At 57.7% G+C, this 56665-nt stretch carries 61 protein-coding genes (1 of these 61 cut by a window edge); 16 read left to right on the forward strand and 45 right to left on the reverse strand.

Translation table 11 applies throughout. The features are described from left to right. A partial coding sequence (locus tag IE166_RS19375; protein WP_189507267.1) for a DUF1173 family protein occupies positions 1-453 on the reverse strand: 453 nt, incomplete at its 3' end. A gap of 151 nt (positions 454-604) precedes the next feature. On the opposite strand from IE166_RS19375, the gene IE166_RS19380 reads away from it, so the two are divergent. Beyond that, positions 605-1009 (forward strand): hypothetical protein, encoded by a 405-nt coding sequence (locus IE166_RS19380; protein WP_189507269.1) that lies wholly within the window; start codon positions 605-607, stop codon positions 1007-1009. On the opposite strand, the gene traG is transcribed toward IE166_RS19380, so the two are convergent. From traG to IE166_RS19395, 3 genes are read right to left on the reverse strand one after another with little or no spacing between them, the layout of a single operon-like run. Further along, positions 993-2912 carry a Ti-type conjugative transfer system protein TraG gene (traG, locus tag IE166_RS19385; protein ID WP_189507475.1) on the reverse strand — a complete coding sequence of 640 codons (1920 nt, stop codon included), beginning with the start codon at positions 2910-2912 and terminating at the stop codon, positions 993-995. The two genes, IE166_RS19380 and traG, sit on opposite strands and share 17 nt — an antisense overlap. A 23-nt stretch (positions 2913-2935) precedes the next feature. Then, entirely contained in the window at positions 2936-3199 is a 264-nt protein-coding gene (locus IE166_RS19390) for a conjugal transfer protein TraD (protein WP_189507271.1), read from the reverse strand. Between the two features lie 49 nt (positions 3200-3248). Next, positions 3249-3482 carry a TraC family protein gene (locus IE166_RS19395; protein ID WP_385965411.1) on the reverse strand — a complete coding sequence of 78 codons (234 nt, stop codon included), beginning with the start codon at positions 3480-3482 and terminating at the stop codon, positions 3249-3251. A 212-nt stretch (positions 3483-3694) separates the two neighbouring features. Between IE166_RS19395 and traA the strand changes: the two genes are divergently transcribed. Genes traA through IE166_RS19410 form a run of 3 tightly spaced genes read left to right on the forward strand, consistent with a single transcriptional unit; the run spans position 3695 to position 10394 of the window. Beyond that, on the forward strand, positions 3695-8338 hold the full coding sequence (gene traA, locus IE166_RS19400; RefSeq protein ID WP_189507273.1) for a Ti-type conjugative transfer relaxase TraA: 4644 nt from the start codon (positions 3695-3697) through the stop codon (positions 8336-8338). Between the two features lie 16 nt (positions 8339-8354). Continuing rightward, positions 8355-8624, forward strand: a complete 270-nt coding sequence (locus IE166_RS19405; protein WP_189507275.1) for a hypothetical protein — start codon at positions 8355-8357, stop codon at positions 8622-8624. 3 nt (positions 8625-8627) lie between these two features. Beyond that, complete coding sequence (locus IE166_RS19410; RefSeq protein ID WP_189507277.1) at positions 8628-10394, forward strand: zeta toxin family protein; 1767 nt, start codon at positions 8628-8630, stop codon at positions 10392-10394. Between the two features lie 85 nt (positions 10395-10479). On the opposite strand, the gene IE166_RS19415 is transcribed toward IE166_RS19410, so the two are convergent. The 3 genes from IE166_RS19415 to IE166_RS19425 all read right to left on the reverse strand — a co-directional run bounded on the left by IE166_RS19415 (position 10480) and on the right by IE166_RS19425 (position 12832). Further along, positions 10480-10848 (reverse strand): hypothetical protein, encoded by a 369-nt coding sequence (locus IE166_RS19415; protein WP_113491283.1) that lies wholly within the window; start codon positions 10846-10848, stop codon positions 10480-10482. Positions 10849-11027: 179 nt separating this feature from the next. Continuing rightward, positions 11028-11915 (reverse strand): ATP-binding protein, encoded by an 888-nt coding sequence (locus IE166_RS19420; protein WP_189507279.1) that lies wholly within the window; start codon positions 11913-11915, stop codon positions 11028-11030. After that, a complete protein-coding gene (locus IE166_RS19425) occupies positions 11915-12832 on the reverse strand; it encodes a DMT family transporter (RefSeq protein WP_113491287.1) in 918 nt (305 codons plus the stop codon). The genes IE166_RS19420 and IE166_RS19425 overlap by 1 nt, the downstream gene beginning before the upstream one ends. A gap of 112 nt (positions 12833-12944) precedes the next feature. Here IE166_RS19425 and IE166_RS19430 point away from each other — a divergent pair, with 112 nt between their 5' ends. Then, positions 12945-13739: an AraC family transcriptional regulator gene (locus tag IE166_RS19430; RefSeq protein ID WP_189507281.1), complete on the forward strand. Its 795-nt coding sequence runs from the start codon at positions 12945-12947 to the stop codon at positions 13737-13739. On the opposite strand, the gene pdhA is transcribed toward IE166_RS19430, so the two are convergent. Further along, positions 13730-14722, reverse strand: coding sequence for a pyruvate dehydrogenase (acetyl-transferring) E1 component subunit alpha (pdhA, locus tag IE166_RS19435; protein WP_189507283.1), 993 nt, complete (start codon positions 14720-14722; stop codon positions 13730-13732). The two genes, IE166_RS19430 and pdhA, sit on opposite strands and share 10 nt — an antisense overlap. Positions 14723-14744: 22 nt before the next feature. Continuing rightward, positions 14745-15161, reverse strand: coding sequence for a DMT family transporter (locus IE166_RS19440; RefSeq protein WP_244641610.1), 417 nt, complete (start codon positions 15159-15161; stop codon positions 14745-14747). Between the two features lie 144 nt (positions 15162-15305). Here IE166_RS19440 and IE166_RS19445 point away from each other — a divergent pair, with 144 nt between their 5' ends. After that, complete coding sequence (locus tag IE166_RS19445; protein ID WP_189507285.1) at positions 15306-16208, forward strand: LysR family transcriptional regulator; 903 nt, start codon at positions 15306-15308, stop codon at positions 16206-16208. A gap of 93 nt (positions 16209-16301) precedes the next feature. On the opposite strand, the gene IE166_RS19450 is transcribed toward IE166_RS19445, so the two are convergent. The 3 genes from IE166_RS19450 to IE166_RS19460 form a co-directional block, all read right to left on the reverse strand. Beyond that, positions 16302-17291 carry a GlxA family transcriptional regulator gene (locus IE166_RS19450; protein WP_189507287.1) on the reverse strand — a complete coding sequence of 330 codons (990 nt, stop codon included), beginning with the start codon at positions 17289-17291 and terminating at the stop codon, positions 16302-16304. Beyond that, on the reverse strand, positions 17288-17851 hold the full coding sequence (locus IE166_RS19455; RefSeq protein ID WP_189507290.1) for a cysteine hydrolase family protein: 564 nt from the start codon (positions 17849-17851) through the stop codon (positions 17288-17290). Before IE166_RS19455 ends, IE166_RS19450 begins: the two co-directional genes overlap by 4 nt. A 155-nt stretch (positions 17852-18006) precedes the next feature. After that, positions 18007-18615, reverse strand: a complete 609-nt coding sequence (locus tag IE166_RS19460) for a glutathione binding-like protein (RefSeq protein ID WP_189507292.1) — start codon at positions 18613-18615, stop codon at positions 18007-18009. A gap of 202 nt (positions 18616-18817) precedes the next feature. Here IE166_RS19460 and IE166_RS19465 point away from each other — a divergent pair, with 202 nt between their 5' ends. Further along, positions 18818-19321: a DUF6985 domain-containing protein gene (locus IE166_RS19465; protein ID WP_189507294.1), complete on the forward strand. Its 504-nt coding sequence runs from the start codon at positions 18818-18820 to the stop codon at positions 19319-19321. A gap of 12 nt (positions 19322-19333) precedes the next feature. Here the strand turns inward: IE166_RS19465 and IE166_RS19470 are convergent, their stop codons facing one another. The 3 genes from IE166_RS19470 to IE166_RS19480 are packed head-to-tail and all read right to left on the reverse strand — an operon-like array spanning position 19334 to position 21908. Next, positions 19334-20290 carry an Ldh family oxidoreductase gene (locus IE166_RS19470; protein WP_210313001.1) on the reverse strand — a complete coding sequence of 319 codons (957 nt, stop codon included), beginning with the start codon at positions 20288-20290 and terminating at the stop codon, positions 19334-19336. Positions 20291-20299: 9 nt separating this feature from the next. Continuing rightward, positions 20300-21304 (reverse strand): DUF2332 domain-containing protein, encoded by a 1005-nt coding sequence (locus tag IE166_RS19475; RefSeq protein WP_210313002.1) that lies wholly within the window; start codon positions 21302-21304, stop codon positions 20300-20302. Positions 21305-21320: 16 nt separating this feature from the next. After that, positions 21321-21908 (reverse strand): TetR/AcrR family transcriptional regulator, encoded by a 588-nt coding sequence (locus IE166_RS19480; protein ID WP_189507298.1) that lies wholly within the window; start codon positions 21906-21908, stop codon positions 21321-21323. A gap of 87 nt (positions 21909-21995) precedes the next feature. On the opposite strand from IE166_RS19480, the gene IE166_RS19485 reads away from it, so the two are divergent. The 6 genes from IE166_RS19485 to IE166_RS19510 all read left to right on the forward strand — a co-directional run bounded on the left by IE166_RS19485 (position 21996) and on the right by IE166_RS19510 (position 26242). Beyond that, a complete protein-coding gene (locus IE166_RS19485; RefSeq protein ID WP_189507300.1) occupies positions 21996-22952 on the forward strand; it encodes an alpha/beta hydrolase family protein in 957 nt (318 codons plus the stop codon). A gap of 11 nt (positions 22953-22963) precedes the next feature. Beyond that, positions 22964-23431: a YbaK/EbsC family protein gene (locus IE166_RS19490; RefSeq protein WP_189507302.1), complete on the forward strand. Its 468-nt coding sequence runs from the start codon at positions 22964-22966 to the stop codon at positions 23429-23431. A gap of 36 nt (positions 23432-23467) precedes the next feature. Then, positions 23468-23953, forward strand: coding sequence for a cupin domain-containing protein (locus tag IE166_RS19495; protein ID WP_280514894.1), 486 nt, complete (start codon positions 23468-23470; stop codon positions 23951-23953). After that, positions 23950-24708: an SDR family oxidoreductase gene (locus IE166_RS19500; protein ID WP_189507305.1), complete on the forward strand. Its 759-nt coding sequence runs from the start codon at positions 23950-23952 to the stop codon at positions 24706-24708. The genes IE166_RS19495 and IE166_RS19500 overlap by 4 nt, the downstream gene beginning before the upstream one ends. 62 nt (positions 24709-24770) lie before the next feature. Then, positions 24771-25388, forward strand: a complete 618-nt coding sequence (locus IE166_RS19505; RefSeq protein WP_280514895.1) for a glutathione S-transferase family protein — start codon at positions 24771-24773, stop codon at positions 25386-25388. Between the two features lie 38 nt (positions 25389-25426). After that, positions 25427-26242, forward strand: a complete 816-nt coding sequence (locus tag IE166_RS19510) for a 2-keto-4-pentenoate hydratase (RefSeq protein WP_189507315.1) — start codon at positions 25427-25429, stop codon at positions 26240-26242. Between the two features lie 34 nt (positions 26243-26276). Here IE166_RS19510 and IE166_RS19515 read toward each other — a convergent pair whose 3' ends face one another. Together IE166_RS19515 and IE166_RS19520 are read right to left on the reverse strand one after the other, a co-directional pair. Then, the gene (locus tag IE166_RS19515; RefSeq protein WP_189507317.1) at positions 26277-27077 is read right to left on the reverse strand and encodes a sulfite exporter TauE/SafE family protein; all 801 of its coding nucleotides are present in this window, start codon (positions 27075-27077) and stop codon (positions 26277-26279) included. Further along, positions 27070-27285, reverse strand: a complete 216-nt coding sequence (locus IE166_RS19520) for a hypothetical protein (protein WP_189507319.1) — start codon at positions 27283-27285, stop codon at positions 27070-27072. The genes IE166_RS19515 and IE166_RS19520 overlap by 8 nt, the downstream gene beginning before the upstream one ends. Before the next feature lie 98 nt (positions 27286-27383). Here IE166_RS19520 and IE166_RS19525 point away from each other — a divergent pair, with 98 nt between their 5' ends. After that, positions 27384-28319 carry a LysR substrate-binding domain-containing protein gene (locus IE166_RS19525; RefSeq protein ID WP_189507321.1) on the forward strand — a complete coding sequence of 312 codons (936 nt, stop codon included), beginning with the start codon at positions 27384-27386 and terminating at the stop codon, positions 28317-28319. A gap of 53 nt (positions 28320-28372) precedes the next feature. Further along, complete coding sequence (locus IE166_RS19530) at positions 28373-29455, forward strand: enolase C-terminal domain-like protein (RefSeq protein WP_189507323.1); 1083 nt, start codon at positions 28373-28375, stop codon at positions 29453-29455. Between the two features lie 183 nt (positions 29456-29638). On the opposite strand, the gene IE166_RS19535 is transcribed toward IE166_RS19530, so the two are convergent. The 5 genes from IE166_RS19535 to IE166_RS19555 form a co-directional block, all read right to left on the reverse strand. Next, positions 29639-30670: a hypothetical protein gene (locus IE166_RS19535; protein ID WP_189507325.1), complete on the reverse strand. Its 1032-nt coding sequence runs from the start codon at positions 30668-30670 to the stop codon at positions 29639-29641. A 1008-nt stretch (positions 30671-31678) separates the two neighbouring features. Continuing rightward, positions 31679-32212, reverse strand: coding sequence for a hypothetical protein (locus IE166_RS19540; RefSeq protein ID WP_189507327.1), 534 nt, complete (start codon positions 32210-32212; stop codon positions 31679-31681). A 572-nt stretch (positions 32213-32784) separates the two neighbouring features. Next, on the reverse strand, positions 32785-32991 hold the full coding sequence (locus IE166_RS19545; protein ID WP_113491330.1) for a DUF1127 domain-containing protein: 207 nt from the start codon (positions 32989-32991) through the stop codon (positions 32785-32787). Then, entirely contained in the window at positions 32988-33623 is a 636-nt protein-coding gene (locus IE166_RS19550; protein ID WP_210313003.1) for a LysE family translocator, read from the reverse strand. The genes IE166_RS19545 and IE166_RS19550 overlap by 4 nt, the downstream gene beginning before the upstream one ends. Then, positions 33620-34192 carry a redoxin domain-containing protein gene (locus tag IE166_RS19555; protein ID WP_189507329.1) on the reverse strand — a complete coding sequence of 191 codons (573 nt, stop codon included), beginning with the start codon at positions 34190-34192 and terminating at the stop codon, positions 33620-33622. The genes IE166_RS19550 and IE166_RS19555 overlap by 4 nt, the downstream gene beginning before the upstream one ends. A gap of 94 nt (positions 34193-34286) precedes the next feature. On the opposite strand from IE166_RS19555, the gene IE166_RS19560 reads away from it, so the two are divergent. Further along, positions 34287-35660, forward strand: coding sequence for an aminotransferase-like domain-containing protein (locus IE166_RS19560; protein ID WP_189507331.1), 1374 nt, complete (start codon positions 34287-34289; stop codon positions 35658-35660). Positions 35661-35687: 27 nt separating this feature from the next. On the opposite strand, the gene IE166_RS19565 is transcribed toward IE166_RS19560, so the two are convergent. The 23 genes from IE166_RS19565 to IE166_RS19675 form a co-directional block, all read right to left on the reverse strand. Beyond that, positions 35688-36116, reverse strand: a complete 429-nt coding sequence (locus IE166_RS19565) for a PaaI family thioesterase (protein ID WP_189507334.1) — start codon at positions 36114-36116, stop codon at positions 35688-35690. A gap of 33 nt (positions 36117-36149) precedes the next feature. Next, on the reverse strand, positions 36150-37730 hold the full coding sequence (locus IE166_RS19570; RefSeq protein ID WP_189507336.1) for a hypothetical protein: 1581 nt from the start codon (positions 37728-37730) through the stop codon (positions 36150-36152). An 11-nt stretch (positions 37731-37741) separates the two neighbouring features. Next, positions 37742-38182 carry a hypothetical protein gene (locus IE166_RS19575; RefSeq protein ID WP_189507338.1) on the reverse strand — a complete coding sequence of 147 codons (441 nt, stop codon included), beginning with the start codon at positions 38180-38182 and terminating at the stop codon, positions 37742-37744. Then, positions 38179-39129, reverse strand: a complete 951-nt coding sequence (locus IE166_RS19580) for a DMT family transporter (RefSeq protein ID WP_189507340.1) — start codon at positions 39127-39129, stop codon at positions 38179-38181. The genes IE166_RS19575 and IE166_RS19580 overlap by 4 nt, the downstream gene beginning before the upstream one ends. 84 nt (positions 39130-39213) lie before the next feature. Further along, positions 39214-39687, reverse strand: coding sequence for a GNAT family N-acetyltransferase (locus IE166_RS19585; protein ID WP_189507342.1), 474 nt, complete (start codon positions 39685-39687; stop codon positions 39214-39216). 2 nt (positions 39688-39689) lie between these two features. After that, on the reverse strand, positions 39690-40148 hold the full coding sequence (locus tag IE166_RS19590) for a carboxymuconolactone decarboxylase family protein (protein WP_189507344.1): 459 nt from the start codon (positions 40146-40148) through the stop codon (positions 39690-39692). Positions 40149-40193: 45 nt separating this feature from the next. Then, positions 40194-40994, reverse strand: a complete 801-nt coding sequence (locus tag IE166_RS19595) for an ABC transporter ATP-binding protein (protein ID WP_244641612.1) — start codon at positions 40992-40994, stop codon at positions 40194-40196. After that, positions 40991-41752, reverse strand: coding sequence for a siderophore-interacting protein (locus tag IE166_RS19600; protein ID WP_189507346.1), 762 nt, complete (start codon positions 41750-41752; stop codon positions 40991-40993). The genes IE166_RS19595 and IE166_RS19600 overlap by 4 nt, the downstream gene beginning before the upstream one ends. Continuing rightward, positions 41749-43752, reverse strand: a complete 2004-nt coding sequence (gene fhuB, locus IE166_RS19605; RefSeq protein WP_189507348.1) for a Fe(3+)-hydroxamate ABC transporter permease FhuB — start codon at positions 43750-43752, stop codon at positions 41749-41751. Before fhuB ends, IE166_RS19600 begins: the two co-directional genes overlap by 4 nt. Then, entirely contained in the window at positions 43745-44665 is a 921-nt protein-coding gene (locus IE166_RS19610; protein ID WP_189507350.1) for an ABC transporter substrate-binding protein, read from the reverse strand. Before IE166_RS19610 ends, fhuB begins: the two co-directional genes overlap by 8 nt. A gap of 5 nt (positions 44666-44670) precedes the next feature. Next, positions 44671-47181, reverse strand: a complete 2511-nt coding sequence (locus IE166_RS19615) for a TonB-dependent siderophore receptor (RefSeq protein ID WP_244641615.1) — start codon at positions 47179-47181, stop codon at positions 44671-44673. Positions 47182-47298: 117 nt separating this feature from the next. Then, positions 47299-48306, reverse strand: coding sequence for a FecR family protein (locus IE166_RS19620; RefSeq protein ID WP_244641616.1), 1008 nt, complete (start codon positions 48304-48306; stop codon positions 47299-47301). A gap of 51 nt (positions 48307-48357) precedes the next feature. Further along, positions 48358-48924, reverse strand: a complete 567-nt coding sequence (locus tag IE166_RS19625; RefSeq protein WP_308430537.1) for a sigma-70 family RNA polymerase sigma factor — start codon at positions 48922-48924, stop codon at positions 48358-48360. Between the two features lie 295 nt (positions 48925-49219). Then, positions 49220-49483 carry a T6SS immunity protein Tdi1 domain-containing protein gene (locus IE166_RS20990; RefSeq protein ID WP_385965437.1) on the reverse strand — a complete coding sequence of 88 codons (264 nt, stop codon included), beginning with the start codon at positions 49481-49483 and terminating at the stop codon, positions 49220-49222. After that, positions 49413-49868, reverse strand: coding sequence for a GAD-like domain-containing protein (locus IE166_RS19635; protein WP_189507354.1), 456 nt, complete (start codon positions 49866-49868; stop codon positions 49413-49415). The genes IE166_RS20990 and IE166_RS19635 overlap by 71 nt, the downstream gene beginning before the upstream one ends. A gap of 42 nt (positions 49869-49910) precedes the next feature. Continuing rightward, positions 49911-50912 (reverse strand): P-type DNA transfer ATPase VirB11, encoded by a 1002-nt coding sequence (gene virB11, locus IE166_RS19640; RefSeq protein ID WP_189507356.1) that lies wholly within the window; start codon positions 50910-50912, stop codon positions 49911-49913. A 7-nt stretch (positions 50913-50919) separates the two neighbouring features. Then, positions 50920-52092 (reverse strand): type IV secretion system protein VirB10, encoded by a 1173-nt coding sequence (gene virB10 / locus IE166_RS19645; protein ID WP_189507358.1) that lies wholly within the window; start codon positions 52090-52092, stop codon positions 50920-50922. Positions 52093-52103: 11 nt separating this feature from the next. Further along, the gene (gene virB9, locus IE166_RS19650; protein WP_189507496.1) at positions 52104-52958 is read right to left on the reverse strand and encodes a P-type conjugative transfer protein VirB9; all 855 of its coding nucleotides are present in this window, start codon (positions 52956-52958) and stop codon (positions 52104-52106) included. Beyond that, the gene (locus IE166_RS19655) at positions 52958-53629 is read right to left on the reverse strand and encodes a virB8 family protein (protein WP_189507360.1); all 672 of its coding nucleotides are present in this window, start codon (positions 53627-53629) and stop codon (positions 52958-52960) included. Before IE166_RS19655 ends, virB9 begins: the two co-directional genes overlap by 1 nt. A 323-nt stretch (positions 53630-53952) precedes the next feature. After that, positions 53953-54849 carry a type IV secretion system protein gene (locus IE166_RS19660; RefSeq protein ID WP_189507362.1) on the reverse strand — a complete coding sequence of 299 codons (897 nt, stop codon included), beginning with the start codon at positions 54847-54849 and terminating at the stop codon, positions 53953-53955. 4 nt (positions 54850-54853) lie between these two features. Further along, a complete protein-coding gene (locus IE166_RS19665) occupies positions 54854-55090 on the reverse strand; it encodes an EexN family lipoprotein (RefSeq protein ID WP_189507364.1) in 237 nt (78 codons plus the stop codon). Further along, on the reverse strand, positions 55087-55785 hold the full coding sequence (gene virB5, locus IE166_RS19670; protein ID WP_189507366.1) for a P-type DNA transfer protein VirB5: 699 nt from the start codon (positions 55783-55785) through the stop codon (positions 55087-55089). The genes IE166_RS19665 and virB5 overlap by 4 nt, the downstream gene beginning before the upstream one ends. Further along, positions 55785-56665, reverse strand: the final stretch of a protein-coding gene (locus IE166_RS19675; RefSeq protein ID WP_456121237.1) for a VirB4 family type IV secretion/conjugal transfer ATPase. 1507 nt of this gene lie beyond the right edge of the window; only the last 881 of its 2388 coding nucleotides appear in the window; its start codon lies off the right edge, out of view — the gene reads right to left on this strand; it ends in the stop codon at positions 55785-55787. The genes virB5 and IE166_RS19675 overlap by 1 nt, the downstream gene beginning before the upstream one ends.

A 56665-nucleotide genomic window follows, 5' to 3' on the forward strand; every position in this document is an offset into this window, starting at 1 on the left:
CCAGCGATTAAACTGTGCCCGGTCCCACAGGAAATGCAGCATCGCCTTCAACGACAATCGGGCACCGTCGGTCCTGACGTCGCCGGGATCAGCGTTGTCACCAATCGCGGGTGCAGTCCGTCCGCCGAGCTTCGAGAGGCTGAACCCGAGCTTCAGGGCCGTCGTGCCGTCTTCGACATTCTCGATAATTGCCTCGCCCTCGACTGCGCTCAGGCCCGACAGGTCGGATGGCGGCTCGTAGGACTCGCAGTCGGACGCGTGCTGCGCCCCGGTGCCCGGCATCCGCTTCAGGATATGGCGGTCTTCAAACCGCGCGATATACATCGGCACGCCTTCTGCCTCGCAGAGGCAAAGAGGATGTTCACGATGCGAATAGGCATCCGCCAATCGATCGTCGAACGCGGTATCTTCGACATCAACATCAATCCCGCCCATGCGGATATGCCGGCTCATGGTCTTTCGCTTCCAGCGATGATCATCCGAATATTCTCCCCTTCAGGCTCACATCTATTTTTGTTCGTGCTTCGGTTGCGTCAGTTGGACTCTGCCGATTCTCATTCTTCCAACTTCGGGTACAATGAAGCGCTCCGCGAAAGGACAAGGCATGCGAGACCCCACAAACGCCGACCAAGCCTTCGACGCTGCCCCTGGCGATCGTTCGACCAGTTTGCGCCCAATGGCCTTTCTCATCGCATTGCCCTTCAATACGCTTGAGGCGGTTGGGCGCGCCGGCTTCTACGCTGCATGGCATCTGCTTTATTTCGTCGCCTGTGCGTTCCGTGCCTTCACAGGCTTTCTCGTACTCGCCGCGATCGTCATGCTCCCCGTGTCGCTTGGCGTGTTCCTCAAGCCAGATACCGCGCCTATGCCGTGGTGGTTCTTCCTGTCGTCGGCGCTTGGAATGTTCGTATTCGCTGTCGGCTACAATCTGTTCCTCGACTGGTTCGCGCCCACAGGCGCAGTGGATCCTTTCGACAGATATCGGCCACGATTTAGCCGGAAGCCTTGACAAACCTGTTTGGACTAGCTTCGGCATCCATGTCCTTTCTCCGGAAGTAGATTGCTCGCCCGCAGCGGATCGGATTGTGTCCCTGCACGATGATGATCTGCTCGTCCTTGCGCATCTGCTGCGTGATCTCATGCGGCATGATCAGCGGCCTGCGTTGCAGATTGAGACTTTCCGATTTGCGATTTCCGCTGTTGGAATTGCTCCAACCGACATTGCGGGATTTGCCCTCGACCTCGACGGTCATTTCTCCACATTGCGCCGAAACATTGCGCGCCGTTTCCAGCGCCTTGATCGCGGCGTAGGAGGCAAAAGCGCACCCATCGATCCACGACGTCGCGCCGTCCTTGCCGAAATGCCGTTCGAGCTGGCCGACCGACTGGTACATAAGCATCAGCGTGATTCCGTACTTGCGCCCACGATCGCGCGCCTCTTCGAGCACGCGCATGTAGCCGAGCAGGTCAACCTCATCGAGCATGAACAAGGCCCGGCGCTGAAACGCGCCGTCGGCCTGTGTCATGGCATTGATCAGGGATCCGATGATCACCCGGCCAATACCCGGATAGGACCGCAGGATGGCGGCCGGGATATTGAGAAACACGTCCTTCTTGCCGGCAACGATATCGCTCGACTTGAAGGATCGGCCGCAGACAAGCGCGGCGTAATCGTCGAGCGACAGCCATTGCGTATCCTTCGATGCCGTGGAGTACACGCCGGAGAATGTCTGCTCGGTCATGTTGGTGAAGACACCGAGCGTTTCGCGAATGAAGGCGGATGCCGATGTTTCCTGAATATCGCGCAGCATGGCGAGAACAGACGGTTCCGGCTCGGAGACGATCTGGCGCAAACTGCGCAATGAGCGCCGTCCAGCGTACTCGGGAGAGAGAACCACATGGGCGAGCAAACCCGTGAGGAGATTGTGCGCCTGGTTCTGGAAATAGCTGCCGGTCGAGGATTCGAAACGCGCACTCTCCGACAGCAGCATATGCGCGACGGCGACGATATCCTCTTCCTTGTGTTTCGACGTTTCGATCCAGTCGAGGACGTTAAATCCTGTGACGGGGTTTGAAGGATCGAGCACCATGCATTCACGGCCGAGCTTGCGCGTGCGGTGCTCGACAACCATCGGTGCCACCTCCGTCGAGGGATCGAGGCAAATCAGAGGACCGGTGTAGCGCAGCGCCGTCGGCACGACATTGCTCGTCGTCTTGAACCCGCCTGATCCAGCAAAGAACAACATATGCGTGGAATCGAAATCCTGCTTGTAGGTGAGTAAAGGCACTCTCCCGCCGCTGCCCCACGTCTCGCGGTCGGCCGGATCGAATGGCACGTCGCGGACCGTCTCCTTATCGACGCGGTAGCGTTCACCAATGACGATCTCGCCGTTTGGCGGAAACAGCTTTCCGGCCGCCGACATGGTGAGCCAATCTGCGTCACCGAAGGTTCCGCGCTTCGCTCGTTTCACCGGATCGGACACCACGACGGAGATGCGCGCCGAAATCGCGACGATCACGAAACCGACCGCTGCGGCAATGACGGCGAAGAAGTCGAGATAGGACAGCACCGCGTCCCAGGTCACTGCGCCGCTCTCGACGGATGGGGCCAGCCGCGCATATTCACGCAGAGCGTAGAAGCCGGCGACCCCGAGAAAGCAGATCATGCTGACCATCGCCACCGGCCGGCGGCGATGCATGGGCAGGGCGAAGACCGTGATCAGTCCGGCGATCGGACCAAAGACCAGGTTCGGAACCGGCGCGGAGCGCAGGAACCAATAGGCATTGCCCGGCGGAAAGACGGACGCCATTTCCTGCCATCTGTATGATGTGATCGCCAGCGTCATCGCTGTCACGACGGCGGGCACCATCGCCCATAAGAGCGCCGTCTTAATTTTCATTTTCCCCGCCATGTCCGGCAACCCTTCGCTGGCGCTCATTCGCCGTTGGACTTTTCGGAACCGGCGGAGACAGGCGATCCCGCCTCCGTCAGTTCAGCGCTCTTCATGCGCTCGCGCTGGAATGCCATGCCGCCTTTCGCTTTCAGCCGATGATGCTCGGCCGATCCGACGCGGATGGTCGCGGCTTCCAGCAGCACGCCGAGCAGAAACGCGCGGTCGGCCTGGCGCAGCCCGGCCTTCACGACCAACCCGCCCAATGTGATCTTCTCCCGCGCGTCCTTCTTGCGATCCTCTGTCATCGTCTGCCGCCGCCTTCGCTCCAGAGCCAGAATGCGCCGATCGAGGCGCTTAAGCAGATGCGCCTGAAGGCCCTTTGCCGCTTTTGCGAAATCGGGCGGCGATTTCCTCGAAAATCGCGTCGAGTTCGTTGTCCGCAATTTCGAGTTCCGCCAGCCCTGCCTTTGCAGCGGCGCGAGCAAAGCGCTCATTGGCCTTGGCGAGAATTGCACGGCGTTTTTCGCGTAGTTTCTCAATCTGTGCGTCAATTTCAGATACCGATGATTTAGCGCGCATTTTCTGCATTTTCCTTTCCGGTCGCCTTCTTTTACGCGGCGATTATACCGTGTAGAAACGCAGAGTAAAAGATGCTAGTTTCCATCGAGCCGTGAGGCTCACTTTTGGTCTGCGCCCGAAAGGGCGCATCCCGAGAAGCGGCATCGGTCCTGCGGCCCGATCTGTTCGAGGGCGCAATATACGTCGCTGAACGCGACATGCTTGGGAGAGGTCTGGATCGCATGGCGATCATGTTCGTACGGGCACAGGTGATCAGCCGGGGAGCGGGGCGCAGCGTCGTCTCGGCAGCCGCCTATCGCCATCGTACGAGGATGGAGGAAGAGCAGACGGGGACGAGCTTCCGCTATGAGGGCGGCAAGGCCGAGCTTGTGCATGAGGAACTGGCGCTGCCGGATGAGACGCCGGCGTGGCTCCGCACCATGATCGACGGGCGGACAATCGCCGGCGCCAGCGAGGTGCTGTGGAATGCCGTCGACACATTCGAGAAGAGGGCGGATGCGCAGCTTGCGCGCGAGATGATCTTTGCGCTCCCCGAGGAACTGACGAAAGCGGAGAACATCGCCCTGGTGCGCGAATTCGTGCGCGACAACCTCACGTCAGCTGGCATGGTTGCCGATTGGGTCTATCACGACAAGGGCGGCAATCCGCATATCCATCTGATGACCACCTTGCGGCCTTTGACTGATGACGGGTTCGGCAACAAGAAGGTCGCGGTTCTCGGCGATAACGGCGAGCCGCTGCGTGTCGTCACCCCCGATCGACTCAAGGGCAAGATCGTCTATCGGCTGTGGGCCGGCGACAAGGACACGATGAAGGCGTGGAAGATCGCTTGGGCGGAAACGGCCAACAGGCATCTGGCACTCGCCGGTCATGACATTCGTCTCGACGGGCGCTCCTATGCCGAACAGGGGCTCGACGGCATTGCGCAAAGTCATCTGGGCCCGGCAAAGGCGGCGCTGGCGCGGAAGGGCAGGGAGATGTATTTTGCTCCCGCGGCTCTTGCGCGGCGGCAGGAAATGGCCGACCGCCTTGCTGACGAACCCGGCCTTTTACTAAAGCAGCTCAGCCGCGAACGTTCGACATTCGATGAGCGGGAAATCGCCAGGGCGCTGCATCGCTATGTCGACGATCCCACCGTCTTCGCCAACATTCGCGCGCAATTGATGGCGTCATCGGATCTGGTCACGCTGAAGCCGCAGCAGATCGATCCGGACACCGGAAAGGTAAGTGACGTCGCCGTGTTCACCACGCGGTCCATGCTGCGCACCGAGTACGATATGGCGCAGTCGGCGCGGGAACTCTCGCGCCGATCCGGCTTCCGGGTGGACCCCGAGAAGGTCGCAAACGCCATTCGCGTGGTCGAGAGCCGCGATCCGGAGAAGCCGTTCAGGCTCGACGCCGAACAGGTCGATGCGGTCCGGCATGTCACAGGTGACAGCGCCATATCCGCCGTGGTCGGATTGGCCGGTGCTGGCAAATCCACCCTGCTCGATGCGGCGCGCATTGCCTGGGAGGCGGATGGCCGCCGGGTGGTCGGTACGGCACTTGCCGGCAAAGCGGCCGAAGGTCTGGAGCAAAGTTCCGGTATCAAATCGCGCACGATCGCGTCATGGGAACTGGCGTGGGCGGACGGGCGCGACAAGCTGCGAAAGGGCGACGTGCTGGTGGTCGACGAGGCCGGCATGGTGTCGTCGGAGCAATTGGCCCGTGTTCTCAAAATCGTGGAAGATGCCGGCGCGAAAGCGGTGCTGGTCGGAGATCCGATGCAGCTCCAGCCCATCCAGGCGGGCGCGGCGTTCCGGGCGATTGTCGAGCGTATCGGTTTCGCCGAATTGACCGGCGTGCGCCGCCAGCGCAAACAGTGGGCGCGCGATGCGTCTCGCCTGTTCGCGCGTGGAAAAGTCGAAGAGGCGCTCGATGCCTATGCGCAGCATGACCGCATCCATCAGCTTGAAACCCGCGATGCCGTGATCGAGCGGATCGTCGAGGACTGGGGGCAGGCGAGAGAGGAATACCGAAGGAAGGCCGCAAGCGAAGACCGCACGCTCACCGGCTCCGAGCTGCTGGTCCTGGCGCAAACCAATGACGATGTCGGGAAGCTCAACCAGGCGATCCGCGCAGTGATGGGAGGGCAGGGCGCGCTTGCGGAGCATCGGGCATACCAGACCGAACGGGGCGAGCGGCAGTTCGCCATCGGCGACAGACTGATCTTCCTCGAGAATGCCCGTTTCTTTGAAAAGCGCGCGGAGCATCTTGCCGTGCAGCACGTCAAGAACGGCATGCTCGGCACCGTCGTGCGTACGACGACCGAGCGCGGCGAAACGCTGCTCACCGTGAAGCTGGATGCGGGCCGTGAGGTAACTTTCGGCCAGGACACCTATCGCAATATCGACCATGGCTATGCGGCGACGGTGCACAAATCGCAGGGTGCAACGGTCGACCGGACCTTTGTTCTCGCCACCGGCATAATGGACCAGCACCTCACCTATGTGGCGATGTCCCGGCATCGCGATCAGGCCGATCTTTACATGGCGCATGACGATTTTGCGCCACGTGAGAAATGGGGCAGGGCGCAGCGGGTCGATCACGCCGCCGGCGTCACCGGCGAGCTGGTCGAGACCGGTGAGGCGAAATTCCGGCCTGATGACGAGAATGCAAAAGAAAGCCCGTATGCGGATGTGAAAACCGACGACGGAGTGGTCCATCGCGTCTGGGGTGTCAGCCTGCCAAAGGCATTGAAAGAGGGAGCCGTCGAAACTGGCGATACCGTCACGTTGCGCAAGGACGGTGTTGAGCTTGTCACGGTGAAGATACCGGTCGTGAATCCCGAAACCGGCAAGAAGACTTTTGAGGAACGCGAGGTCGAGCGCAACGTCTGGATCGCCGAGCAGGTTGAGACGGCGCAAATCCGCAAAGAGCGCATCGACCAGGAAAGCCATCGCCCGGAACTGTTCAGGCAGTTGGTCGAGCGCCTGGCCCGCTCCGGCGCCAAGTCGACCACGCTCGATTACGAATCCGAAGCGGGCTACCAGGCCCAGATTGTCGACTTCGCCCGCCGCCGCAACATGGATCATGCCGTCGAACTTGCTACCGGGATGGAGCAGGGGGTGGAGCGGCATCTGTCGTGGATTGGCGCGCAACGCGATCGCGTGGCGCGGCTTTGGGAGCGCGCCAGCGTCGCGCTTGGCTTCGCGATCGAGAAGGAACGCAGCGTCTCCTATAACGATCAGGCGGTGCGGACGCAAACGGTCGCCCCGGCATCAATTGCCTCGGGTGACGAAGAGGCGCGATATCTGCTCGCACCGCAGGCGCGTTTTGTCCGCTCTGTGGAAGAAGCCGCGCGCGTCGAACATCTGGCGTCGGTACGGTGGAAAGAGCGCGAGGCGATCCTGCTTCCCGTGCTCGAGCGCATCTATCGCAATCCTGCCGCTGCCCTCGATCGGTTGAACGCGCAGGCATCGGAATTCGATATCGAGCCGCGGCGGCTTGGTGAAGATCTTGCTCGCAGTCCCTCGATGCTTGGCGCCGTGCGGGGCAGCGACAGTCTGGTCGACGGACAGATGGCGCGCGCGGAGCGGGCCGTTGCAGTCGCTGCTGTTGAAGAGCTCGAGCCTTTGGCGCGCTCCCACGCTGAAACCTTCAAGCGCGATCGGGTCACTTACGAGAACCGCGAGCATGCACGCCGCGCCGCCATGTCGCTTTCGGTTCCTGCACTCTCACCGCATGCTGTCGCGCGGCTCGCGGAGATCGAAGCGGTGCGCGAGAAGGGCGGCGAGGGTGCCTACAAGACCGCCTTTGCCTATGCCGCGGAAGAGCGTTCGCTGGTGCAGGAGATGAAGGCCGTCGGCGAAGCGCTGACCGCCCGCTTTGGCTGGAGCGCCTTCACCGGGAAGGCCGACCAATATGCCGAAAAGCAGATGGTCGAGCGCATGGCCGAGGGCGCGTCCGAGGCAAGACGGCAAGAGCTTACAACGTTGTTTTCGGCCGTGCGCCGCTTCAACGATCTGCAACATCTGGCGGAGCGGCGTGATCCATCGCGGATCGTGGCGCCGGCGGCCTACGATCAAGCCGGGGCCCCGGAAATGTCCAGGCCACCTGCCTTGCCGATGCTCGCGGCTGTCACCGAGTTCGCGGCATCAGTCCATGATGAAGCCAGGACCCGAGCACTGGAGGTCCCCGGTTACAGGCAGCAGCGCGCAGCGCTTGCCGACGCCGCCCAGCGTGTCTGGCGCGAACCCGCGGCGGCCCTTGCGACGATCGAGGGTCTGCTCGTCAAGGGCATCGAGCCGGAGCGTGTCGCTCGTGCTGTCGAGAATGACCCTGCCGCCTATGGTCCACTACGCGGCTCGGACAGGGTCATAGATCGGCTCATCGCCACCGGTCGGGAACGCAAGGCAGCGGTCGAGGCAGTGGTGGGTGTTACCGCCAATATCGTCGCGGCCGGCAAGGCCTGGCAGGGCGCATTCGACGCGGAGAAGGCGGCCGTTACCGACGATCGGGAACGGATGAGCGTCCCAGTACCGGGCCTGTCGCCACGGGCGACGACCGAGCTGGTTCGCTTGACGGCAGCGGTCGAGAAGTCGCCCAAGGACATAACGCAGCTTGTCCGCTCGCTCGACGCGAGAGTCAGGGCCGAGTTTGCAGCCGTCAGCAAAGCCCTCGACAAACGGTTCGGGCCGAGCGCGGTCGCTCGTGGACAGGGTGATATCGTCAATCGGGTTCCGGCGGCGCAGCGCAAAGTGTTCGAGGCCATGCAGCCTCGCCTCAAGGTGCTGCAGAATGCCGTTCGCGCCGACAAGACTCAGGACATCATCGCCGAGCGCCAGATGCGGGCGCTCAACCAGGCGAAGGGCATCAAGAGATAGCAGAAAGGACAAGATAATGGCCGGACAGACCACAACGCTCGACGCGATCGTACGCGCCGAGCTTGCCATCGAAATCATGAATCAGGCGCGCGGGCTGGTCTCGGAACGCGTCGCCGCCATCGAGGCGACCGATCCGGCCGGCGCCGAGGCGCTGCGCGCAAAGCGGCGCGAGCTGCTTGCGGTGCAGAACCGCATCCGTGTTGGCGACGCCGAACAGATCGAAGCCGTGATCACGGAATGGGGGCCACGGGTGAAGGACGCTGCCTTGTTTTGGCGGGAGCTCTGACCGATGGCGGACGAAGCTGTCATCGGTCGCCTGTCAGAGGCCCAGAACGAACACATATTCCGCACGGAGATCCTGCCCGACTATGTCCCTGACGATATAGGAACGGCGGATCGGACGCCGACCCTGATCGTGCTCGGAGGCCAGCCTGGCTCCGGCAAAACCGCCGTGCTCACCGCGAGCCACACCGAGCTGGAGCAGACAGGGCCCACCATCCGGATCGTCGGGGATGATCTGCGATCCTATCATCCCGGTTTTGTCGCGCACCAGAATGCCGATCCGGCAACCGCATCGCGCTTCACGCAGGTCGATGCCGGCATCTGGAGCGAAAAGCTGCTCGCTGCCGCGACCGAGCGTGGCGTCCATGTCGTATTCGAGACGACCATGCGGACCCCTGACAATGTCGAGAAGGTCATGACGGCCGGCCGATCGGCGGGCTATCGTGTCGAGGCGCGCGTGCTGGCTGTCAGTCCTCGTGTCAGCTGGCAGGGCTGCCACTACCGCTTTGAGGAAATGCACCATGCCGGAGCAGCCGCACGGATCCCGCCGCGCGCTGTGCATGATGCCGCCGTCACGGGTCTCGCCGACAGCCTGGAGCGCATTGAGCGCCGGAAGCTCGCCGATCGTGTCGTGATCCAGCGCTCAGATGGGGAGGTGGTTTACGGCAATACGCTTTCCAAAGGAGAATGGCTGGCAGCCGCGATCGAGCGCAAGGTCCTGGAGGAAACGCGCAACCGTCCATTGTCGCGAGAGGACATCGACGGCTTCGTGATTGTCTGGAGCAGGGTGGTGGCCCGTATGGAGGCCCGCAATGCCCCCGCGGCGCTGATCGATGACGCAAAGGCCCAGTCGCGCGATGATCTCGCTTGGTTCCTGGCCGAGCGCCGCCGGTCAGATAACGATGACGCCATGAAGACAGCCCAGGAGGTCAAACCGCGGATCGGCATCGATCGAAGCCCGGTCATTTCGGTCGATGCTGAAATGGGATCGGCCGGCCCCGGCGTCGGGGATAAGCGTGTCGAAAAACGCGACCAGCATGTTCGGCCGGGAGAGGTCCTCATTCCCGGGCGTGACTTGCCTGATCTGAGCGAGGCCGAGATTGGGGTCAAGCTGCGGCAATCCACGCGGCTGGAGGAAAAACGTTCGGAAATCAAACGGCTATCGCAACTCGTCTATGGAAATGCCGCGACTACGTCGGCGACGGTCGAGGGCATCGATGGAGCCATGGCGGGCTCCGTCGCCGGCCAGGACATCCGGACCGGGAGGCTTGGGCCGATGGCTGGCGAGGGTAGCAGGTTCCTGCGTGCAGAAAGTCCTGAACGGCAGACCGCGCGAGCGCATTTGCCACAACTTGCCGCTGCCATGGAGGACTATGGCCGCACGGTGGACTTCGAGCGGCATCAGATCGAAACCAGGCATCGGGAGGAACAACATCGATACCGCCAGGAGATCCGCTCACCATCCGAGGGATTGACGGCAATTCTGCGAGCGCCGGCTCACGAGCAGACCGCGAGGTTGCACGCGGCCCCGCAATTGCAACGCGAATTGGACAGCATTACGTCGTCTATCAATCGCCGGCTAACGCCCTCGGATAAGAATTCGTTGACATCAGGGAATTTCGATAGGCTGTCGCGAAGCCTCGCTGTGTCACCAGCCCATGTCGCCTCGCTGGCGCGCCTCCAGTCCCAAACACAAGCAGTGCACTTGCAGTTGCGCATGCGTCAACAGCAACTCGCACGTGGCCATAGCGTCGCGATCACCATCAAGCAGTGAGTTCCGGGGTGGCAGACCGGGAGGAAATGCCATTTCAAAGCGAAAGCTCGATCAAACCTCGTGGCACTGCTGTTCCGCCGCAGTGTCACGAAGCGTTCGGGCAGAAATTCAGAGGAGTTCTCGTGCGAGTTATCTCATCCCATGCGACATGAGGACGACGGCCTTCGATTTTGAAGGGGACCTCCGACGGGATTTCCGGGACAATACGATGCAACGTGGCGAGAACTTGTGCGCCAATCGCTCCACAAAGAATGTATTCCGCCGACCGGATTTCGATTTCCAATGACTGAGGAGTTGGTTTGACGATTGCGAATGAGTTATCTTCATATTCAACGAGGAATCCACCTGTATCGTCGTCGATCCGGTACACCGGAAACTCCGAATATTTAGCGTAGAGCTCAGCGAGGTTGTCCGGTGGTCGGCAGCGCAATGCCGTGGTTTCAAGAAATGTCATACCAACCTCATTCGTGTTTATTAGCATCCCGACCGTCAGCGATGCGGGAAGCTTTAGCTGAAGGAGAAACCTATTCCGATCGGCGCTCGGATAAACTCACTAGTGAGTGTACCTCGTGTGATCGAGGCGTGTTGGTTCGCAGGCTGATAGTCTTTCGTATGCCCGAGCCGCCGCAGCCTTTAAGATCCCTGCCTTTCAATATCGCTGGCTGCCCCCAAACAGGTTTGTATGAACTGCCACGCAGTCCTCCCGGATCGAGCACCTCGCTGCATGGACCATTCGAGCGCGCGCCGTTTGAGCTCATCATCCGGTATGGCGAGTTTAAAATAATCTGCGTACGCCAGGACCATTTCGACGTAGCCTTCTTGATCGGTGTTATGGAATCCTAGCCACAGACCGAAGCGGTCCGACAACGAGACCTTTTCTTCCACAGCTTCCCCCGGGTTGATTGCCGTCGATCTTTCATTCTCGATCATGTCCCGCGAAAGCAGATGACGCCGGTTCGAAGTTGCATAAATAATAACATTATCCGGGCGGCCAGCGATCCCGCCGTCGAGTACCGATTTGAGAGACTTGTATTCCGTTTCTCCAGAATCGAATGAAAGATCATCGCAAAAGAGGATGAACCGACGTGGAGCCTCTGGCTGAATAAGTGCCAGAAGCTTGGGCAGCGTTGAGATATCCTCGCGTTGGACCTCGATCAGGCCCAGTGGCAGGCCGGTATTTTCCATCTCTGCGTTCACGTATGCGTGCACGGCTTTGACAAGCGACGACTTTCCGGTCCCGCGTGCGCCCCATAACAGCGCATTATTCGCGGGCCGTCCTTGGGCGAAGTTTCGCGTATTCTCTAGGAGCGCCTCGCGCTGGCTTTCGATCCGCTGTAAGAGCCGGAGGTCGACATGCGCGATGTCCCGTACAGGTACGAGCCCGCCGTCGTGCGGGGCCCAGAGGTACCCCTCGGCCATTTCAATAGGTCCTGACGGCGAGGCGGCGGGTGCAAGGCGCTCAAGCGCCTCTACCAGACGGACCATCAGTCCCGCGTCAAGATTGAGGCGTCCGTCGCTCATCAGTTGGCTCCCCCCGCGTGAATCGCCTTTGGGCGCAGTGGAGTACGGATCGTCTGAGCTAGAACGACGCCAGCAAGCGCGATCCCACCGCCGATGATGTGGTATATACGCACGGGTTCCCCCAGCATCACGATCGCACCGGCTGCAGTTAGGACCGGCAGCAGGTTCATGAAGGCGGAGGCTCGGCTCGGCCCGAGAAGCTCAACGCCTCTAATCCAGAAATAGGGCAGCACGATTGATGCCAGCCCGCCCGCATAGGCTATCAGCGGCACAGTTTCGGCATTAAGCGCGCGCATGGATACCGGCGTCGCCAACACCGCCGGGAACATAATTGCGAGGGCGCACAGCGCCTGAACGTAGGTCGATTGCCAACTTGGAATAGGCAGGCTCCAACGTTTCAGCAGGACGCCGTACAGCGCGTACACGATCGCCGCGACGAACATCAGCGCATCTCCAGCATGCATGCCGTCTTTGACCAGCGAAAGAGGCGCGCCGCCGCTTACCAGATAGAGTAGGCCTGCCAGCGACACGATCCCTCCGCCGACAACACCGACGGTGGCGGTTTCGCCCAGCACAAGCGAACTCAACGCGACCGTCAGAAGAGGCGTCAGAGCGGTGAAGACCGCCATGTTCGTCGCTGTGGTGGTTTCGGCCGCAAGGTAAGACAGGCTTTGGAACAGGCACATGGCGAGAAAGCCAAGCACAGCGAGCTGACCGAAATGTTGCCACAAAACGGTGCGGTTCCGCCAAGCGGGAACCCCGACGAAGGCCGTCATCAACGCGACGGCCAGGAGTAGCCGGTAGAAGGTGATTGCCTGTGGTCCAATCGTGTGCGCGGACAGGCGCGAGACGATGACATTTCCGGCCCACAGGACGATCGCCAATAACGGAAACAGGAATGCGAAATTTTTGTTCAACTAGTTGGCCCCTCGGTCGATCACACTCAAAAGTCCTTCATGCTTATCGTAGAAGCATGCTATCCGTATCTCGCTATACGGACATATCTTGTAGAATTTGGGACTTTGAATCATGAAGGATCTAGCGAAGCGGCACTTAGCTTTCCATGAAACGCCGCGTCCGATGGCGGGGATGGAGATAGACTATCCAAGCGGCTCAACCACGGGCATGCATGATCATCCCCGGGCACAGCTGCTTTACGCGATCCAAGGCGTGATGGAGGTTCGCTCTGAAACAGGCACATGGGTCGTCCCGCCAAGCCGCGCCTTATGGCTCCGCGCTGGCGAGCGTCACAACGTACAGATGTCGGGCCATGTTAAGATCCGCACGCTCTTCATAGACGAGGAGATCGCTCCTTTGAGCCGCAGCTGCGTCATTGCAATCTCACCGCTGCTGCGCGAACTCATTCTCGCTGCGATGTCCATTCCGCTCGATTATGATCCGGTCGATCGCGATGGTTGTGTGATGCGTCTGATCCTCCATGAAGTGCGTGCCATGGATGTGCTACCACTCCATCTACCTATGCCTTCAGAGGCTCGGGCCCATAATTTGTGTCGAGACCTGCTCGCTGACCCCGCTGACACGGCATCAGCAGAGGTGTGGGCCCGCCGTGCAGGTATCGCGTCGAAAACGATGCAGCGCCTTTTTTTGCGCGAGACCGGGATGAGTTTCGCGCAGTGGCGCCAGCAAGCCCGATTGTTGCGCGCCCTGCAACGTATCGCGAAGGGTGACCGCATCATCGATGTCGCGCTGGACAGTGGCTACGCCAGTCAAAGCGCTTTTACCGCCATGTTCCGGCGGCATTTTGGCATGCCACCGACCGGATTTTACGCGGTGAGGGACGTCACTGAAACTGCTCAGGCATAAACATCGGTGTAGAGCTCAGCAGTTGCCGGCTCAGGGCTTACCGTTGCGAATTCGACAGCATCAACCACAGTGGCTCTTATCCTCCTATCGATCTCTTTCAAATCGTCTGGCGATACCTTCCAGTCATTCAGAAGGCGCGCCATCACCCGATCAATCGGATCGTTTTCGGTCTTCATCTTCTGGACCTCGTCCCGCGACCTATACTTGGCCGGGTCGGACATCGAGTGCCCGCGATAGCGGTATGTGAGCATCTCAAGGATGAACGGCCCCTCTCCGGCACGGGCCCGATCGACTGCCCGCTTACCCGCTTCATAGACGGCTCGCACGTCCATGGCGTCGACCTGCTCGCCTGGGATGTTGAATGACGCTCCGCGCTGCGAAAGATCTGTTGTCGCAGAAGCGCGCTCAATACTCGTTCCCATGCCGTAGCGGTTGTTCTCAATCACATAGACAACGGGCAAGTTCCAGATCTTCGCCATGTTGAAGCTCTCGTAGACCTGGCCCTGGTTCGACGCGCCATCGCCGAAATATGTCAAACAGACCCGGTCATTGCCGCGATAGCGGTTGGCGAAAGCCAGCCCGGTGCCGATCGACACCTGCGCGCCGACAATCCCGTGACCGCCATAGAAGCCCAATTCAGGGCTGAACATGTGCATGGAACCTCCCTTGCCGGCGGAAATACCGGAAGCGCGGCCGGTTAGTTCAGCCATGACGATGTTGGGCTCTACGCCGAGGGCGAGCATGTGGCCATGATCTCGGTACGCAGTGATGACCTGGTCGCCCTTTTCGATCGCCATCTGCATGCCGACGACGACTGCCTCCTGCCCGATGTAGAGGTGGCAGAAACCGGCGATTAGCCCTTGTCCGTACATCTGGCCAGCACGTTCCTCGAAGCGACGGATGAGGACCATCTGCTCATAGGCCCTGAAATCGTCTTCCTTGCGGAATGTCGTATTGGTTTCGGTCTTGAGTTTGGCTTTCATGGCTGGACCTTTTGGATTTTGATTATTGGCTCGTCACCTTCAGGCCGATGATCCCGGCGAGCGTGACGGCTATCCACAACAGCCGCATCATTCCCGCCGGCTCATTGAAGACGACGATGCCGATCACGACGGTCCCGACCGCGCCGATTCCGGTCCACACCACATAGGCGGTGCCGATCGGCAAAACCTCCAAGGCGCGCCCGAGCGCGTAGACGAAGACGAATAGAAGCAGGAGCGATGCAAGCGCCCATCCGGGACGCGTATATCCGGCGGACATCTTCACGCTGGCGGCCCAGGCGATATCTACCAGGCCCGAAAGGATCAAAAGCACCCAGGCGGTAGTCGAGTTCATTGGACGCCCCGGGACCGTGGCCTCTGAGAAGCTGTTGCTCCAATTGTGCGGTATTGTTTCATCACGCCACCATAGCTCTTCGATCACGCAAGCGAGTGTGGCGTTTCGAAAAGGCCGTTTGCAGCCTTGCAAGGCCCTTGGCTTGCGGTGTACCGCTCGCCCGGGTAACTTGCAGCATTGCAAACAGCGGGATGATTTCCGTCGATTGGCTTTCTGTGGAGCAAGAGATTGATGGATTGGAACGACTTTCGCCTCATCTTGGCAATCAGCCGAAGCGGTTCGCTCAAAGGAGCAGCTAAAGTGCTGGGCCACGACCATTCGACCATCTTCCGCTGGCTAAATTCGCTTGAGTCAAAGCTTCAGGTTCAGCTTTTTGAGCGAGACGCGGGCATTTATCGTGCTACTGACGCCGGCGAGCGGATGATCCTTGCCGCGGAGCGGATGGAGGAAGAGGCCCTCGCCCTTGACCGAGACATTACGGGAAGGGACGCGCGCCTCTCAGGAAACCTGCGCATCACCTGTTCCGAATCGTTGGCGTACCGCCTGCTGAATGACCTGCTCGCCAGTTTTCGCGCACGTCATGACGGTATTACGCTTGAACTGCTGGTCGATAATAGGCAACTCGACCTTTTGCGTCGCGAGGCTGACATCGCCATTCGCGCGACAAGGCCGATCGAGGGTGATCTGTTCGGCCGACAGATCGCCGAGACGGCCTGGGCTCTGTACGCCAGTCCCAAGTACCTTTGCGACCGACCCGAGGTGACGATCGCCCCCTTCAAGGGCCACAGATTTATCGGCTGGGACACGGCGGCCGTTGCGGCCGCAGCAACTTGGCTCGCCGAAACCGTACCTGGAGAAGCTATTGTTTATCGGTCAAGTAGCCTGATCAACCAGATGATGGCGGTGAAGGCCGGGATCGGGATGGCGCTGCTTCCTTGCTATCTCGGCGATCAAGAGGACGACATCCAGAGCGTGTCGGGCCCGGAGGCGGCGCTTACGCGGGAGCTATGGCTCATCACCCACAAGGATCTCCGCAATACCGCGCGCGTCCGCGCCTTCTTCGATGTGGTCGGGCAAGGCTTGATCGACCGTCGCGAGTTGCTTGAGGGAGTGCTGAAACGGCGCTTAACATAGATGGTTGCGGAACGTCTTATCGTCGGTTCGGGAAGCGTTGAATCTTCGATCGGCTCCCGCGGCTACTATTCCGTTGCTGCGAAGCTGAACTGGTTAGTTCCCGCTGCGCCGAACCGCGCTCGGAGGCATGCTGTTGAGCCTTCCCCAGGCACGACGCAATTGCCGGCTAGAAGCAAAGCCCACGCGCTCCGCCACCCGCTCCATGTCGAGCTTCGTTTCCCTCAGAAGCTGCTGCGCCAGTGCCACGCGTAACAGGTTGAGATAGTCGGGAATGCTCATGCCGGCTTGATCATTAAACAGGCGGCTGAGGTGTCTGGGGCTAGCAATGGCGATGTCCGCCAGACTTGCGAGTGACCAATCGCGTGAGGGATCGGCGGTAATTGCGTCCTGAACGCGGTGGATTGCCGAGTGGATATGGTTGCGCCCTTCAAGCCAGGGCGACAACTGCGGATCAGTGCCAAAACGGCGGAAATAGACAACCAGCGACTTCGCCACTGCGGCCGAGACAGCCGGGCTGGTCAGCTGGCCGATGATATGCAGCATCAAGTCGATGCCGGCGGTGATCCCGGCACTGGTGTAACGGTCTCCGTCCTCGACATAGAGCCGGTTCTCCAGCACCTTGGCCAAAGGCGCAATTTCGGCGAGCCGGTCGCAATCACTGTAATGCGTGGTGCATCTAACACCATCGAGCAGCCCCGCTTGCCCAGCCAGAAGAGCACCCGAGCAGATCGACACGAGCAGCATGCCGGGTTTCACGCTTCGCTTGAGCCAACGGACCAATTCATCTGAATCGTCATAGGCTGCATCAAGCTTCTTTCCTGCGTTCATCGGCTCGTCGGTATTGCCCGCGATCACGATCATGGCTCCGGGCTCCATCGCCTCAGGGAGCAGCGAGATTCCAGCAACGCGTAACCCGATTGAGGTTATAACCTCGGGCGATGCCCCTATGTAATTGACGTCGAACTGCACTTCCTGCTGCAGCCGATTGGCGTAGCGTAGGGCCTCTATTGGCCCCGCGACGTCGAGCAGCAGGGTCCGCGCCGGCAGTACGACATAGGTCGGGATCCTACGCCGCGCCGTCATGCAGCGGCGGCTCTCGCTGCGCCGCCCAAAGCCTCGCTGATCGTGCACACGCGGGCGAAGCGTCCGTCGAGCACCGCAGCCGTGCGAGCCTTGATCTCGTCAGCCGTCCAAGTTTTTCCGCTCGCGTCGGTGAGCGGCATTGTGTGGGTCGCCTCGGTAACGTAGTCGACTTGCCAACCGAGATCGGACCCGTGGCGTGCGGTTGTTTCACAGCATTGTTCGGTGCGAATCCCAGACACAACGAGGCGGCGGATGCCGTTCTCGATCAGGAACACTTCGAGCGGCGACCCCACGAAAGCGGAGTGCCTGAGCTTGAAGAACTCGAGATCGGGCCTGTCGAGCTTGAGCTCCGCGAGCGGCCGAACAAAGCCCGAAGCGGGCGAAAAAATTCCATCGGCCTCGGCGTGAAACACCCGCACAATCTTCCAACCCTTTTTCAAGCCGCCGTCGATCAGCGCCTGTTGCTTCTTGAGATAGGTCGGGCTGTCCACTTCTTCCCAGTTCGCACGCTGGCGAAAACTTTCTTGAGCATCAATTACGATCAGAGCGGTATCGGTCATTTTTGGACACTCCGTAAGATATAGGATGCCCTAATCTTAGCTTTTCTGTCGGGCTGATCCAGCCATATCATGGACAGAGATCGGACAAAAAAAGACAAGCCTAAACTGTTTGCATAATAACAGGCGGCGGCACTCGTCCGGAACGAGACCGCCGCTTAACCGTGGCGTTGCACGGCGTGAGCCACCTTTGGCCGGGACGCGATCCGCTCGAGATATGCCACCAATGCCGGCCACGAAGTAAGATTGATCCCTTTACCGGGCGCCCACCTGACTATGGAAAAGCAGTAAGCGTCAGCCACGCTGAACGTCGATTCGACTAAATATTCACTTTGGTTGAGATGCTTCTCCAAAAAATCAAAGCGGTCGGAGATCCGAGCGCGCGCAACCGCTGCAGCCTGCTCTCCATACTCGGGATGGAACAGCCAGGGGCTGAAGCTCTTGTGCAGCTCCGTGGCAACAAAAGTCAGCCATTCCAGGATTCGATACTTCGTAAGCGGCTTCTCGACGGGTTTGGAGATGGAGGTGCTCCGCTGATCAGCAAGATATTGCAGGATCGCTACACCTTCCGTGAGGTACTGCCCATCATCCAACTCTAGCACAGGTACGTAGCCCTTGGGACTCACGACCTGGAAATCTGAACCGTCCGCCAACAGGTGCGGCGATGCTTTGATATCGACCTGAGCGAGTTCGAGTTTAATGTCATATTCCGCTGCGGCAATCAATGAAGCTAGCGAGCAAGCGCCGGGTGCGTGATAAAGTTTCATTGCGTTTTCTCCCTGTGCAGAAAGAACTTTAGGGAACTTCCCGACGAGCGGAGTATGCGATTTCGCAAATGGAATTTGCGCTCGTGCAGGGCGCGAAAGCGGATTTACAGGCAATAGCGATGGAAAGCTTCACCCGTATCTTGTAAAATCCTCAATTTGATCAATCTGCAATTACCGCACAGATCTTGGAGGTAAAGCCTAGATGAAGCGCGTAAGCCTGCCCTATTTCAATAATATTGGGGTGGAAGTGGACGAGGAAACGGATCTTTCGATCCCGGAAGCTGCTGCCGCACTCAACGCGTTTATTTCGCTGTCACCTAATGATCGATCAGCAGATGCGCCTCATATTTACGCTTACTATAAGGATATTCATCTCGCCGTTGGCGGTGAAGAATGGATGGATGCGGAGATGGGCGTGCCGAAAGCGCCTTCTGATATATGGAAGAGCGTCTCCCCAACACATTTGATGGTGATCCCGGAATTAGTAGATGATGGGCACTGGTATGTCGGTGTGACAGCCGATTGCGCTTGGGAAAAAGAGCATGGTCTTTGGATGGTCTGGAAGGACGGTCGCCAGATTTGCAAGGTAGGCGAATACGACGGTCACGCGTCTAACGCATCGGCTCACGGAGACGAAAGTGTTCGTAACGTTGTTTACAAAGCCCTCGATGACGAATTTACAACGTATTTCGAAGCGCGCGAATAAAGGCGTTGTCATCTAAATGATCTGCGAAGCCAGATCCTCGTCAATCTCGACATGGCCCGGACGCGGCTTTCGCCCAGGTAGGTATAAGCCTTTCGCCGCCAACTGCTCGAGATGTTCTGCAAGCCTCATCTGAAAGTCTGGAGCGACGGTCGCAGGGTCGATAGTGGTGATAAACAATCCAACCCGTAGCGGCTGCGAGCCAGCGTGGAACGATGGGACGTCGATGGACCATTTGCCTCCCGCGAGTCCGGCCGAGAGGACTTCAACCATCAGCGCGATGTTCGCTCCACGGCTGCCGCCGAACGGAAGCAGAAGCCCCTTCAGCGCATCTGCTGGCGAAGCCGTTGGCTTCCCATCTGCGTCAAGAGCCCAACCGGACGGGATCGGCGTGCCTCTTGCAGCCGCGTTTCGAATATTGACAAAGGCAGTCGCGCTGGATGCCTGGTCGATGACCAGCGGTGAACCGCTAGCAACGGGTGCTGCAAATGACATGGGATTAGTGCCAAACAAAGGCTGGCGGACCTCGTCAGTGGTGACCATCGCCGGACTGTTTGACGTCGCTATTGCCAGCAGCCCCTCTACAGCCAAGCGCCTCGTATAGTAGCTCAATTCGCCCACGGTATAACTGTTCGCCTGGAGAAAAAGGGATATGCCGTACTCCCTGGCTTTACGCACAAGCTCTTTAAAGGCAAGATCAAATCCTAGCTGCGCGACGCCATCTTTCGCATCTACACTGATCGCGACTGGTGTCGGGTATGTGATATCCGGCCTGGCGTTTCTAGCGATCCGCCCGGTCTTAAACCCGTCCAGATAGTCAATCAGATGGGTAAAGCCGACGGCCCTGTGGCCTGACATCTCGGCGGCCACAACTGCGTCAGCAAGGGCTTCTGCGGTTGCTTGGCTTGCCCCAGCAGCCAGAATGGCGCGGCGCGCCAAAATCACCGCTTCTTCGATCGTGTATTGTGCCACGTTGAGCTCTTATGATGGGGTTGGAGCGTTAAATGCTGAGGTCTCAATCCAGTTAACCGATCGACCGTGAGGATCTGTCCATGCAATTGGCTCGCCATTCATCGACATCAGAAATTTACCGGGATGATCGTCACCGCCGTCTTCGAGTTTTTGCGCAATTGAGGGAAACACCCCCGGCGACTCATTCGAAATCCAATAGGGACATAGGCTGCTGACGTGATGCGAGAACGCTTCCCGCTCGCTCACATCCTGCACATAGGTGAGAACCGCTGTATGAAAGATGACAAGCGTAGCGTCTTTGGGAGCCCGACCCGCTAAGTCCGCAAGATCAGCACGAAGGTCTCCTTTGACAACTTCAGGTTTGACCGCCCGGGCAATTTCGAGCGCTTTTCGCAACTGCTCCGCCCGTGCTTCCTGGCCCGGCCAGACGAGACATTCCAACCACGCCGCTTCTTCTTCATTTGTAACATCGAGCGGATTGAGATCCAGGCCGGCTCTCCATAGGATTTCAGGAAGAGTTTCCGGAACCGGCGTTACCGCGTTCGTGTTGCAGGAGAAGATCGGACGGTCGTCAAGCGGAGCTTCCGGGAGGGCCGTGCCGCCAAACTGGTAGCTATAATAATCAGGAAGCAGACAAAGGCCTGCCGATGCACCGACCTCGATAAGAGCCAGGGGCTGGGGAAGTCGGGCTAGAAGCGGGAGAAGCGTCGCGCACCGTCCTGGCTCATTGGTCTGTGTCATGCGTGATAGCGCGACGTTTCGGACATCGTCCCAACGATCGATCACATTCTCATGGAAATCATCCCAGCCGCGCGGCACACCAAAGAGCCAGCGATATGCCGCGAAAATCAGGTTCGGCTGCTGTTTTTCCCGTGGCAGACCCGCAAGAAGGGCAATCAACTGCTCAGAACCCGCCACGCCGAGGGCAAGTTCGACGTAGAGCTCGGATTTTCCTTCTGCCTCCTGCCGAGCAAATCGCGTGTAGCGCTCAGCGACATTGTTCGCAATCTGCATTATGTTTCCCTCCATCCTAATCCGCGACCGATACTTTGACCGCGTTCAGGCTGGCCTTGACGAGTGTTTGCGCGGCCTCTCCTGCGATCTCCATATAAGTGGGATCGCGATTGAGCAGCACGACAGAGAACGCGCCGTCGAGCAGCAACCGGATTTGTTGCGGCAATCCTTTGGGATGAGACGCACCGGCGCTTGCAAGCCGATCCCCCAGCCAGCGTTCGAACCCTGCCTTGTGCTGGTTGGCTGCTTTGAGCGCCGGGTGACCGGGCATCGTGACCAGTTCGGCGGAAGTCCTTAAGAACCCGCAACCCTTCCAATTGGGACTGCGGGCCGATCGGGCGAGGTTTGTGAAGATAGCGCGAACTTTTTGTCCTGCGTCGCCCTCGGCCTCCTCGTACCACTTCTCGAACGTATCGAGGTTCGGTTTATCGCGCCCCTTGAGATAGGCCTCGATGAGGTCGTCCTTGCTTTTGAAGTGGTAGTAGAGCGACCGCTTCGTCAGGCCCGCCTTTTCGGCGATAGCATCCACGCTGACTGAGCGAATGCCTTGTTTATAGAACAGCGACGATGCGGCTTTGATTATCTTATCGCGCGTGGAATCCATCGTTTGACCCCGTTGTATACCGACTAGTGAATATACAGTACGACAAAAGTCCGCAATTCTCAACGCGAAGATTTGTGGGGTGCCGGCATGACGGAAGCCAGACAGGAGGATCTCGAATTATTGTGCCGCGACGGCGTCGTCCTGCGCGGCCATCTTTGGGGCGATGGGTCTGGCTCGATGCTGGGAACCGTTATCATAAATCCCGCCACCGGCGTGCTCGCGCGCTATTATCATCGCTATGCGCGCTTCCTGACGGAGCACGGATTCCGTGTGCTGACCTACGATTATCGCGGGATCGGACAATCGCGTCCACCATCGATCAGGGGATGCGGATATCGGTGGCGTGACTGGGGGGAGCAGGATTTCGACGCTGCCTTGCGCTTCGTTGAAGCGCAGGAGTGGTCTGAGCGAATTATCGTCGTGGGTCATTCGATCGGCGGTTTTCTTCCCGGACTATCCCCGCGCTCTCACATCATTGATCGCATGATGACGGTTGGTGCGCAGTACGCCTATTGGCGCGATTACTCCGAGCTCCACCGGTCTCGATTGTTCTGGAAGTGGCACATTGTCATGCCAGCGCTCACACTCGCGCTGGGTTATTTCCCTGGTCGACGACTTGGCTGGCTCGAGGATCTTCCAGCAGGTGTTGCCAATGAATGGAGCTTTCGTCGGCGGCGCATGGAGGACAGCTACCCTCCAGCGGAACGCTCAGCGATATTGTCACGATTTTCATCCGTAACGGCGGCGATCCTGGCAATCGGCATCAGTGACGATGAAATTGCCTCACCGCAGGCCATCGATCGGACGCTCGAATATTACACATCGGCCGAGAAGACCCACGTTTTGCTGACACCCCATGATTTTGGTGAGGAGGCGATCGGTCATTTCGGACTGTTTCACGAGCGGCATCGGTCAGGGTTTTGGAAGAAGTCGATCAATTGGCTTGTTCGAGAGCAAAATCCCTGGCCCTCTGATACTATTCCGCCACTAAAGACCTTACACGAGATCGTTCCGGAACGGACGATTCCAAAAGTATACTATTGAAAGAGCCGTCTATGAGCCTTGCTACAGTAAAAGCCTTTTTTGCGGCGCAGGCGCCCGACATCGAGGTCATTGAGGCTGCATCGAGTACAGCAACCGTTGCCGAGGCGGCGGCGGTCCATGGTGTGGCGCCCGCCCAAATCGCCAAAACCCTGTCGATGCGAGTGGGCGAGCGCGTCATCCTGCTGGTGACCGCTGGACATACCCGTCTCGATAACGGCAAGGCAAAGGCCGCGTTTGGGGGGAAGGTCAAGATGCTTGGCCTTGATGAGGTCGAGGCGCTTACCGGCCATCCGGTTGGTGGCGTGTGCCCGTTTGGGTTGACCGAGTCACTCCCGGTCTACTGCGACGCCAGTCTTCGCGCCTTTCCGATTGTAATCCCTGCGGCCGGCGCTGCGAATGCAGCGGTCAAGATCGCGCCCGCTCGGATGGCTGAACTCGTTGACGCAGAATGGGTCGACGTGTGCCAATCCGTTTCATAGCCGCATTGTGAGGACCGAACAAAGATGAGCACACCTATGAAAAAAGCGATCATTGCCGCCGATGCGGCGCCGCGCATCAAGCCGTCAAATTACCCCGAGCCGTTCGCCAGCATGATGGATGGCCGCATAAAGCGGCCGCTTGGAGACCTGTTTGGCCTGAAGAATTTCGGGGTGAATCTAACGCGATTGACGCCTGGCGCCGTATCGGCCCTTCACCATCGTCACAGTCGACAGGACGAGTTCGTTTATATCCTCGAGGGCGAACCAACAATCTATCTGGGCGAGAAGAGCGAGCGACTGACTGCAGGGATGTGCATTGGCTTTCCCGCGGCGGGAGAAGCCCATCATCTGAAGAATGATACGGCTTTCGATGTCGTCATCCTGGAGATCGGCGATCGTAGCTCGGGCGATGAGGTCTCGTATCCAACGGATGATCTGGTCGGAATAAAAACAACCGATGGCTGGGCATTCGAGCACAAAAACGGCGATGCCTATCCGGCCAGCCACGCGGCAAAAGCATGAGCGACGGGAAGACAAGAACCGTGCTCATCACAGGAGGGAGCCGCGGCATAGGGAAGGCGACTTCTGTCCTGTGCGGTGCAAAAGGTTGGTCTGTTGCCATCAACTTTGCAGGTAACCGGAAAGCGGCCGAAGAGACCGTAAACGAGGTGCGAGAAGCCGGCGGGCGATCGATATACATCCAAGGCGATGTTTCCGCTGAAGCAGATGTTATTGCCGTGTTTGACAAAACCGAAGCAGCGTTCGGGAAAATCGATGGCGTCGTTGTGAACGCGGGTATTGTCGCGCCCTCGATGCCTCTTTCTGAAATGAGTGCGGACCGCTTGAAGCGGATGTTCGACGTCAATGTTCTTGGCGCCTATCTCTGCGCCCGGGAAGCGGCTCGTCGGCTTAACGGGACGCTTGGGACAGACAGCAAAGCAATCGTTCTGGTGTCCTCAGCGGCATCCCGGCTTGGCTCTCCTTTCGAATATGTTGACTATGCAGGGTCGAAAGCCGCGCTCGACACGCTGGCCATCGGTCTTTCGAAGGAACTTGGTCCCCAAGGCATTCGTGTCAACGCCGTGCGGCCCGGGTTGATTGATACCGAGATCCACGCAAGCGGTGGACAACCAGGTCGTGCGGAGCGTCTCGGGATCACAACCCCTCTCGGCCGACCGGGGCGGCCTCGGGAAGTAGCCGAGATGATTGTCTGGCTCCTCAGCGATGCCGCCTCCTACACAACAGGTGCCATTATCGATGTTTCCGGTGGTCGATGAGGCCTGTCGACGAGTCAGCTCTGTAATTGGAAAGGACCCTCATGCCCGCAATCAAACTTTGGATGTCGCCAGGAGCGTGCTCCTTGGCACCGCATATCCTGCTTCATGAGCTGGGTGTCTCATTTCAGACGGTGATCGCGTCGACGTCCGACGGCGGGACGCTCTCCGAGGAGTTTACCCGTCTTAATCCGAAGCAACGCGTACCGGTTCTGGCACTCGATGATGAGGTCATCACAGAGCTTCCGGCAATCTGCACGGCGATCTCCAGCCTTGCTCCAGATCGTCATCTGATGGGCGCAACGCCGCTTGAAACCGTGCGCGTTTACGAATGGATGAACTGGCTTTCCGGGACGCTGCATGGCCAGGGTTTCGGTGGGCTATGGCGTCCTCATCGCTTCTCAGACGATCCAGACGCCTTCGAGAGCATCATCACCAAAGCCAGAATAACTATCGAGGAATGCTACGGCATGATCGAAGGTAAGCTTGGCGGCCCTTACGCAGCGGGCTTGGCATTCACGGCTGTCGATCCCTTTTTGCTCGTTTTCTACCGTTGGGGCAATCGGATCGGTGTCGCGATGAAGGATCGCTATCCTTCGTACTCAGCCTTCGCCGAAAATCTTATGCAGCGACCATCCGTTGCGGCGGCCTTCGCTGCCGAGAAGATTTACATCGACCGGTGAGCCTACGCCCTCCGATTGACCCGAAAGAGGAACACCTCATGACTGCATTAAACCTAGACAAGATCGCCCGGGACGTGAAATCTGCGCAGGACTACGTCGCCGAACTGCAACCCGTCACCGAGGGACATCCGGACTTCGACCTCCCAGCAGCCTACGATGTTGCTGGGCGACTCCATCATCGCCGCATCGCGGAGGGAGCCCGAGTGGCGGGACGTAAAATTGGCTTCACCAATCCAGACATGTGGACATTGTTTGGCGTATCCGAACCGGTCTGGGGATATGTCTACGATCACACGCTGACAGAATGCCCTGAAGCGGTGATGCGCTTTGATCTCAAGAAACTTTGCCAGCCGCGCATTGAGCCCGAGATTATTCTTCATTTCCGGGAGGCGCCAGCGGTGGGTGCGAGAGAACCTGAAATCCTGCGCTGCATCGACTGGATCGCCCACGGTATCGAGATCGTCCAGTCGCATTTCCCCGACTGGAAGTTCAAAGCATCAGACACCGTTGCCGATAACGGTCTCCACGGCGCATTGATAATTGGTCCGCATATCGACGTTGACCAACTCGGTGACAATCTTCCCTCGGACCTTGAAACCTTTTCGCTCGAACTCTCCTGTGACGGAGAAGTCAAAGAAAAAGGCTATGGGCGAAACGTGCTGGGCAGCCCGCTAACAGCCGTCGCGCATCTTCTCAAGCTTCTGCATTCGCAGGGCGACGTGGCGCCGATCAAGGCCGGAGAAGTCATTACGACCGGGACGATCACTAAAGCTTACCCGATCAAGCCCGGCGAAAGGTGGTCGACCAGGCTTGACGGCATTGCGCTGAGCGGATTTGAGCTGACTTTCGCCTGAGCCTGCGAACGAGCGGTCGATTGGCGGAAGGGCTCTACATGATTGCTTCTGCCGCAAGGTAGAGCCCAAGCATCAGGAGGCCCACGAAGAAGACCTTCCGAAATGTCTGGACGCTCATCTTTGACCTGAGCCACTGTCCCAGAAACATGCCTGCGATTGCCGGGAAGAGGGCCAGCAAAGATCCGCCGATTAGAGCAACCGAGGATGCCTGCTGTCCCGGTCCACCGAGCAGAGCGATGGCAAGAGCAATCGTTGAGACTGTGAAAGACAGGCCGAGCGCCTGTATCAGGTCCTCCTTCTCAAGGTTAAGAGCCTGAAGGTACGGCACCGCCGGGATGACGAAGACGCCGGCGGCGCCGGTAACAAGACCTGTTAGCAGGCCGACGGCAGGCGACATCCATCTTTCATTCGCCCGACTAACCCGAAATCTGAACTGCGCAAGACCGAGAACTGCGTAGATGATCAGCGCGATCCCTAGCGCCGGCAACGCCAGTCCGTTAGCGCCGCTCGTCAACATGCTGCCTGTTGCGATTGTACCGGCCGCGACACCTATCATCATTGCCCATAAGCGACTGAGCAGCGCATGGAAAGAAGGGCCTGCAAGCAATTGCCAGATGTTGGTGACGAACGAGGGGATGATGAGGATCGCGGCAGCCTGGGCGGGTACCATGACCACCGACAGGAGGCCCATGGCGACGGTCGGCAGGCCCATGCCGACGACGCCTTTTACAAAGCCTGCCATGATGAACACCAGCCCAACGATGGCCCATGTCTTTGGGGATGAGAGAAGCGCCTCGTTGGCCTCCATTAGCATGACGGCGATTGTGTCAATCATGGAGGAGCATGTCCTCTATCGAGTTCTCTATGTCGTCATGAACCACTGTGCCGGCAGCATTCAGTTGCTCGTGTCTGGCAGAGGGAAGTAAGGTGCAGAGGCTCCCTTGGGTCAGCGAGTGAGCGGCGATGCTAGCCGCGAGGCCCAGCGCAGCAATCTCCAGCGTCAAGAATTTATGGCCACGCGGCTGAATCTCGTTTGTCTTCATTGTTGTTCTCCTTCCTGAAACTTGACCTTTTCAGGGGCGCTCGACAATCTGGGATTCGCTTGGTCAGCCTTCGTTCTGGCCGAAGGCTAGGAGGTGGCATGCGATACGATCTTGTCGATCTGAGACTGTTCTTGCACATCGCGGAGACCGGCAGCATCACATCCGCTGCGGCGCTGTCCGGTTTGGCTCTCGCGTCTGCGAGCGCGCGCGTCAAGGGCATGGAAGAGACGCTTGGTACTCGTTTGCTGGAGCGTCAGCGGCGAGGTGTAAAGCTGACTGCCGCTGGCGACACCCTAGTGCATCACGCCCGCACAATCCAAAACCAGATCGCGATCATGGCGGGCGAACTAGGCGCCCATGCCGCCGGACTTCGCGCACGCGTTAAACTCGTGGCAAATACGGGTGCCGCCACAGGCCCGTTACAAGAGCTCCTTTCAGATTTCCTCGCCCATCATCATGTTATCGATGTCGAGCTTGAGGAACGACCCAGCCACATCGTGGTCGAAATGGTTGCGTCCGGAGCGGCCGATCTCGGGATTGCCGCATCGTGGGCCGGCTTCTCCAATCTAGATCAGAGAATATTCTGCACGGACCAACTTGCAGTGATTACAGCGCGCAATGCCGAGCGCTTCGCCGGGCTACGATCGTTACGGCTTGACCAGGTGCTCGATGAACCCTTTGTCGGCTTGTCTGCGGGCAATGCCCTTCAGGAGCATCTCATTCGCCAATCAGCCCGTCTGGGGAGGCATCTCAAATTTCGTATTCGGGTGGCGACCCCGGAAGTGGTGTGCCGTTTTGTAGCTGACGGTATTGGCGTGGCCATTATCCCGGAGGCGGTCGTTCGCACCGTTTCTTTCAGAAACAGGCTCCATTCGATCCCGCTGGCAGATGACTGGGCGCTTCGGGATTTACACCTGTGCGCACGTGATTTCGCGAACCTGACACCACAAGCAAGCCTGCTATCGAAATGGCTTTTACCGGACGAGCATTCTCCGGGTGATCTGCAGCGTCGATCTGGCATGTATACCGACTAGGCAATTCAACCGCGTCGTGTGCTTCGCTACGCTCTCCGCAAGAGGAGGTGTGCATGCAACCGAACTTGACGATTGACTCCATCATCGCGCGGCCGGTGGTGACTCCGTTGGCGCGACCAATTCGTACCGCCGTCGGAACTGTTGAGAGCGCGCCGCTAGTCCTGATCGACGTTCGGACCAAGGAAGGTGTCATCGGATCGGCATACATCTTCGCTTATACCGGGGCGGCTTTGGGCGGGTTAACCCGCCTTGTCCGTGATGTTGGCGAGGAGCTCGCAGGACGAGTCGCCGCGCCGCGCGACCTGATGTGCTTTTTCGATCGCCGCTTCCGCCTGCTCGGCTGGCAGGGACTGGTCGCTATGGCGGTTTCCGGAATCGACATGGCGGTCTGGGATGCGCTCGGCAAAGCCGCGGGTATTCCGGTCGCCGCGCTTCTGGGAGCCTCCCCTCGCCAAGTTCAAGCCTATGATAGCTACGGGGTTATCGATCCAAGGCGGGATCTCCAGCTCGTTACCACATCGGTGGAAAGGGGATTTACCGCGATAAAGATCAAACTCGGAGACGGCGATCTCGAAACTGACGTTGAAGCAGTGCGGTTGGTCAGAGAGGCAATCGGCTCCAGCGTGCGGCTGATGGTGGATTATAACCAAGCTCTCGACCGGGTCGAAGCGGTTCGTCGCATCCGGGCCTTGCAATCATATGACCTATATTGGGTTGAGGAACCCGTAAAGGCAGAAGACCACCTCGGACACGCGGCTGTCCGTCGGGCAGTCGCCACGCCGATCCAGACGGGAGAAAACTGGTGGTTCCCGGCGGATATGGCAGCATCAATCGGCAGCGCAGCGTCGGATTTCGCGATGCCAGACCTCATGAAGATCGGGGGTGTGACGGGTTGGATCGATGCTGCGGCAATGGCATCCTCAGCCGGAATGCCGATCTCAAGTCATATCTTCATGGAAGCTAGCGCTCACGTTATGGCTGCGAGCCCCACGGCCCATTACATCGAACATCTCGATCTCGCGTCCGCAGTCCTCTCGGAGCCAATGCATCCCAAGGGCGGCACAATTCAAGCAACCGGAAATGGCCTGGGTTTGTGCTGGGATGAAGACGCTGTCCTACGTTACTCGGCTGTTTAGGGCGCAGTTTCGTGCCAGACAACGTCCATCTCGATCGCACTCTGATTTCTGCGGAAGACTCGCAATAGGCCGTGGTGCAGACTCGCACGCGAGTTTCTCTGAAATGACGCGGGTGGACAAGGGTAGTACTGTGGCAGGTTGTGGACGGGCAACACCTACCGCCCTCTGCCGCGTTGTGCTCGTCTAGCGGATCGGTGGATTGTCAGGATGATCGACCCGGTGCCAAGCCGTGCTATCGAACCAGGCCAAGTCTTTGAAGCCGAACGACCACATTATTCCATCCTGTGCTTCCAGCAGATGAGCATCCTGGAGTTCTGGAATCAACCCGCTGCGATAACGTTCAATGCGCCCGGAAGCGAAGTCATATACGAACAGGCCAGTGTTTGAAGCGAGGTATAGGCTACCGCCAAACAGTTCTACACTGGTGAAATTTTGCTCGTCATTGACTGTAGATAGCTCCTCGAAGCCCTCGCGAGCGTTTCCCATGAGCAGCGTACCGTTTTGACCCGCTAAGTATACCTGCGCGTGAGAAACCACCTTGATGGACGACAAGGGCTCTTCGGTTGGCAACGGGAGCTGAGTCCATGTTCGACCGTTCCAGTGCCAAGCCTCGTCGCCTATGGCGTATATATCCGCATCGCTGCTGCCATGGATATCCACCAAATCCACAGCATCGTTCTCATCGAGCCATCGCGTTAAGGCATCTGCATCATCAGCCGGCGGCCCTGACATCGGTGACTGCCGCATCAAACCGGCAAAATCCATCCACTGGCCAGAGGCAAGATCAAGCCCGTCATATTCGAACCTCCAAACTTGACGCGATTGCCCGCAGACATAAAGATCGTCGCCGATCACCCGAATACGGTTGACGTAGCCCAAACCCGTCGCACCGACGCCGAATACTCCAGCCTGCGAAATCTGGAATGTGTGATCTGGCTTTCCTCTCGCGCCATACAACCTTACCTGCCCCTCACGAGACAGAACACACCTCAGGTCGCGCGATTTCCAGTAAGCGAGTGCAACGGCAGTCCACCCTTCATAGACGCGCGCCCACCAGGGGTTTTGAACACCTGAGTCAGGCTCGTAGCGAGAGACAACACTGGCCTCCACATCCGTTTCGCGCAACGCGTCTGCGCTTTCTATGAAAAATGGCTGCTTTCCCTCTATTAGAGCGGCATAATTAATGGTCTTCTCAACACCGGACTGTCGGCTCACAATCTATCTCCGACTTACCCTAACCTCTTTGGTCGAGTATCACGTATATCGGCCAGTTACTCCGCTTGACGGCTTCCCACTCACGGCAGGTTCTCTCTAGAGCTTAGCACGTCCGTTGCCTACTTTGAACGGTGTATACTCACTAGTGAGTTTGCGCTCTGCGCGGAAAAGCTAAGTTATTTCGTCGTTACAAACTAGGCCCCGGAGTGGTGGTAGAATTGAACCAGACAGTGTTTCTTAAAATTCCTACGACCGTGACGCGCCCTGTCGCGTTAATATGCTTTCGGGTGGCTGTCGCTTTTTTCTCGCTATGCGCTTGGGAATCTACGGCTGAAGCTGGCAGTACCAACTTGGATATCCCTCCGACGGTTGGATACTTCTCATATGATCCTGGCCGAGGCGAAGACCGGATAGCTATTGGCTTCGGCCCCATGTCGGTGGACGGAAGTATTCCGGGTGAATGGTTCATGCTGGGAAAGGCGCCGTCTGGTGCACGGCCCACAACCCTTCGTTGGGCTAATACGAAAACCTGCTCGACGGCAAGCGATCTGACGGCATCACTGCGGAGTTTCCTAATGCCGCAAGCCACACTCCCCTCAGAGGGTGTGGGAGAGCGGCGCCCCGGCGATCCAGTCTATATCCTCGAGACACAGGCCGAATTTGCTGGTGGCGGTAGAGGTGAAATTCGCCTGACCTCAGGTGAGGGCACGCAATTGGCGTCATGGATTAAGAGCGCATTTGCGAGCCTTGAGAATTGCTGGACAGATAAAGAGCCTCTGGACGAGATCGGCGGCCAGTAGGAGCGTAGCTCAGATCGTAGGTGAACCTATCGAGTTTGCACTACTCGCTCCTAGCTTTGCGTCCGTCAAGTTTTGGCAACTCCCAACCTAACATCAGACCTTGGGCAGCTTTCACTCGATGCGGCGAGAGCAGCTTTGGATAGCTTCGAGCTCGGATCGACTGCTGACGGGAGGAACCGCATCGCTGCGTCCCGCACCGTAGGCTTTCCTATCTGATCGGAGAATTGTCCGGGTGATCGATACGGACCCAAGCGTATCCATCAAACCGCGCTATATCCTTCAGACCGAACGACCATAGCACACCGTCTCTCGCTTCGAGGGAATGGGCATCCTGCAACTCAGGGGCCAACCGGGTTCGACACCGCACAATCGTCCTGGTCTTTAAATCATACACATGCAACCCAGCAGGGGAAGCCAGATAGAGCTTCCCTTCAAACCACTCGATGCTGGTGAAGTTTTCTTCGGTGGTGACCGAAGTCGCGGTAGAGAAACCGTCTATTGCATTGCCAACCAGAAGCCCGCCCCGGCCGGCCACGAACACCATGTCGGGCGATACCATCTTAATCGCATTCAACGGCAAGTCATTTGGTAGGCAAATTTGTTGCCAGGACCGACCTTCCCAATGCCATGCCTCGTCACCCACAACATAGATGTCTGCATCGCCGGTGCCGTCCACATCTACAAAGTCGACTGCATTATGTTCATCAAGCCACTGATCTAGCAGCTCTGCATCGATCGGCAATTCTGCAGGCGGGGACTGTCGGATAGCGCCCGCTAAGTCGGTCCATTTGCATGAGGTAAGATGTGGGCCGTTGAAGTCGGAGCGCCAAAGCTGGCGAGATTGACCGCACACGTAGAGTTGTCCTCCGATTGCTCGGATCCGATTGACATACCCTAAACCCTTAGCGGATTTCCCAAACACTCCGGCTTCAGGAATCTGGAATGTAGCGTCAGGCTCTCCACCAGGACCATAGATATTAACTTCTCCCTCTCGCGATAAAACACAACGAAGATCACGTAGTGGATCGTAACACACTGATACGACGGTCCAGTCGTAATCGTTCCATACCCACTCCAGTTGTTGCACCGAACTGTTCACACCTACCTTAATGCGAAACACAAAGGTTAGATCAGCGTCCGCTACGCGTCGATCATCTGATCTGCTGGCCAGCAATATCTCCTCAGAGCATAGGGCGCAGCCAGACCGTATCGTCTTTTCCCTCATTGCGGTCTCGCTTTCTGATGACATTGTTATTCCTCGCTCGTCAGAGGCGGGAAGACCTTATGCGCCTGTTCCTTGTTTTCGTTCGTGCATCACCGCCAGAATGGTTTCCGCGCTTCTTTCTTGGCCTGTTCTTTGCTGATGCCGATATCACGAAGCTGGTCAGCATCGAGCTCCTTGAGCTGACTGCGCTGACCGTGACGATCCGGCCAATTACAAAACACCGCCCGCAGTCCCCTGAACAGAATACTACGCGAAGCGTCTGGTTGATCGATTGATCTCGGACATGGCTGCTTCATAACGTCACGAGCTTCCAGGCAGCAAATATATAAAAAACGCCTAGGAGTCCGTCGATCCAGCGCCGTGCCTTGCCATAGGTGGACACCATCCGAGCCGTGGAAAACAACAGTGCCACCGCTACATAATAGATCAGCGCGAAGAGCATTGCTCCTGCGAGGATGACCGGAGCGACCCAGTTCGGCGCTCCCGGTTTCAGACCCATTGATATCACCGCAATCCAGGCAAACATGCCCTTGGGGTTTGTCATGTGTATCCCATAGCCCCGCACAAAACTGGACCAGGGAGAAGCGGCAACGCCCCAACTATTTGCCGTCAAAAGCTTTGCTGAGCTTGCTGATCGAAGCGCCTTAAACGCTAGAAAGAGCAGATAACCACCGCCGCCGATGCGGACAACAGATAGCGCATTTGAATAAGTCGACAGGATGTAGGAGAGCCCAACAGCAGCGATTAGACCCCATGTGAACGAGCCGCAAACCACGCCTAGTGCCACCATGACACCAGTCTTCCGTCCACTCGACATAGCTGCGCCCATCGTGGACAAAAGCGCCGGACCTGGGCTGAGGGCGCCCAGCACAAACGTGCCATAGGCGACAAAAACGTCCGACCAGTAGTCATGAAAATTTGCCGTCACCGCTGGCCCCCGGCAGGCTGCGTCTTGATCCAACTCAGTACCTCGCCAGCGTTAGCGGACGGAGGGAAAACCGGGTAGAAGACTTTGATAACGCGCGCTTGCTGGCATACCAGTGTGATCCGGCGAAAAACTGGTCGCCCACCCGCTTCGACCGGTAGCAGTGGAATGTTGAGCGCACGCTGAAGTTCAAAGTGTTCATCGCTAAGCAGATCGTACGGCAATTCCAAGCGTGCGATTTCTCCCGCCAGATAATCAGGGGACTGCGTTGCGACCCCGAGCACTGTTGCCTGATGGTGCAGCAAGTCACCATGCAGATCGCGAAAGCCGCAAGCTTGAGGTGAGCACCCGCGCGCACCGGGTATGCTGTCCCACTCTGGCGGTAAACCTGAATCGTCCGCACCTGACATTGGGTACAGATAAAAGATCGTAAGGTTTCTCAGCTCTCCGAGATTGAGGATAGAGCCTCTGCCACTTCGAAGCTCGATTTGAGGTAACAAGGCGCCCACCAGATGTTCACAGGCGCCATCGTCTACCGGGACAGGCCAAGCAGCTTCGTCGTTCTCCCCCACAGGATTCTCCTTGTGCCGATACTCATAACAGCATATCAATGAGCACACTTTTACTCGACTAAAATAGTGTCACGGCACACTTTAGGAGACGAATTTGCTCCTCAAATCCGCTTGGAAAGCTCGACTAGGAGAAGGCGCTTCGCCCTCTGAGAGACTTGCAGCTGCTATGGCGGCCGACATCCTTGACGGAAAAATCGAGACGGGCGGAAGGCTGCCTGCGCACCGTGACTTGGCTTTTCAACTTGGTATCGGTGTTGGGGCCGTCACCCGCGCCTATGCAGTGTTGGAGCGCCGTGGCCTCGTCCGGTCGGTGAAAGGACGCGGAACTTTCGTTGCGGCCGTGCGGGGGCGTGGAGCTTCTGTCATCGATCTTGGGCAGAATACGCCGCCTGCGATGCTGAGCGAGCGCGTGTTGGGACAAACTCTGCGACGGTTGTCCCATCGCATTGATCCATCGATGCTCACAGCCTATCCACCGCCCGCCGGCCACGACGAACACCGGCGACTGATGGCTGCGTGGTTCGCTGACCTGGGCGTTACGGCTGAGGCCGAAAGACTTATTCTGTGCAATGGGGCTCAACAAGCACTGTCGCTGGTCTTCAGGCTCCTCGCGAAAGATACGATGATCGTGACGGAGGCGTTTACCTATCCAGGGGCGATCGCGCTCATGAATGATAACGATTATCGGTCGGTAGGCATATGGCTCGACCGCGATGGCATGCTGCCCGACGAACTAGAGAAAGTGCTGTGCGTCAAGCAGGGACCAAAGCCCAAGGTGGTCTATGTGACGCCAACCATGCATAATCCTACGACTGCAACGATGACGCTTGCGCGCAGAGAAGAAATAGTTGCTGTTTGCCGGCGTTATGATGCGTGGATCGTCGAAGACGACGTCTACGCTTTGTCTGCAGCGAATGATGTTCCCGCTCTCGTCAATCTAGCGCCGGAGCGCACCTTCTACATCAACGGCCTGTCGAAGACCCTGAGTCCGGGGCTTCGCTTAGGCGCTCTGCTGGTCCCGAGACCCTTTATAGTGAAGGCTGAAGCTACAATCCGTGCTTCCGGCTTGTTTGCATCGCCCCTTTCGTGCGCGGTGATGGGCGAATGGCTGGCGAGCGGGATCGCCCACTCGATGCGTGCCAGCGTGCGCGAAGAAGCGAAGCGCCGCCGGTCGCTCGCCTTGTCAATGCTTGGCGATGCAGTTGAAACTCCACTTCACGACGGGTTCCACTTATGGATTCCGATGAGCCGGCCATCTGCGGACCAAATTGCAACCGCTGCAGCAGCCCTTGGGGTCAATGTCACGTCGCCCGATAGCGTTACGGTTGATGCAGGGAATAACGCATCTGGCATTCGTCTTTGTCTGGGAGGCCCTTCGCTCGTAGATTTGAGCACTGGTCTGATCGGTATTGCTGGCTTACTTGGCCGTTTGAGATACTCGACGCCGCACATCCATCCAGTCGCCTGAGGCCTTACTACAGCCAGCGCGGGTCGCTCATGAATTCACGGCGACGACGGTCCCCTGCGCTACGGCGCATAAAGTTTCTACTCCCTGACAAATTACGAAAACGTCGCACTGGCAGACTGATTGCCGCTTACCGGCGTGCAGTGCTCTCGCACGTGCAACGAGTGCAGATCCCTGGGCGGGGCGGAGGTAATTAATCTTGAATTCCGATGTTACCGCGTCGCCGCCAAGCGCGATCCCGCCTGCAAATGTGACAGCGTTGTCTGCCATGTAGCTCAGAACACCGCCGTGTACGAAACCGTGCTGCTGTTTAAGAGTCTCGCCGATGGATAAGTAGATCTCTACGCCATCTGAACCGCATGAATGCAGCTCTGCCCCAATGAACGCTGTAAACGGCTGGTTACTAAATATCTCGCGAGCGTATGCCAAAATATTGTCAGGCTTAGATCCCACGCTCATGTTCGCTCACATTCCCTATCCCGGCAGGCGCCCCTACAGGTAGCCCTTCTTTCGCCAATGGTTGATCGCAAAGGCGTCCTTTGAAATTCTCTCACCAGCAAGCAGTCTCTCGTTTGCTCGCAAAAGGTTCTTTTTCGCCAATCGGAAGATTGCGATCGCGCGCTCAAGTTGAGCGCGGCCTAGCCAAGCCACCTGGACAGGTGCGGTCTCCAAAGTTGGATCTTCGAGGAATCTGACCTCCACAAACTCTGTGCCATCGGCCGCAAGCGCAAGTTCATAAAAGAACTGATGACTGCCGTCTGTCTCAACCGTAACATGCAGCAGCGCGGGCAGCCCATGTTGCGCATCCGGTTGCCGAAATCTGCATAAGGTATCTTCCAACCAGAGGCCGTCGCGGTCACTGCTATCAAAATCATCGTATGGCTCGACAACCGCAAGGGCGAGCAACGCTTTCAGATCAGCAGGGGCTATTGCATCGCTTAGACACCTCCGTGATGCTGCAAAACGCCGTACGGCGGACCATCCTGTCTCGAGTAAGCCACGCACCTCCATTGGCGCATTGGCTTTTAGATGTCGCCAAGAGTTGTTCGGAGAGCAGTGCCGCCACCTAACCCGTAATTGCGGATAGGTCAGTTCCTTACGAATTTCGTTCCATTTCAGCTTTAATCTGTCGAACAGAGGAAGCGACGAATTGCAGGTTTCTACGAGCACCGCGTAACTGTCCTGGCGTTCGAAATATAGCGAGCCTACCGGTGTGCGACTGTTGGCACTGCACCGCACAACGCGGAACAAGTCCGCATCCGTCCGATACTCAACAGTGCCAAGCCATTCATCCGGGCCGCCGGGAAGCAAAAACTTCGGTGACAAAGCCAGGAGAATGTTCGCCTCATTAAGTGCTTGGTCGGCAAACATCGCCGACATTGCGATGTCGTCTTCGTACAAGGGAGCAGGAACGATTACACTTTTCCCTTCAGCAAGTGCGTCGAGCATCTCGTCGCGCGAAAGAGAGCCATCGTACGGATTGATAAATTCTCGCTTTATAAACTGTGCCAAAGCGTCCTGATCGCCGAGGCGCCAGCCGTCCCCGCCTGGTGTCTCGTCCAGAATGCATCGATCGAAGTGGCGGTCTCCCCTAATGCGAACTCGATATGCTTCCGTTGTGATGGCCATGCCCGCAAATGCGCTGCCGTTCACTACAATGTCACCGTGGTTATAATCTCCCCAGAAAAGCTGACCTACCGTGAAATTGCCGTCTATGTAGATTTGTTGTCCTCCGACGATCGCGTTTTGGCAAACAACATTACCGGTCACGATTAGTCCGGAAGCTCCGTCGCTGTGCGGATTGGAAATCGTAGCCGATACTCTCAAATCGCCACGGACGAATATCAGGAAAATCACCTCCCCATTTCCGAGAGGGTTCTCTAGATCAAGGGTCTCCAGTGCGAGGGACTGATCGTAGAACAATACGACCTCATCGTTAAGCTCGCCCTTATTTCCCTTGTTGCGTTCAACTGCCCAGCAGTCCGGAGGGAGCAGATCCTCGATCTCGCGGAAAGGAACTCTGAACGCGTCAAATTCGTGTAGGTAACGACCAGTCTCTGAGTGAAGCGCCATTCAAATGTTCCTCAAACATGAAACCACACTTGCTTCAATTTCACACCGAGAATTTCCTCCAGTTTCTCGATGATCTGCGGGGCAAGAAACGTCTCCGGGCTGGATATCGCCAATGAATATCGAGCAAGGCCAGACGGTGGTTCGTAAATTAGCTCATTCAAATTCGTCGACGCCTGACAACATGGCGTAACTATCCGCAAGTCCTGAAAGCCTTTGGCGTAAGCAGCCTCCATTGCTACTCCCCACCAGGCCCCGGCGTCGGCGCGACAGGATGAGCAATACACGCCCTCCCAATTTCCCCCGGAGTCGACGAGTTGCACGCGCTCAAAGAAGCGGCCTGAAATATTTGGATGACTTCGGGAAAGGAGCTCAACAGCCAACTCGGACTGCCGCCGAGTTGGTTGCCAGTTAGGATCAGAGGCGGCTATCAGCCTCAGCTCTGTATCGCTCATGGTGTAATCCGTTCACTGACGATAGAGTTCGTCTGCTTGGAAACTGGACGCCTTTTCTTCCTCAAGGCTACGACCATGCCTGCTGTCACTAAGCTGGCTCCCACTATTGCGGTCGGGCTAGGTCGTTCCCCGAGAAACAGAAGGCCGCCCGTCAACGTCAGGCAGGGCACTGCCGCAGTGAACGTGGATACCTTTTCTGGACCGAGCAGGGATGTGGCACGAGTGTAGATGAAGATCGATCCAGCACCGATAAGGACACCTTGAAACCCGGCTTGCACGACTAAGTCACGCCAGTCTGCGTGAAGAAGCATTTTGTCGGCGAAGAGAAGGTAGACGGGGAGGAAGGCTACTGCAGAGCAGACTGAAACCACCGCGGCTGCTTGGACAGCTGGTATGCCGAGCTTTTTGGCATAGAGACCATATCCCGACCACGAAAATGATGCTGCGATAAGACAGAAGTCACCAAGAAGGATCTCTGCAGTAGTCGCGGCGCTCCCTTCCCACAGGATTCCGACAACACCTACCGCTATCAGCCCGAGGCCAGCACGGCGGCCTGTTGGCGTCCGATGAGCGCCGAACGCTGCAATTAACAAATACGTCGTAAGTGCAAGGGTGCCGTGGATAAGTACCCCTCCATGGCTGGCTGGAGCGAGTGCGAAGCCGGCGTACGCGAGCAACGCGAAACCCAGGCCTCCAAGCGCCGCTAACAGGAGCATCTCTACGGCATGGAACTTTTTGACCTGCCCAATTCGGAGGAAGGGAAGCAACAACATCGCGCCGATGCCGAAGCGCAGCGCGGCAATGTCGGCGAGATGCAGGGAAGTCGACAATCCCGAGCGCGAAACGAGGACGAAGGCAGCGAACAAAAAGACGACTAGTGAAGCGTAGACGATGCCTTTCAGCTGTGACCGCAAGGACGGTTCAGAACTCTTTTCACACTCGGCCATTTGGCGGTCTCCCTCACGGCTCAAGCATATTTCCGGACGGACGGTTTGATACTCACTAATGAGTATACCTACACGGACGACGGCCTACTCCGAGGTCTGTTCGTTTGGCGTTTTTAGATCTAAGCTCAACCGAAACGCCGTGATCGCAAAGTGTTCGCGAAGATAGAACCGCTGCCCGAGCGTGTTGGTCATCGGAGTGTCTAGTAGGATCTTGCCACATCCCGCAGCAGAGGCCGTGACCTTTAGATATTCGATCATCCGGCTGCCAAATCGTTGACTTCGTGCTTCCGCCTCAACGATCAGGTCGTCAACATAGAGATGGGCGCCGTGGACGAGACTCTCTCTCACGTAAAAGCCCGCCAAAGCAACAACTTGGTCTGAGGTCGTGTAAACAGCGAGCTTGTACCCAGATGCTCGCTGTCGCTTCCAACGGTCGACAAATTCGTCTTCTGAGGCCAAGCGAGGGCGAAGTTGCCGCATAAGATCAAAGCAGCGTCGAACCATTTGCTCATCGGCCGCCAGACTTATATCGCGAGATCCGTCATCTGTTTCGGTCATATTCAGATATTCGGTTCGAATCGAAGGCCGATTGCGATACGGTTCCAGTTATTGATAATGCCGATCGCCGCGGTTAGGAAAATCGCCTCCTCCTCGGTGAAGAGCTCAGTCACCCGGTCCCAGCGCTCGTCATGTACACCGCTCTGCCTCAGGTCCGTCATGGCCTCCGCCCAAGCGAGAGCTGCAGTTTCTCGCCGATTGAAAATGCCAGAATCCGGCCACGCAGCCAGCAGGTCCAACTTCGTCTCTGACACGCCTAGACGTCGCGCCTGAGTAAGATGATGTTGTATGCAAAAAGCGCAGCCATTAATTTGCGATACCCTAATATCGACAAGTTCAATCAACTCAGGCTCGACTGTAGACTCTTTTACCGCTTTCCCGATCAACGACAGCCCGGCGTATACCTTCTCAGCGGATGAGGCGAATGTTTTATAGTCTATTCTACTGGAAAGCTTCGTCATTTCGTCCTCGCGTTAAAGCGGCGTGATTTGCCTTGGTTTTAATTATCATCGTAAAACGGCGAAGGGCCGTTTGGTGGCGCTTTGAATGTGAACATCCATCTCGACTTGATATAATTCACGCAAAATACTTGTGGTAATGACGTGTTCTGGCGATCCCTGATCAACAACCTGACCTGACCGCATTGCGATGATCTCATCGCAAAAGCGTGCCGCCATATTGACGTCATGCAGGATTACGACCGTTCCCATTCCGACATCGCGCGACATCCGTCGGATGAGGGAAAGCAGCTCAGACTGGTACTTAATGTCCAATGCCGACGTCGGCTCATCTAGTAAGAGACATTCCGGCTGCTGCGCGAGAAGCATAGCGAGCCACGCACGCTGTTGCTCCCCGCCGGACAAGCTTGCCGTGAGGCGTTCTGCAAGCGGACGCAGTCCGGTCGTGTCGATCGCAGAGCTAACAATCTGCTGGTCCCCTTTGGTGAAACGTCCGAATGGACCGTGCCAAGGATACCGACCCAAGGCGACAAGTTCCTTCACCAACATTTCTGAAGCGCCAACGGTTTGTTGAGGAAGATACGCAAGTCGTCTTGCAAGGTCGCGTGGTTTCCAATTCTGCAAATCTTGACCTCGGAAAAGAATTCGTCCGGTTCCAAAGGTCTGTTGTCGTGCAAGGATTTTCATAAGGGTGGATTTGCCGGATCCGTTCTGCCCTATAATACCGGTCACATGGCCATGCTTTATAGAAAGTGAGACAGAATTCAGCAGACGAATGCCCGTGCCGGCCGCGTGATAGCTGACGTCGGAGAGCTGAAACAAGGGAGCAGGGAAACTTCCGTCCATCATTCCGCATCCGATGCTATCGAAGTTTCCGGCACGCCATGCTTCCAATAGTTGACCACAGAGAAATCGCTCCGGTTCAAGGAAGGAAGCTGTCGGAGGTAGTTCCGGATCGGGCGCGCCACACCAGCCTCCACTCCGACCCAGATGAAAGGTCGCCGAGTCGCAAGCCAGGAATGACTTTGGATCGTGTCGAGAAGTGCATGTTTCTGCGACTTGATTGTCCAGAGCACATCCAGCTCAGCAGCAGACTGAAAATCCAATTTATCTTCCATGCTATCGATCTGAATGATCGCAACAGCATGGGCGCTGGAAGGGAGTACTTCGACTGCCTGCCCGATGCCGGGAATAGCCGTTTGATCGCCGAGGAAGAGGAACCATGAGTGTTGGCCAAGGATAGCAGGCGAACGCTCCCATATGCCGACCCTATCACCTTTGCACGCCCGTGCGGCCCAACGTGAGGCGATACCCTCGTCGCCGTGCAGGACGAAGTCGACATCGATTTCACCCGCTTCAGGTCGATGGTTCCTGACAGTGTAGGTTCGAGTGGTGCAATTGTGAGCGGTTAGGCGGCCATTTGACGTCAGCTTCGGCCAGACCGGCTCCATATCGACGGGTGGGATCAAGAGCTTGACATGCGGCGCGATCGCACCCGGAGGTAGGCTGAAGTCTCGAAGCTCGGGTCCGCACAGCGTGACGCGCTGCATTGTCGGCGTAATACGCCGGGCCTCCCTGACCTGCGCGATGCGAATCCCGTGGGTCATTTGCTCATCAACCACATAAGATATGGGCCGCCGATGAAGGTTGCGAGCATACCGGCGGGTACCTGGTATGGGAAAAGGACGTTCCGACCAACGAAATCAGCGAGCGTGAAGATGGCAGCGCCAACAACTGCCGCACCCAATATTTGTTGTGCTGGTTTCCTAAGCCCCATCAAGCGAGAAATGTGCGGTGCCATCAGTCCAACAAAGCTCAGCGGACCTACAAGGAGCGTTGATGCAGAGGTTAGCGAGGCTGCAAGTAGTATGATTATCAGCCGGCTTCTTTGAAGGCTAACGCCAAGTTCCCGTGCCACTACATCACCAAGTGGTGCAATGGTAAGCCATCGCTCGAGGAAAAGCGTTGTCGGTATCAACAATCCAGCGATAAGTAGCGCTGCTTTCGCCTCCTCCATTGTCACATAATAAGTGGAGCCTGCCATCCACCCAAGCAGCGTTTGCGTTCGGGGATCTCCGCTGGCAATCGCAAGCGAGCTCGCTGCACCTAACAATGTTCCTAATGCTATACCGGTGAGGATCATACGTTGCGGTGTGTATTCAGTCCGTCTGCCGAGTGAGAGAAGAATGGTGAGAACAAGCGTCGCTCCTGCCATGGCGGGACCGAACCGCCAGAGGATGCCCTCGTTCGCGTCGAACAGAAATAAGGCGACGATAACACCGAGACTTGCACCAGACGAGATACCAAGCACCTCAGGGCTTGCCATGACGTTACCGGTCAGCCGTTGCATGAGCACGCCGGCAACCGCAAGCATGGCTCCTGCGGCAAACGCCGAAGCGATTCTCGGGAAGCGCCATTCGAGAAGCGACTGGGCGTCGGTTCCAATGGCTAAATTCCACCCCGAACCGCTCTGGCCAAGCAGGAGGGATATCATCAAGAGGATCAAGAGTGATCCTGCTATCCAACCCAATGGAGCGCGGGAGCCGACGGTCATAGTCCGAAGTCTCTGTTCCGAGAACTGCCGCGGAACCCCTGCTCGGAGTGTACGGCGGGCCACAAGCCAGAGCAGCAGTGGAGAACCCAGAACTGCCGTGGCGACTCCAGTCGGAATCTCGTGGAACGATGCCCCCGCGATCTGCACAAACTGATCTGTCAGGAACAGGAGAAAAGCCCCGGCTAATGCGCTCGCCAGCAGCCTCGGACGGATTCGCCGGACACCAACCATCCGGGCTACCGATGGAGCTGCAAGGCCGACGAAGCCAAGCACACCCACGGAAGACACGACCGCCGCACTCACGAAAATTGCGAGCCCCACCAGCATCAGCCGTGCCGTTCCTGTCGATACGCCCAGACTGCGGGCCTGCTCGTCTCCCATTCCCAGGATCTCGAGCTGACGCGCAAATACGAGGGCAAGGATCACCGCTCCCACGGTTCTCGGGAGAAGATAGCAGACGGCACTCCAATCGTTCTGGTTCAGGGTTCCCGTAGACCAAATGAAGACATTCGATAGACGCTCATAATAAAAGAAGCTGACGACTGACGAAAACGCTCCACAATAGAGGCTAACGATCAGACCTGCCAAGATAATTGCCACAGGCTCTAGTCGTTGTCGCCACGACAGAGCAAAAACGAGGGCAGTGGCAACCGTGGAGCCGGCGACTGCAACCCATTCCGCGCCATAATCCAATAGGAAAGGCAACCAAAGAGTGGCGACGACGAGCGCAGTGGAAGCACCGGCAGAAACACCCAGAGTGGTTGGCTCAGCTAGCTGATTGCGTAAAACGTGCTGCAACACGCATCCTGCAAGCCCCAGACTGGCGCCTGAGAGAATGGCAACAGAAGCGCGCGGAAGGAGGCTGTAGAAGAATACAAGTTGCCGCACGTCTTCGACGTCCGGCCCTCCAAGGGCTTGCAGCCAAAACCCAAATGGCAATTCAGCCTGAAGGGTGTAGAAAAGCAGGCATAAAGGTGAGGCAGCACAAATGCCCAGCAAGAACCGAATGGAATTCGAGGTGTTGCGCGCGAAGACGGCTGGTTGATCACTCATCTTGCCCCACGTTCAGAAGGGCAGCTACCAGCAAATCCGAGAATCGAGCCGCGGTGGGCAGGCCGCCGTACACGTCGAAGGGCTTGATCGGTGACAGCCGGTTGCGCTTAACGAAGCCGAGATGGTTCCAAATAGGACTTTGTCCAAGACGTTTTAGCGCATGGCCAGCTTCACCCTCATAGTCGATGTAAACCAGCACTGCATCGGTAACCGCTGTGAGTCCTTCGACGCCGATATTTGCCTGGCCGTACAATCCTGTGGCACCGCTCCATGCATTGTTTAAGCCGAGCTGCGCCAGAACATCATCGATGATGCTGTTTTTTCCGAAAACCGTGACGTTGCGGCCGTTATCACTTAGCTGACATACAAAGACGGGCCGGTTGTGTAAGTCGGCGAGACGTTGTCTGTTCATCAGAATGGACCGTTCGACGTGCCGAACGTATTCTCTAGCAACAGCGGATCGTCCCAGTACTGCCGCGAGCCGCTCGAGTTCAGAAGCGGCATGGCTGTATGTGCGACCATCTCCTCGATAAATCCGCATGGTGAATGTGGGTGCGATCCGGCGTAACAGCGGCTCGACGCGGTTCATGTTGAAATGGGTGACGTTCAGATCGGGCGATATCTGTTGCAATAACTCGAGATTCGGCTCCACAGGGACACCGATCTCAATTACCGTCGACGGAAGGGTGATGCCTAACCGCTCGTAGGAACTGATGGCACCAGCGGCGACAGGCGTCACGCCGATAGCTAACAGGCTATGAGCGGCAACCTTGTCTAGGGCGACGACGCGGGGCGGAGGTGCCGCATGAGCTAATCCAAAGAACGGCAATGCAAGCAAACCACCGACGCAACCGCGTCGTGATAAGAAGGCTGGCGAAGCTTTGAAAGCTTCGTTGTCTCGCCCGTCTGCCAACGATCTTACCACCGGTAGTTAAGCGTTGCGAAGACGGTTCTCCCTGGCCCATAGAAGCACGTTCGTTCCGACTGGCATCCGGCGACATGCTTCTCATTAAAGAGGTTCGTCGCGTTTACTGCTAACGTGAGACCGTCAAGCTCGGGCTGCAGCTTTCCGAAATCGTAGCGAATGGCTGCATCGACCAATGTCACCGCCGGTATCTTAGATGATACTGTCCCGTAGAGGGGTAGGTCGAGTTCGTTATTGGAAGTCCCGTAGCGGCTGCCGACGTAACGCACACCCGCACCGACGGACAGGCCGGCGAAGGCCCCTTCTGTCACTCTATAGTCACCCCATAATGATGCTTGGTGCGTAGGGGTGTCGGTAGGCGTCTTGCCAACCTCATCTGAGTAATTGCTTTTGGTGATCCGGGCATCAAGGTAGGTGTAGGAACCGATCAGGTCAAAATCATCGGTAACACCGACCTTTGCCTCGAACTCGACTCCACGCACACGGACTTCTCCCGTTTGTGTGTCAAAACTACCGCAACGCGGGTCGTTCCAGCTTCCGCAATCATGTGCGAGGTCTGCGGTAACGACATTTTGCTGATCGAGCTGGAATGCAGATACCGCAAAGAAACCGTTGAAGCCGACCGGCTCATATTTAATACCGGCCTCGAACTGCGCCCCTTCGGTCGGCTTGAAGGGTGAGCCGTCCCAGCCTGTACCCGATACAGGCTCAAATGAAGTCGCATAGCTGACGTAAGGGGTTACTCCATTATCAAAGAGATAATTGACCCCAACCCGACCGGTAAAGGCCGTGTCATCAGTTGTTGTGACCTCCTGCGAAAGCTTATTGGTTGTTCTGCTATCAGCCCAATCGTGCCGTCCGCTCAACGTGAAGCGCCACTTGTCGAGCGACACTTGATCTTGGAGATACACCCCGGTTAGATTCTGCGACTGCTTTTGACCAAAGGTCCACGACGGCGATGTATTCCAAGAGCCATAGACGGGATTATAGACATCAATTGCTGGCTGTGAAATTGACCACAGGGCGGTGTCCATGTTGACCTTGGCATAATCGAGGCCGAACAGCAGGGTGTGCGCCAAGCCGCCCGTGTCAAACTTCGCCTCAAGCTGATTGTCTACGCCGAACACGCCGGTATCGCGATAGCCTGCGCCGCCAAATCTGCGAAGCGTCCGCAAGTCATTGTCGAGGCCCAAGCCGAAGATGTAACCATTGTTGGTGTAATCTACTTTGCTATACTTTAGGTTTTGGCGAAACGTGAATGTCTCATCGAATCGATGCTCGAAATTATATCCAACGGAATAGAAATCACGTTCAAAGCCGTCAAAGCCGGGTTCGCCGACAAATCGATTGCGCGGGATAGCCCCGTTGGGATTGGAATACAAAGTACCGAGCGCAGGCAGGTACTGAGGAACAGTTCCGCCTTTGTCGTGGGAATATTGCCCAAGAATAGTCAGCGTTGTATCGTCGTCCGGCTTCCAGGTGAACGCCGGCGCGATGAACAACCTGTCATCTCCGACGTGGTCGACCTGAGTGTCGCTCAGACGCCCTAGTCCCGTTAAGCGATATAGGAATTCTCCATCCTCATCGATTGGCCCGCTGAAGTCGAAGGCGGTTTGCGCTCTTCCGTAGCTACCCGTCTGGATCTGTACCTCTCGTAGAGGTTCACTGGTTGGTCGCTTGCTGACCAAATTGACGATGCCGCCTGGAGGGTTCTGTCCGAACAGTACCGAGGAAGGACCTCGGAGGACCTCGACACGCTCGAGGCCATACGCTTCAGATCTCGCATCCGTGTAAATGCCTGCGAAAGGTCCACGCAGGCCATCCTGGAAGACTTCTGAACGAAAGCCACGCGACATGATGTAATCCCGGCGCGTGTCCGGACCCTGTTGGTCTGCCGTCACGCCGGGAGTGTATCTTACGGCGCCCTGTACTGTCTGGACGCCCTGCTGTTCCAGCTGCGCGCGCGAAATAACAGAAATTGATTGAGGTGTTTCGAGGATAGGAGTGTCTGTCTTTGTCCCCGTCGCACTTTGTCGCGCAATTAGGCCATCGGCAGGTCCCCACGCGCTCTCGCCCTGTCCTTGGATCACAATTTGCTCTAGAACGGTCGAGCCATCTGGAAGAATGGTGCCTGCAGACGAAGCGGGCTGAGAAATTAGAACCGTGTGCGGGCCGGTGAATCGATAGGTCAGACCCGTCCCTCGAAGGATTTGATCTAAGGCATGCTCGCGTGAAATAGCTCCGCTTGCCCCGGACGTTGTTTTTCCCGACGCGATCGATGCTTCATAGGAAAGCTGTGTGCCGGACTGGCTGCCGAAAAGCGCAAGCGTCTGATTCAGAGGCCCCGCCGGGATGTTGAAGCTCGCTTGCGCATTGGACTGCGCGAAGGCGCGAGAACTTAGCGCGATGGGAGATGTTGCTATGGCTGCCGCTGCCACAGCGGTCGCAATGCCAGCCCTCAAGCCAGCCGCCAGACGTTTATTCGTTCCACATTCACGAGCCATTGCCAAACCACCCCTTAAATAGTTCGGAGGGCTGGCTTGCCGTAAAGCCGGGCAGTCTAGCCCTCTAATTAGCTTTACGAACGGAAACCGAAAATTTTCTCTTTTTTGTCAAGTTTCCTAGACTGGGGAGATGATTGTCATGAATGGACCTACTTCGCGCACCCGTGCACCGAAAGGCCGTACGACTGCCTGCAGCGCGCTCAGCGGATCTTGAAGATCGAAAACGCCGCTCACGACGCGGGACCGCAAGAATGGATCTGCAACCACAACCGTCCCATGTTGCCACCGGGAAATCTTAGCGACCAGAGCGCCAACAGTCTCTTTTTCGGCAACCAGCATGCCCGTACGCCACGCCCCGATCTGGAATTTCTCGCGTGATCCATGGCTTGTGGCACTTGTGGAGGCATCGTAGCTCAACCATTCCCCTGCCGCGATGCGCATTCCTGCGCGGGTGGCATCTCCCGGTGCTCGTGCCTCGACAATTCCGCGGTCAACCGAGACAGAAATGAAACCGGCGTCATTGGAGATATCAAAAGCCGTGCCGAGCGCCGTCGCCACGAAGGAGTCAGTATTAACAGAAAAAGCTCGCCCAGCATCGTGCGCAATTTCGAAAAATGCCATGCCGGCGAGCAGATCAATCTCCCGTTGCGCCGCGGTAAACCGGACTGCGACGGCGGTGTCCGGGCCGAGCGTTATCACACTTCCGTCAGGAAGTTCAAAATTGCGGATTTCCGCGATCGCTGTCATGACGTCTGAGCGGGCGCGCAACAGCGCCTTTGGAATGCTCCAGGAAGCTGTCGCGATTGCTCCAACACCAACTAGGCCACCAAGAACCAGGTTTCGGCGAGACAACACCGGGGATGCGTTCGCTAAGGCGCGTTCTTCAGAAATTATCTTTCCGGTCATGCCGTGGATCGCGGCAACGCGAGCCCATGCTGCTCGATGCTCGGGACTTCGAGAGACCCAGGCTCTAACCATCTCCAGCGAAACCTGGTTGTTCGGGTCGTTCTGCAAACGAATGGCTAAATCCGCAGCCTCGCGAAACAATCTGCGATCTTGAGGCGCTTCGTTCATGTAGCCCTTCTTTAAGTCAGTGGAACCAGCCGGCTCTTCATTTCTGTCCATATACCTATTACGGTTGAGGAGGGTCTATTTTCACTCTGAACTTTGGTTCAACTAAAACCCTTCGATACGGGCGTCGATGTGTTCGTAAGCGTCGCGGATAAGAGCCCAGGTGCGTGAGACTGAGAGGCCGAGTTGTGCAGCCACCTCTGCGATCGTCATCTCATCCATGCGATGGAGCTCAAATGCCTTACGTGTCCGTTCAGGTAGCTCAGCCAGCGCCGCAAGTGTCAGTTCTAGCCTCTGCCGGTCATATGTAGTAGTCTCGGGCAACGGAGCTGGATCCACTAAAGCTGCAAAATCGGGGGCAGGCAGATCGATCCACTTTACAAGCCGTTCACGCCTCTCGTGATCGATGCGAAGGTTCCTCGCGACTTGGAACAAGTATGCGGCTGGGTTGTTTTTTGAAGCGGTAGCTGCCGGCGGCTTCGATAAGACGCGAACGAAGGTGTCTTGTGTGATGTCGTCAGCAGTCTCGGCGTTCAGGCCCCCGCGCCGCAGTGACCGCGTGATGTCCTTAGCGTGATGCCGGAACAGCTTTTGTATGTCCCAGGTCAATTCCCACAACCTCTCTTGCCGCAGCCCACCAAACCTCTTTGCCCGGCTAGCTTTGACCACCACTCCTGGCGCTTCCCAGATAAAATACTTAGGTGAAGTGCTTTTTACCCTGCAAGCACAATGATTTAGAGCAGTTCCAAACGACGGGCTTGTAAGGTAGGTGGATAGCCTTAATCTTGATTTTCCCGGTCGAGTAATCGCGCAATTACAAGCGCTTGAGCTAGTCAGCGTTTTTTTCCGGGGAGTGTCGTTGGGGAAGAGGGCGCCATTTTCTAGATGGAGCGTTGCAAAATAACAACAGGAAATGGTTGCGTAGCTTTGCGCACACAGCCGTTATGATTAACTCCAATCTCACGGATTAGAGCCGGACTATGTCAGTGACGTTCAACTGGCGAGAGATATCATGATAAACGGAGAGCTCTACAATATCTGAGTTTGCGACCTCCGGTTTGCCTCCCAACGACAGCGCATGGGCGAAACCATACATCTGGCTTTTGTCGAGTTTTCCGAACTTACTACATGCTCGCTCAAATAAAGGGCGATCCACGCCATCATAATAGTCGACATCCTCTCGTTTCAAGAATGCCCAGAAGAACTGCATTTTTTTTATTTTCTTCTTCATCGTCAAGATTGTTAGCGTCGTTTCGTAAGTGATGAAAGATTGCACCCGTCAAGGGATCAATTGAGAGGATCCTGCCTTTCCGCCTTTCCCATACAAAGAGTTCTCCGAAAGCACTCCTCGCAATCACACTTAAACCCGTCCTTGCTTCGAACTCGGTACCCGCTATCCAGCGATCAAGAATCGGCTGATACTCTTTCGGATTGACCATCCATAAAAGTCCTTTCGCGAACCCGCTCGCGCCGGTCTTCGCCCAATATCGGAACAATTGATCTGGCAGTCGATCTCGGTAATTGCTGATTACCGTATCGGGGATCGGCATTGAAGAGAACGGATCGCCGAATTTCTTTACGAAATAAGCAAAATTCTCGTCAATCTCATTGGTCATGGCTCCGTTTCCTATTTGATTGCAGTGTCTTCCTACGCCGGCTCATTTTCCGGCCCGATCGTGGGCGAAGTAGATTTCAGTGATACGGAATTTCCCGCTGATACGCTTGCACTGGACGATCACGTCGATCGAGATTTTAAGCAGATTGCGAATATCGTCGCGGTCGAGGTCCTGTCCTCCCTCGGATTCTTTGACCAGGAGTGTCAACTGCTCGAACGCCAGGCTTGGCGAATCCGCATGGACGGTGGTGATCGAGCCGGGGTGCCCGGAGTTGATATTTCGGATGTAGTAGAATGCGGTGCCGTCACGCAGCTCCTGCAGCAGGACCCGATCCGGGCGCATGCGCAGGCACGATTCTAGCAAATCCTTCGCGCCGAGCTTTGCCAGCCCCTGCCCGCCCTTGGAATAGAACAGCCGGACATGGTTGGGGTGCGGAATCGCCAACTCCGGTGTATCTTCAATGCTGATGAGCCGTTCGTCGACTGGAATGTGCTGGATCAGCGCTTTAGAGATCGTGGTCTTGCCGGATCCCGTGGCACCGGAGATGATGATGTTCTTGCGAGCAAGAACTGCGCCTTCGAGGAACGCGCGATATTGTCCGCTGCGGTAGGTCGCAAGCAACGGATCTTCATGAGAGGTCTGATCGGTGCTCGCAACGACATTCTCGAACAAGCCGCCCTCCTCCAGATCAGCTGTGGACAGCGCAACGGATGAGGGCTTGCGGATTGTGATGGAAACGGTGTCTCGGGTTGTCGCCGGCGGGATTACGATCTGGATTCGCTCGTCATCCGGGAGGGTGGCAGAGAGAAGCGGCCGGGTCTCATCAATGCCCTGGTTTGAGAAGCTGGCGACCGCCCTCGCCAGTCGCATTTGCTTGTCGAATGAAAAATCTGGCAAATCGTGGCGCTGCCACCCTCTCGTTCCTTCCGTCAGCACCTCACCCGGTCGGTTTATAACGACCTCATAGAGACTCGTATCCTTCAAAAAGCTGTCGAGCGGCAGAAGCAATTGGCGGACGACGCCGGCATCTGAGTTTTCCGCCATCGCCTGCCTACTTCGTCACGAGATCGGACTTCGGATAGAAGTCGCCCATCACGGCGCGGTCGTAGATGGTGGTGCGCGGCTCGGTGACCCGCAGTCCGTAGATGCTGGAGAAATCGAGATCGCGTGCCACGAAGATCGAGACGAGCGAACCCTGATGCTTCACCAGCGTCGGGGGGATGTTGATCGATTGCTCGACCGCGATCGCGGCGGCATCCTTGCCCGCGCTTGTCGTGCCCTGCGCCTGCACGTCGCTGCGCTGCAACTCCTGACCAGCGTAAGCCGCGACGTCGCCGACCACCGAAAGAAGCAACGCGCTCCCGAACCGCTCCCACCAGTGAGTATCGACGTAACCATCGAAGCCAGCACGGCCTACCGCGTCGGTTGCTGGAGACGCTAGCGTGATGATAACGCCAGTCGGGGTCTTCGCGCGATTCCACAGGACGAATAGACGGCTCTGGCCGCGGCGCAGCCCCCCACGATATTCGCCGACCACCTGGGTGCCTTTTTCCATCAGTACAACGCGGCCATTGTCGGAAAGCACGTCTCGCGTGATCACGCAGCTGGTGAAGCCCGGTTGATCCGACGACAGTGCCGTTTCAAGCGCACACGGGATCGAGGTGCCCATGGCAACGATGAAATTGCGATTGCCGAGATGTCCTGCTTTCGATCCCTGCAGGACCGTCGGCTTTACCATGCGGTTAAAGCGCTGATCCTCGTTCTCGCCCTGACCCCCTGCCCCAAGCAGGCCATCGACCGGAAGAAAATTGGGGTCGGCGTTGGTTTCGGAAGTGCCGGGTGTCCTGGCGTTATTCCCCGTCTGCCCTCCACCAAACGCCATCACCGGCGCGCGTCGGGCGGCCTCCAGCAGTTCATTCACGGCAGGTTTCTCAGCCGTCTCGGTTGCCGGTGTCGGCAGCTTGATTTCGGGCACCGGGAGGACGACGGGTTCCGGCTCGACCCGGGCCGGTTCAAATTGCGTGGTCTGGCGGATCACCCCCGATCCCGGTTGTTCCACATCCTCCTTCGACCCCTGCCGCATTGACCACATGGCGAAACCCATGAAGGCAACGACCGCCAGGACAACGGCCCCGCGCTTGAGCAAAGGATTATTGTCGACCTTGCGTGCTGTGGTGGTTTGCGCTCGCTCGCCGGGGATCGTCGTTTCTGGCGTATCGGTCATGTCGGCTCCCCTCACTGTCCCGCGGCCGGAACTTTGACCACGCGTTCGACCGAGGGCGATGTGGTATTGGTTCCTGGATTGACGCCGACAGGCGAATAGGCCTCGTTGAAGATGCAGAGCGTGTCAGATCCGCGCCGCAAAATGAACTTCCTACTGATTGCGTGAACGAGAACGAGATCGCCCTGAACGGTCTTTGGCACGAGGCTTTCCGTCCCGTCGGAATTCTCGATATAGATCGCCGGCATTTCCTGATTGCCGCTAAAGGCAAAGGTCGTGACCTTGCCGTTGTCGTAAACTGCCTGCGGTTCGATTGCGGCGGAGCCTTGCGCCGAATAGCGCCAGTTGCGCGGGCCGTATTGTTCATGGATGCCGAGGACCTGATCGGCATAGCCGGCTTCGGCCGCACGCTTCTTGGTTTCGTCTTCGAGGCGACGCCGCTCGGCCTCATCGGCGGGATACCGGTACTTCACATAAAAATACGTGTTCTGCCCGGCATCGACCGACCCGTCACGCACCACCAATTCCATCTGATAGCTGCGCTTGGAGCCGTCCCGCCGTGTCGTCACGACGGATATGTTGGTAGCCGGCTGGTTCTCGCGGGGCTTGAGGAACAGGATGTGGCCGGCTGGCGCGACTTCCCAGGCAACTGTATTGCCGAGCGCCACATGGGCGATTTCCTCGTCGGGCGCGAATTCCACCTGGACCGAGGAGCGGATTGTGCCGACGATCCGCGTGATATTGTAGGGCTGGTAACTGACAAATCGTACGCGATTGTCCTGCTGCGCGCTTGCCGGAATCTCCAGCGCCTGAACAGGGAACGTGGCCAGCGCCGCAACGACGGCCGCGGCAAGGAAAGATCGTTTTATCAATTGAAGGCCTCCGGATCGGCCCGGTACTCGCTCACCACGAACCCAAGGGGGTTCACCAACCGGTCGCTTGAGGATATTGGGGCATTGGCATAGGAATAGGTGATCGTTGCCACCCAGTGGGTTGTGCGGACATCTTCGCCGCGCGTGATTGTCCGCGTGTAGCGGACTGAAACGACATTGCTGTTGATGAGCGAGATCGACTTGATCCCGATGCGGGAGGTCGCGGATCGACCATAGACGTTTTGCGGCGATTCCGGATTTCCACCGCGATAAGCGGCAGCAAAGCGTTGCTGCTCAGCCGCGTTCGACATCAGCGACGCGGTGCGGAAATTTTCCTCCGCCTCCGACCAGACATAACCTTCGCGCGCCCGGACGTAGCGAGCGGCAAAGTATTTGGTGACTTCCTCGTCATAGCTGCCGGCCGTCGACGCCATGGCCGACACCACGTCGACGATCCCGGTCGAATTATCGACCCGGATGACGAAAGGCTCGACCGTCTTCAGCGGCGTCAGTGCGACCACGGCGGCGACCGAGACGCAGGCCAGAACGCTGGCCACGATAGCCACGAACCAGGCGATGCGTTTCGAACGCTCGGCCGAAACCATCCGGTCCTGATCGAAACGACGCGCCTTATCGAAATACTCCTTGAGACTGTCGGTGGTCACCATGCCCCCTACCCTGCCCGGCAGGCGGCGTGAGAGCCGGCTTCGTCAAAGCCGGCGAAGGCCGCAGTCTTGACGGCTGCTCCAGCCGACTGATCCACGTATGCCAGTGCTGCCCCCTTCTCGACTGCGATAGAAGATTGTTGACCCCCCTGGGGTTTGCCGGCGTCCCACTCCCACATCGAACGATTAAGCGGCCGCTTCGCATAGCCGTCGCATTTGGGCAGTGGGTAACTGAGCGACGCGCAGCCGGAGACGGCCGCCAGAAGGCCCATGAGTGTAATGGTTCGTAGTATTTTCAATCTCTAACTCTCCTGGTGGCCATGGCATCAGGCCTTCTTCCCCGTAAGCTTGCCCCAACCCCAGCCGATCGTGCGCACCACAGTGTTGTTGTGCCCGTCGCGCGCTGCCGTGTAGCCATAGGTGAGCGATGCCCCTCCGTTCGCGAGCGCCGACGCAATGCCAGGCAGCTGATAAAAGACGTAGAGTGACGCGAGGCCGATGGCGCCGACGGCGATCGGCCGCATCAGGACGTCGCTGTAAGCCTCGACGGTGGTAAACATCGTCGCGAAGCTGGTGACCAGCAGTGAACCGACCGCGACGACCAGAACCTGCAGGATGACAAAATTGACGAGCTGCCCAATCCATGCCTCGGTGAAGCGCCGCGTGGACTGGAACATGGCGAGCGCGATGAAAATCGGGCCGATCGCGAGCACGATGGCAAGCGCGACGCGTGCATAGAGCGACACGACGTATCCGATCGAGGAGACGATGAACGTCACCACGATCACCACGAGACCCGCAAAGCCTGTCAGCGGATCGACCGGCCAGGACGCCTGAGCCCAGATATCGTTGGCGGACTTCTGACCCTTGTCGAGCAGGCTGTCGAACGTCGAGGCGCTTGGGGCTCCACCGGTGTTCAGGGCCTCCGAAACTTCCCTGGGCAGAATCTCGAAAAAGACGTTGGTCACATAGGTTTGGTATTCACCGGCATTCCTGACCAGCATCAGGATGATGGCGAGCTTCATCGCCCGAAAGGCAAATTCCATGATCGGTTCCTGCACCGACCCGCGCAGAATCAAGAATCCATAGAGGATCACGTAGAGCGTCAGCGCCGCCGTCAACGGACCGGTCACCCACGCGCTGATACCGCTCGTGCCGGAACTGATGAAGTTCTGCAGCGGCGTCGTGAACTGGCGATCGAGAAAATCGAAGACGGTGTACATAGCGCTATCCCCCCAGCGCCCTGTTCATGCGCTCGAGCCGGGCTTTGCCTTCCGCTTCTTCGGCATTTCGGCAATTGGGTGTCTGCCCCAGTTCGCCGGGGTTCTCGCGGCATTTTCCAATATGATCGGCGCGCAAGCTCTCGTTGGCGAGAAACTCGCTGACGGTGATGACCGTCGCCGGCGGCGGTTCCGAACACGCCGCCAGCAATGCCGTCATGACGAGAACCGCGACACGCTTCATTTCGACAACGCCGTATTCATCGTGTCGATGCGCTTGCGCCAGTCTTCCGCCTTGCGTTGATCCTCCACCTGGGCCTGTGCCTGCTGGACCATCTGTAAGCCCTGCATGCGCAGGAGATCGGTTTGCAGAAACGCACTTTCGGCCTGAATGCGCGCCTGGAGATCGGCTACATCCTTTGCGTCGCTGGCCGAGGATATCTGCTGGCGCAACTGGTCGATCCCGTCGATACGCTTGGTCGCAGCATCGTAGATCTGCTGGCCAAGGCTCATCTGACCGGCATTGCGGTTCTGGATGCGCGACAGCTCCTGGGCGTAGAAATCGTTGGCTGTGGACTTGTAGGTGGAGTTGCCTTCGAGGAATTTCGACGCAGAATCGCCGAACGTTCCCGAGCCTTTGCCGCTAAGCAGACTTTCGATGGCGCCGAAGTCTTGCGGCAGCGCTTTTCGAATCTCCGGCTGGTTGAGAAGCGAGGCGACGTCAGCCATTTTCGTGAGCTTGTTCAGCGATTGATGGAGCTGCTCGGCCTGAGCGATCTGCTTGTTGAGCGCGTCGAACTGCTCCTTCATAGCTTCAAGCTGGCTCGCCCATCGGAGGATCGCGGTCTTGTCGATCACAGGAATCCCCTGCGCGCCGACGCCGCCGGCCGACAGGGCAAGGATGGCGACGGCGGCCATCATCGAATTGCGCATACGCATCAGCCTGCACTCCTTTGCTGCTGGAAGAGAGGAAGCCAGGCTTCCGGATCGTCGCCCGTCTCCGCCCGGATCGTGTCGGCGAGTTCGACATTGGACGTGCGGCCCGACAAGACGGCAAGTTCGTCGTCGAAGCCGCCGAGGTTGAGTTCGGCGACGACGCTGTTGTGGCCTTGTTTGACGATGAAGCGGCGGCTCTCGTTGGAGAGTTCGCGCGCAATCAGCTCATATTCCCGTTCGGTCAGCTTGAAGCCGTCGACATAGTCGGCCCTGCTGCCGCGGGAGTTCGGCATGAACACCTGGGTCGGGCACTGCTCGATGATGGTGTGCGCGATCGGCGAGTTGATCGCATCCCGCGGGCTTTGCGTCGCAAACAGCATGAGGCCGTTTTGCTTGCGGATGGTCTTGAGCTTGTTCTGGGCCAGGTCGCGAAAGCCCTCGTCGGCAAGCGCCTTCCAGAACTCGTCGATGACGATGATGATGCGGCGGCCGTCGATCAGCTGCTCGACACGATGGAAGAGGTAGGCCATGAGCGGCGTGCGGATCTCCTCATTGTCGAGGAAGTCCGTCATGTCGTAGCCGACGAACTTGCCTCCGACGCCAAACTCGCCGAGACCAATATCCTCGATGACGTTGTCGAACACCCAACCGAGCGGCCCTCCCCTCTCCCAGCGGCGCAGCCGCGAGGCGATACCTTCAGGATCGGTGTTGTTGAGGAAGGTGCGCAGCGCGCCGATCGTACGCCGCTCAACCGGCAAATCGGCGAGCCCGTCGATGGCATTGGCAATATCGCGAGTTTCCGAGACGGAGAGTTCGCGCGTTTTCGAGGTGACGAGCTTGCTCACCCATTGCGCCAGGAACACCTTGTTCTCCGCCGTCAGTT

Source organism: Tianweitania populi, from assembly GCF_014652875.1.
Taxonomy (GTDB): domain Bacteria; phylum Pseudomonadota; class Alphaproteobacteria; order Rhizobiales; family Rhizobiaceae; genus Tianweitania; species Tianweitania populi.

Coding starts and splice junctions, on each gene's coding strand:
- IE166_RS19595 (WP_244641612.1), bottom strand. CDS start 40,994: ATGATGGACGGAAGTTTCCCTGCTCCCTTGTTTCAGCTCTCCGACGTC.
- IE166_RS19590 (WP_189507344.1), bottom strand. CDS start 40,148: ATGACGAAGCTTTCCAGTAGAATAGACTATAAAACATTCGCCTCATCC.
- IE166_RS19500 (WP_189507305.1), top strand. CDS start 23,950: ATGAGCGACGGGAAGACAAGAACCGTGCTCATCACAGGAGGGAGCCGC.
- IE166_RS19510 (WP_189507315.1), top strand. CDS start 25,427: ATGACTGCATTAAACCTAGACAAGATCGCCCGGGACGTGAAATCTGCG.
- IE166_RS19390 (WP_189507271.1), bottom strand. CDS start 3,199: ATGACAGAGGATCGCAAGAAGGACGCGCGGGAGAAGATCACATTGGGC.
- IE166_RS19395 (WP_385965411.1), bottom strand. CDS start 3,482: ATGCAGAAAATGCGCGCTAAATCATCGGTATCTGAAATTGACGCACAG.
- IE166_RS19485 (WP_189507300.1), top strand. CDS start 21,996: ATGACGGAAGCCAGACAGGAGGATCTCGAATTATTGTGCCGCGACGGC.
- IE166_RS19570 (WP_189507336.1), bottom strand. CDS start 37,730: ATGGCGCTTCACTCAGAGACTGGTCGTTACCTACACGAATTTGACGCG.
- IE166_RS19455 (WP_189507290.1), bottom strand. CDS start 17,851: ATGACCGATACCGCTCTGATCGTAATTGATGCTCAAGAAAGTTTTCGC.
- IE166_RS19520 (WP_189507319.1), bottom strand. CDS start 27,285: ATGAAGACAAACGAGATTCAGCCGCGTGGCCATAAATTCTTGACGCTG.
- virB5 (WP_189507366.1), bottom strand. CDS start 55,785: ATGCGTATGCGCAATTCGATGATGGCCGCCGTCGCCATCCTTGCCCTG.
- IE166_RS19495 (WP_280514894.1), top strand. CDS start 23,468: ATGAAAAAAGCGATCATTGCCGCCGATGCGGCGCCGCGCATCAAGCCG.
- fhuB (WP_189507348.1), bottom strand. CDS start 43,752: ATGAGTGATCAACCAGCCGTCTTCGCGCGCAACACCTCGAATTCCATT.
- IE166_RS19580 (WP_189507340.1), bottom strand. CDS start 39,129: ATGGCCGAGTGTGAAAAGAGTTCTGAACCGTCCTTGCGGTCACAGCTG.
- IE166_RS19635 (WP_189507354.1), bottom strand. CDS start 49,868: ATGACCAATGAGATTGACGAGAATTTTGCTTATTTCGTAAAGAAATTC.
- IE166_RS19405 (WP_189507275.1), top strand. CDS start 8,355: ATGGCCGGACAGACCACAACGCTCGACGCGATCGTACGCGCCGAGCTT.
- IE166_RS19655 (WP_189507360.1), bottom strand. CDS start 53,629: ATGGTGACCACCGACAGTCTCAAGGAGTATTTCGATAAGGCGCGTCGT.
- virB10 (WP_189507358.1), bottom strand. CDS start 52,092: ATGACCGATACGCCAGAAACGACGATCCCCGGCGAGCGAGCGCAAACC.
- IE166_RS20990 (WP_385965437.1), bottom strand. CDS start 49,483: ATGAAGAAGAAAATAAAAAAAATGCAGTTCTTCTGGGCATTCTTGAAA.
- IE166_RS19465 (WP_189507294.1), top strand. CDS start 18,818: ATGAAGCGCGTAAGCCTGCCCTATTTCAATAATATTGGGGTGGAAGTG.
- IE166_RS19525 (WP_189507321.1), top strand. CDS start 27,384: ATGCGATACGATCTTGTCGATCTGAGACTGTTCTTGCACATCGCGGAG.
- IE166_RS19445 (WP_189507285.1), top strand. CDS start 15,306: ATGGATTGGAACGACTTTCGCCTCATCTTGGCAATCAGCCGAAGCGGT.
- IE166_RS19600 (WP_189507346.1), bottom strand. CDS start 41,752: ATGACCCACGGGATTCGCATCGCGCAGGTCAGGGAGGCCCGGCGTATT.
- IE166_RS19460 (WP_189507292.1), bottom strand. CDS start 18,615: ATGAAACTTTATCACGCACCCGGCGCTTGCTCGCTAGCTTCATTGATT.
- IE166_RS19620 (WP_244641616.1), bottom strand. CDS start 48,306: ATGGACAGAAATGAAGAGCCGGCTGGTTCCACTGACTTAAAGAAGGGC.
- IE166_RS19430 (WP_189507281.1), top strand. CDS start 12,945: ATGAAGGATCTAGCGAAGCGGCACTTAGCTTTCCATGAAACGCCGCGT.
- IE166_RS19565 (WP_189507334.1), bottom strand. CDS start 36,116: ATGAGCGTGGGATCTAAGCCTGACAATATTTTGGCATACGCTCGCGAG.
- IE166_RS19505 (WP_280514895.1), top strand. CDS start 24,771: ATGTCGCCAGGAGCGTGCTCCTTGGCACCGCATATCCTGCTTCATGAG.
- IE166_RS19380 (WP_189507269.1), top strand. CDS start 605: ATGCGAGACCCCACAAACGCCGACCAAGCCTTCGACGCTGCCCCTGGC.
- IE166_RS19615 (WP_244641615.1), bottom strand. CDS start 47,181: ATGGCTCGTGAATGTGGAACGAATAAACGTCTGGCGGCTGGCTTGAGG.
- IE166_RS19545 (WP_113491330.1), bottom strand. CDS start 32,991: ATGAAGCAGCCATGTCCGAGATCAATCGATCAACCAGACGCTTCGCGT.
- IE166_RS19475 (WP_210313002.1), bottom strand. CDS start 21,304: ATGCAGATTGCGAACAATGTCGCTGAGCGCTACACGCGATTTGCTCGG.
- IE166_RS19575 (WP_189507338.1), bottom strand. CDS start 38,182: ATGAGCGATACAGAGCTGAGGCTGATAGCCGCCTCTGATCCTAACTGG.
- IE166_RS19515 (WP_189507317.1), bottom strand. CDS start 27,077: ATGATTGACACAATCGCCGTCATGCTAATGGAGGCCAACGAGGCGCTT.
- IE166_RS19420 (WP_189507279.1), bottom strand. CDS start 11,915: ATGAGCGACGGACGCCTCAATCTTGACGCGGGACTGATGGTCCGTCTG.
- IE166_RS19665 (WP_189507364.1), bottom strand. CDS start 55,090: ATGAAGCGTGTCGCGGTTCTCGTCATGACGGCATTGCTGGCGGCGTGT.
- traA (WP_189507273.1), top strand. CDS start 3,695: ATGGCGATCATGTTCGTACGGGCACAGGTGATCAGCCGGGGAGCGGGG.
- traG (WP_189507475.1), bottom strand. CDS start 2,912: ATGGCGGGGAAAATGAAAATTAAGACGGCGCTCTTATGGGCGATGGTG.
- IE166_RS19530 (WP_189507323.1), top strand. CDS start 28,373: ATGCAACCGAACTTGACGATTGACTCCATCATCGCGCGGCCGGTGGTG.
- IE166_RS19410 (WP_189507277.1), top strand. CDS start 8,628: ATGGCGGACGAAGCTGTCATCGGTCGCCTGTCAGAGGCCCAGAACGAA.
- IE166_RS19450 (WP_189507287.1), bottom strand. CDS start 17,291: ATGACGGCGCGGCGTAGGATCCCGACCTATGTCGTACTGCCGGCGCGG.
- pdhA (WP_189507283.1), bottom strand. CDS start 14,722: ATGAAAGCCAAACTCAAGACCGAAACCAATACGACATTCCGCAAGGAA.
- IE166_RS19585 (WP_189507342.1), bottom strand. CDS start 39,687: ATGACCGAAACAGATGACGGATCTCGCGATATAAGTCTGGCGGCCGAT.
- virB11 (WP_189507356.1), bottom strand. CDS start 50,912: ATGGCGGAAAACTCAGATGCCGGCGTCGTCCGCCAATTGCTTCTGCCG.
- IE166_RS19660 (WP_189507362.1), bottom strand. CDS start 54,849: ATGTACACCGTCTTCGATTTTCTCGATCGCCAGTTCACGACGCCGCTG.
- IE166_RS19480 (WP_189507298.1), bottom strand. CDS start 21,908: ATGGATTCCACGCGCGATAAGATAATCAAAGCCGCATCGTCGCTGTTC.
- IE166_RS19415 (WP_113491283.1), bottom strand. CDS start 10,848: ATGACATTTCTTGAAACCACGGCATTGCGCTGCCGACCACCGGACAAC.
- IE166_RS19490 (WP_189507302.1), top strand. CDS start 22,964: ATGAGCCTTGCTACAGTAAAAGCCTTTTTTGCGGCGCAGGCGCCCGAC.